Here is a 55,414-nt window from a genome sequence, read left to right as displayed (position 1 = left end):
TGACTGGATAATCCACTCGCACCGTCAGCAGGCCTGACGCGCTGTATTGGCTGCTGGTATCAACGCCGACCACCAGGTTGAAGACCGGCGGAATCCAGGACAATTGCTGGGTCAGCGTGGCATTCGCGGTGTTAAGCACGACCGTTGGATAGTCGGGCGTGTTGGGGTCGACCGCGACACTGCGGCGTACCGCTTCGGACGTGGCCTGATTGAACGATTGCATCATCACCAACGGCAGGCTGTAGCTGACCAGACCGTAGAACACGGCGAAAAAGATGATGAACACCAAGGCGAACTCGATCGCCACCGCACCTTTTTGCGACTTCCGAAAGCCGGTTTTCATGAGTGCGTCTACCCTGACTGTCACTGCGTAGTATCAGCATAGAATCATTCCGCAAAAATGGACGGTTTTTACCCGATGTACAGTTTTGTCCTCTTGATCTGGCTGGGGCTGTGCGCGGCGCAAGACGCCCGCCAGCGACGCATCGCCAATGGGCTGACCTTCGGCGTCGCCGCGCTGGCGCTGATCTGGCTGCTGTGGACCGGCAGCACTTGGCTGGGCGCTGATGCGGGGCAGGGCGGTTGGGCTTGCCTGATCGCTCTGGCGCTGACCCTTCCGGGTTTTTTCATGGGCCGGATGGGTGCCGGCGATGTGAAATTAATGACAGCTCTGGGCCTTGCGACGGACGGTCTGTTCATTCTTGGCGTGTTTATTGGCGCAGGGTTTGCCAGTGTGGTCTGGCTGCTGCTGGCGCCAAGAGTCTGGCTCCATATGAGTCAAGGGCTTAGAGATCGTCTGCGATATCTGGCGCCAGATAAGTCAAAAAAGCTGCCATTTGCACCGTTCGTGTTGGTGGGGGCCGTGTTTGTCATGCTTTGGATCCACTAGTCGCCAAGCGCCACTAGTCCTATGTACATAGTCGGAAAGTACGTCTACTTTCAAAGGAACTGGTTATACAGCCAAAGGCTGGCAGTACAGGAATGGTCAGCTTTGGCCTGGCACATGGAGTAGCACGTGAACAAGCTTACGTCTGCGGTAAAAGTCCTCGTGGTCGACGATCAGCCGTTGATTGTTGAGGAGCTGTGCGAGTTTCTTGAAAGTAGCGGTTATCGCTGTGTGCCGTGCGAATCGAGTCTGCAGGCGATCGAGCGTTTCACTGAGGACGCGGAAATCGGTCTGGTGCTGAGTGATCTGCACATGCCGGACATGGATGGCATTCAGTTGATTCAGGCGTTGCAGCGACTGGCGGGCAAGCATCGGGCTTTTGAGGCGATCATGCTCACCGGGCGTGCCGACAAGCAGGATGTGATCAAGGCGTTGCGGGCCGGGATTGCTGATTACTATCAGAAGCCGATTGATCTGGATGAATTGCTCGAAGGTGTGCGGCGACAGGAGGCGGCTCTGCAGGAACGGCAGAAGAATCTGCAACTGGGGCATTTGAATCAGAAGTTGCAGTATCTGTCTGAGTCGATTGATGACCTTTATCAGGATCTGGACAAGGTACGGCGTAGTCCTTCGTCGGTGGTTCGCGATGGATTGGGTGGTGAGTCTGCTGAGGCTGAGGCGCAGGAGATGCCGGCGATTTTCAATCAGTTGTCGCCGCGGCAATTGGATGTGGCGCGGTTGGTGGGCAAGGGGCAGACCAATTATCAGATTGCCTGTGAGTTGGGGATTACCGAGAACACGGTGAAGCTTTATGTTTCGCAGGTGTTGCGGTTGACGCATATGCATAATCGGACGCAGTTGGCTCTGGCTTTGTCGCCGAGTGCTTCTGCTGCGCGGCAGCGGGTTACGGCGCATTGACTTGGCGGCCTGTGGGCCGACCAGGTTCTTGGGGTTTGGTGTGTATATCCGTTTTTTTGGGTGTTGCGGCTGGCGGTTCCGCCCTTACGGCGGGTCACTTTTTCAGACGCCAAAAAGTAACCAAAAGGCTGGGCCCCGGCGTTCGGCCCCTCGCTAGGGCTCGGGGTTCCTTCGTTCCGGGATCTATCCGGGGGGCATCGCCTACGGTTTGCTTCGCTGCACCTCCTCTCGATGTGTTTGGCTTCGCCAAACGGTCGCTGCGCTCCCACCCCCGGATAAATCCCTCCACTCAGCCTGCCGAAGGGGCCAGCAGATCAAAAGCTGCAGCCGAGCTAACGCTCATCCTGTTGAGTGGTTAGGAGCGGGTGAGGGGCTTTTGATCTGTTTCAGAATCTGAGTTCGACTCGGTCTTTCACGCCGGCGTAGCTCTCCCAAACACCTCGGTCAGTCCCCTCTCCCTCTGGGAGAGGGCTAGGGTGAGGGGCTTTTGATCTGTTTCAGAATCTGAATTCGACTCGGAATTTCACGTCGGCGTAGCTCTCCCAAACACCTCGGTCAGTCCCCTCTCCCTCTGGGAGAGGGCTAGGGTGAGGGTTGGCTTTTGGCTGTTTAAATGGGTGCCAGATAACCAGAACCTTCCCACACGGTTTTCAGGTTGTCCGTCGGACGTGCGCTCTTTAGTCTCTGGCTGTCGCTGAACACTCAGCGATCGGGTGTGAGAACCCGGCAATTTATGGTCATCAAGTCTTTGTGCACGCATAATCGCCGCCAGCTTGTCTGCTGTCTGCAATGTGTCATGGCGGCTGTGTGCGGGCAGACTTCGGTCTGGCCGGGTGTCCATAACCGGTATTCTCACCCCGCATACAGCTGCCACCTTTTGCCCCGTGAGAATGGCAGTGGGTGGCGGCAAAGACTTTGGAGTTGTTTCAATGGACAAACTGATCCCCGATCCACCCACCGAAGCCACCACCCCGCTCGAAGATGCCATCCGCGCCGACGACCTCGTCAAAAACCGCGAAGCCATCAAACGCGCGCTCGATTTCTACCTCTGCCCCGAACGTGCAAAGCCCCGGCAACCCAGCACGATGTTTCTCATCCATCCGAAAATCGATACCGAAAGCCTGCTCGCCCACGCCTGCGAATCCCTGGCGTCGGCCAACACGCTGGCCGGTAACTTTGCCGATCAGTTGGCCCGGCCCGAGCGCAATACCGCGCTGGCGATTCAGCAGATCGTCATGCTGGCTGAGCTGGCGGTAAACCGGGCGCTGGATCGGGTGGATCCGCAGGCCTGATTCGGCAGGCAAACTGTGTCATCGTTCTTCGCGAGTAGGCTTGCTGCCACATTTTGAAATGCATTTCAGCTGTGGGAGAGCGCAGGGGGGGCGGCTTTTGATTTGCGTTGGATTCGCCCCTCACCCCAGCCCTCTCCCGAGGGAGAGGGGGCCGATTTGTGTGTTTTTCAAAGCCTGAGTTCAACTCGATATTTCACGGCGGCGTACCTCTACCAAGCACCTCGGTCAGTCCCCTCTCCCTCTGGGAGAGGGTTAGGGTGAGGGTGGGCTTTTGGCTGTTTAAATGTGTGCCAGATAACCAGAACCTTCCCACACGGTTTTCAGGTTGTCCGTCGGACGTGCGCTCTTTAGTCTCTGGCTGTCGCTGCCAATTCAGCGACCGGGTGTGGAAACCTGAATTTCAAGTAGATGCGTTGCATCGCTACCGCAATCATTGTCGGCGTCTTCTTTCGTCTGCAAACTGTGTCGCGGCGGCTGTGCGCGGGCAGGCTTCGGTCTGGCCGGTTGCCTACTTATCGGTTTTCCACCCTGCGTACAGCTGCCACCTTTTGTCGTGTGGAAACGACAAAGGTTGGCTCCTCAGCCAAGTAGGAGTTGATATGGACAAACTGATCCCCGACCCACCCACCGAACCCACCACCCCGCTCGAAGATGCCATCCGCGCCGACGACCTCGTCAAGAACCGCGAAGCCATCAAACGCGCTCTCGATTTCTACCTCTGCCCCGAACCTGAAAAACCCCGCCAAGCCAGCACGATGTTTCTCATCCATCCGAAAATCGATACCGAAAGCCTGCTCGCCCACGCCTGCGAATCCCTGGCGTCGGCCAACACGCTGGCCGGTAACTTTGCCGATCAGTTGGCCCGGCCCGAGCGCAATACCGCGCTGGCGATTCAGCAGATCGTCATGCTGGCTGAGCTGGCGGTAAACCGGGCGCTGGATCGGGTGGATCCGCAGGCCTGATCCGGCAGGCACACCGTGTCATCGTTCTTCGCGAGCAGGCTCCCACAGGTGGAGTGCATTTCAAAAGGTGGGAGCGAGCCTGCTCGCGAAAGCGCTCGCAAGGTCACCTCATCACTAATTCTTGCTCTCGATCTTCCCGCCCGCATCCGGATCATAAAAATCCGGAATCTCATATTTGTACTTCTTCAGCCACCGCTGCATCGCCAGATCCCGTTCGGTCGCGGTCGCCGTTTGTGGCTTGGGTGAGGCGGCTTTGTTGCGGCTTTGCAGGACCAGCCAGCCTTCGGTCTCCTGTTGTTGCGCCGAGGCGGGGCCGGCGTCGATGGCGACGGCGCTGAGGGGCAGGCTGAGCAGGGTCAGGTAGCAGAGACCTTTGAAGGGATGCATGGCTGTCTCCTTACTTGAGCGATGACGGCAACGGGTCAGCGACGGCGGCCACTTGATTGCTGGTGGCCGGTTTGGCCTTGACCGGGGCTTTGAGTTTTTCTGCGCGTTGCTGGGCTTCGGTGAATTGTTCCGGGGTCAGTTTCGCGCGGCTGATGATTTCGGCAGCTTGTGGCCAGTCGTTCTGGTACAGCAACAGGGTGACCATGTTCAGGGTCGCCAGTTGGTTGTTCTGTTTGAGTTCGATCGCGGTGAGGAATTCGAAGCGGGCGTCGTTCAGGCGCAGTTGGTTGAGATAGACCACGCCCAGGTCGTTGCGGATTTTTTCGTCGGTGGGCGCCAGGCGCGCGGCGCGTTGCAGGTGGGCCTGGGCCTGGCCGTTGTCGCCACGGGCGGCGTAGAGTTGGCCGAGGCCGTGTTCGGCTTCGGCGGTCAGGCAGCCGCCGAGCAGGCCGCGGTACAGCGGCTCGGCTTCGCTGCGGCCGAGCAAGCGATAGACCTTGGCTTTGCGCAGGCGCACTTCGCTGATGTTGTCCGGCAGGCTTTGCAGGTTGGCCAGGCTGGCGTGCAGTTTGCCGTCGTTGGCGAGGTCATCCGCGAGGTTCAGGGCCAGCTCCTGCTCCTGGGTCATTTTGCTGCAACTGCTCGGTGACAGCAGCGCCGTCCACGGTGCCTGGCCGTCGGTGGCGCAACCGCCGAGCAGCAACAGACTTGCCATGACTATCAGTACTTTCATCAAACGCTCTCCATGAGCAAGGTCAGTTTGCAAACGCGCGGGCAATGGCGGTGAAGCCCGGGCCGGCGAGGACGATCAGCAGTGCCGGAAACAAAAACAGCATCATCACTACAGACATCTTCGCCGACATTTTCGAGATGTATTCCTGCAGGCGCGTCAGGCGGCGGTCATCCAGCAGTTGCTTGAGCGCCAGCAGCGACTTCATCGCGCCGCCGCCCTGTTGAATCAGTTGCTGGAGGATTACGCAGGTGTCGCTGAATTCATCTACGGCGAGCATCACCGCCGCTTTGTTCAACTCCTGGCCAAGTTCCAGGCCGCTGTCGACACGGGCCAGAATCAGGCGCAGTTCGCTGGTCAGTTCCGGCAGCAGTTTTTGCGCTTCAATGCTGAGTACCCGCAGGGCTTGTTCGACGGCCATGCCGGATTCGAAAAGGATGCGCAGCAGCGGAATGAACGTCGACACCTCCACGGCAATGGTTTTCTGCCGCCGCGTCGCTGCGTAAGCCAGCAGACGTTTGGGCAGCAGATAGCCGCCGCCGGTAGCGAGCATCGGCACGATCCAGCGGTTGCTGGCCTGAGGGAAAAAAACTTCTTGCAGAAAGATCGCCAGGCCCAGTGTCAGCAACGGCGTGCCGATCTGGCAGGCCGCGAACAGCGCTCGCTCGTTGGCGCGGCGCCAGCCGATACGGTTGAGCAGGGTCTGGGTTTCGCTGTCGATGCTCACCGAGCGTTGCCCGAACTTACTGCTGCCCAATGCGCGCAACCAGCTGCCGAAGCGGTTCTCGCGCACCAGTTGTCCTTGCAGGCGCTGGTTGACCTGGCGCACTCGACGGCGCTCCACCAGCAGGTGATTGATCACCAGCATCAAGGCGCCAAGCAGCAACATCAGAGCCGCGAGCCAGACCATGTCAAACGCTCCGCAACATGCGCCACAGCGCCAGGCTTCCGAACACTTGCAACACCGCGGCGCTGATCAGCATGTGCTGCCCGCTCGCGTCGTTCCACATCCCGAGCATGTAGCCGGGGTTGGTCAGCATGAAGTAACTCACCAGCAGCAACGGCAACGAGCCGAGCACCCACGCGGTCATGCGTGTTTCGCCGGTAAGGGCGCGCAGTTGCCGCGCGCCCTGATCGCGTTCGCGGATCAGTTTGATCAGGTTCTCCAGCAGTTCGCTGGCATTGCCGCCGTAGCGATGATTGACCTTCAGTCCGAGGGCAAACATGCGCAGTTCGTCCTGTTCATACAGTTCGGCAAAGTCGCTGACGGCATCCGGCAAGTTCACGCCTAATTGCACGTTGCGCTGGACCCGGCCCATGGCTTTTTTCAGCGGATCTTCACTGGCTTCGATGCCGCCCATGACCGCGTCACTCAGGGTGCGCCCGGACTTCAGGCTACGCACGGTGTGATCAAGCAACTGTGGCAGTTGCTCGATCATCCGTTTGACCCGGCGCTGGTAGAGCACGGCGATGTACAGCCGTAACGCCAGGGGCGGAATGAAGATCATCAGCAGCAGGCCGATCCAGTCGGCGAGAAAATAACCCAGTGCCATCGCCAGCGCCCACAGACTCAGCCACAGGCCGAAACGCTCGGTCGGGCGGCCCAGCCCTGCGCGCAGAAACATCCGTTCCAGGCCAACCCACACCGGTTTTTCGGCAGCCAGTTGCGGTTGCCCGGCGGCCAGTCGATTGAGGACTTTTTCCGTTGCAGTCTTGCGCAGCCCCTGCAAAAACAGGCGAATCGACAGCCCCAGCAGCGTCAGGCAGATAACGATGAGAATGATCGGTCCCAGCATGCTCGGTGCTCCTTGCCGTCAGCCCAGATGCGTCTCGTGGCGTAGCTTGTCGCCGGCCGGATTGACCGCTTCGCGCAGGAAGCCGAAGCCCGTGCGGCGGTCGAGGCGGAACAGGGTGTTGGTGACGTAGACGTCTTCGCGAATACCGACCACTTCCACCACTTCACTGACGCAGCGGCGCCCGTCAGGCATGCGCGTCAACTGAATGATCACGTCGAGGGCAGCGCAGATCATCTGGCGCAGGGTGCGTTCGGCGATGGAACGGCCCGTCAGGCCGACCAGTGTTTCCAGGCGCAGCAGGGCATCCTGGGCGTTGTTGGCGTGCACGGTGCTCATCGAGCCGTCGTGACCGGTGTTCATTGCGGTCAATACGTCGACCACTTCGACGCCACGAATCTCGCCGAGAATGATCCGGTCGGGGCGCATCCGCAGGGCGTTGCGGATCAGGTCGCTGGCCTTCACTTCACCGTGGCCTTCGGCGTTCGGCGGCCGGGTTTCCAGGCGCACCACATGCGGGTGACCGAGCTGCAATTCGGCGACGTCTTCGATGGTCACCAGACGTTCGTGCGGGTTGATCAACTGGCTGAGAATATTCAGCAGCGTGGTTTTGCCGGTGCCGGTGCCGCCGCTGATCAGGATGTTGCAGCGCTTGCCGACGGCATCCTGGAAAAACTCGAAGATCGACAGGTCGATGGTTTGCATCGCCATCAGGTCGCTGCTCTTGAGCATGTCCTTGCGAAATTTACGGATCGACAGGCATGGGCCATCGAGGGCAATCGGCGGAATGATCGCGTTAACCCGACTGCCATCCGGCAGGCGCGCATCGACCATCGGCGAAGATTCGTCGAGGCGCCGACCGAGTGGCGCGAGGATGCGCTGCATCACGCGTTCGACGTGATGCGCATCGATAAACCGCAGGTCACTCTGGTGCAGCACACCGTCGCGTTCGATGAACACCCGGTGCGGGCCGTTGACCAGAATCTCGGTCACCGACTGATCGCGCAGCAACACTTCCAGCGGGCCGAAACCGGTTAACTCGTCGACGATCTCTTCGGCCAGGCGCTCCATTTCGTAGCGGGAAATCGCCAGGTGCAAACGGGCGATGTACTCGGCGACTTTGTCGGTGACGAACTGTGCGAGTTGCTGACGAGAACCTTCCAGCAGATTTTTGCCGGACTCTTCGAGGGCGTCGATGATGTAGCGATGCAGAACCAGTTTCAGGCCTTCGTGATCGCTGTTGCCGACGCCACTGCGGGGCGCCGCGCCGAAAAGTTTTTCTGCGCTCATGAGGTGCCTCGCAAGCGGTCGAACCAGGTCACTTTAGGCTTGGCCAGGCCCTCGGAACGTTTCGCTAACCTTTCACCGAGGGCGCGCAGGCTTTGGGTGAGTTTTTCCCGTGGGGCCAGTTCGAACAGACTGACGCCCTGGTTTTTCGCGTTCAGGCGCACTTCCGGGGTGAGGGCCAGCGTGGCGATCACTTCCAGGTTGAAGGTTTTGCCGAGGGTTTCCGAATTAGGCGCAACGTTGCTCAGGTAGCGGTCGATCAGCAGGCGTCCGTGGTCGAGCTTCATGCCTTTTTCCCGCCACAGATTGAGCACGGCGAGGTTGCGCCGGCAGTTGAGCACGTTCTGATCGGTGTACCAGAGCAACTTGTCGCAGTGGCTGACAAAGGTGCGCAAGGCTTCGCTGTCGGTCTGCCCGGTGAGGTTCACGACGATGTGCTGGAAGTGCTGGCGCAAGGCGCTGAGCAACATGTACAGCTCGGCGGCGCTGGTGTTTTCCAGCGGTTCATCGTTGCTGGCGTAGGCGAGAATGCGCAAGCCGGCCTCGGCGCTGGTGAAGGCACTGTCGATCAGCGTGGCGTCGAGCCTGCGCAGGTGGCGCAAGGCATCGCCGAAGTGAAACGAGCTCTCCAGCCCGAGCAGGGCGAGGCTGTCACCGCGCGGCAACCCGAGGTCGAGCAACAAGGTTTGCTGACCGCTCTTTTGCACCACCAAGGCCATGTGGTTGGCCAGCAGTGCGCCGTCGGAACTGCTCTGCACGCCATACATGACTGTGAGGCCACCCAACTGCGTGTTCGGTGCCACGGGCGGCAGGCGTTTGCTCAAGCGCCGCACCAGCCCGGCGACTTCACTGGAGCGCGAACCGTAGGCGACAAAATCCCGGGCGCCGGCGCGCATGGCATTGAGCACCAACTGATTGTCCATGCCGTCGCCAAGGGCCACGATTGCCAGCATCGGTTTGGCTTCCAGCGCGCCTTCGATCAACGCGCTCTGGGCGACCACGTGTTCGCGATCCAGGCCGACGAACACCAGGCTGGCAAAGGTCACGTCCACCAGTGCCAGCAATTCGTCGAGACTGCCGCCACCGGCGCTGACCACCTGACCGAGCGGCGCGAGCGCGCCTTGCAGCCACTCCAGATCGGTGCTGTTGCGGGTGATGGCGAGAAAGGTCTGGCTCAGATTCTGGCTCATTGGGATAACCCGCTGCGCTTGTCGAAGTTGCCGTTTTCAAGAAAAAACATGCGATAGAAATTCGGGTCGTAATTGCGCAGTTTTTCCCCGGGTAATGATGGCAGCTGGGCGTCGGCGGCCAATGGCTGCACCAGGTGCGGGGTGACGATCATCAGCAGTTCGCGCTCTTCGCGCTTGATCTGTGAGCCTTTGAAAAATGCACCGAGCACCGGGATGTCGCCGAGGCCGGGAAACTTGTTCACCTGCGAGCTGTTGGTGGTGCTGATCAAGCCGCTGATGACGAAGCTTTCGCCATCGCCCAGTGACACGCTGGTGTCGGTGCGGCGGATGGTCAGGGCGGGCACGGTGGTGCCGGCGATTTGTACGGCATTGCTGAAGTCCAGTTCGCTGACTTCCGGAGCGACCTTCAACGCGATGCGATCACGGCCGATGATGGTCGGCGTCAGGGTCAGGCGGATGCCGAATTCCTTGTATTCGATCGACACGCTGTCGCTGCCGGAACTGGGCACTGGAATCGGAATTTCACCGCCGGCCAGAAAACTCGCGCTCTGGCCGTTCAGCGCGACCAGACTCGGCCGTGCGAGGGTGTAGGCGAAGCCGCTGGTTTCCAGGGCATTGATGATCGCCATGGTCTTGCCGCCGATCCACGAAAAGTTGAACAGTGAGTTGTCCACCGGCAAACGTGGCTGCGGCACGCCATCAATGGGGGGCAGGGTGCCGGGCGAGCCGAACAGAAAGTTGCCGCGCGTGCCGATCAGCGAGGCGGTGGCTTCCTTGAGTTTGGTGCGGCTGACTTCGACGAAGCGGATGTCGGTCTGCACTTGCGACGGCAGGCTCGGATCATCCGACGGCAGGCTGCTGCTCAACGCAGCGGTGGCGGCGCCCTGCACGAACACCATGCTCTGGCGCGGCTCGCTTGAGCACGACGTCCAGACCATCAGGCTGGTGGCGCCGGGCGCCACACCGGTGAGCAGAAAGGACGAGCTGCCGTTGGCGTGTACGTCGGCGATTTTCGGATCGCCAATCGCCAGACGGGTGATCGCTACCGGGGACTGCACGTCCTGTTGAAACCCTTCGCCGATTTCGATCACCGGCGGCATGCGCCCCAGTGCCGAACAGTTGCCGACCGCCGCGAACGCAGCGTCCATCGACAGACCCATCAGTAGCAGGGCGCGCAGCATGGTTTTGAATGTCGGCCTGAAACGACTCTGCATGCCCTTGGATCCTTGCGCAGTCATGGGTTTTGTTGGGTGATCTGATTGCCGCGAATGATTTCCACCGCCGGCCGTGCAGCGCCAGCGGAGCCGCCGCTGGAGGGCGCTTTCGGTGCCGCGCCCATGGCCAGTTGGGTGAACTGGAAGAGTTGTCGGTTAGCCGTGTCGACATGGGCCGCGGACTGATTTTCGCCGGCCCAGTACTTGGCCAGGCGTTGTTCTTCACTGCTGCGTACGGCCAGGCGCAAGGTGCCGGCTTGTGTGGCGAGCATCAGGCGACTGAGCAGTTGTTCCGGCACTGCCAGCACTACGGTGCGCGCGGCGATGCGGCGTTGATCCTGTTTGAGTTTTTCATCGGCGCTCAGGGCCGGCGATGCCGGTTGGCCGTCGTTGGTCAGGCCGTACTGATCACCCACACCAAGCACGCGCATGGCCGGTAGAACGATCTGCGCCGATTGTTCGAGGTTGCTGGAATCCTGGCGCAGGTAGAGCAAGACATCGACGTAATCGCCGGGGATCAGTTGTCCAGCCGCGCCGATCACTTCGTCGACCGCCACGGTCAATGCGCGCTCATCGCGGTGAATCATGCGTGCCAGTGAGCCGCCGGCGCTGAAGCTTTCATCATTCAGCCAGGTGCCGGCGCTGAGGTGCCGCCAAGGTGTACGGCCGATGGCCTGATCGACATTGCTCAAGCTGCCGGCCGGTGCACTGCGCAGTTTTTCCACCGTGACATCGGCGGCCGTCAGTGCGGTGAACGGCGGCACATCGTGCAGCAACACCACTACCGGTTGGCGGGTCTGGTCTTCGGCGATCGCGACAGTTTTTTCAACGGTGATAGTTGGGGCGACGGGGGCGGCGGCGACGGGCGCTGGTTGACGACTGAGTACCAGTCCCCAGTAACCGACAAAAATGGCTCCCAATAACAGGATGGCTGCAAGGCCCATGGTGACGCGACTGTTCATGACGGCTCTCCCTTTCCTGCTGCACTACCCACCGCACTTGCTAACGAGAGAAGTTCCCAATCCGGCAGCTATGAACATGCAACTATTTCGCTATTTCCACGCTAGCTGATCCAAGCCAAAACGCCATTACTGACAGGAAAATAACTCACGAAAGTATGAGTCTTGGCCAATTAACAGCAGCAATCGGCAACTTCGCGATGTGATTAATCCTTTGTGATTAATCCGTTCTTACAGTTGTTGGGCGGGGGTTTGTTGACAATGCTCAAATGGCACGGTGGGTCTTGGCCGCTGCAGCGTGACATTGGCGCCAAAGGCGCAAAGGAGTAGTCGTATGTGTCGGATGATCCTCGATTATTTGATGGCCAGAGTCCGTTTGCTGGTCAAAAACGAAGAAGCCGCGTCGGCGATCGAATATGCGATCGTGGTGGCGATGGTTGCGGTAGTCGTTGTGGCTTTTGTCACTCCGCTGGGTAACCGGGTGTTGGCTTACTTCAATAACATTCTGACCGGGCTGGGTGGCACAGCGGTAACCAGGCCCTGACTGGCGAGGAGAATTGCGATGCTCTTTGATTATTTGAAAGTGCGTGTCCGCGGCTTCTTTGCCAGTACTGAAGCAGCGTCGGCAATCGAGTATGCGATTGTCGTGGCGATGGTGGCGGTGGTGGTCATCGTCTTCGTCACCCCCGTTGGCGCCCGGGTACTGGTGATGTTCAACAATTTGCTGGTGGCGCTGGGCGGCACTGCCGTGACGGCCCCCGCACCGCCGTCCTGAGCTGAACGAAGCTGATGCCTGGTTGATGCCGCGCTACACTCGGGTTCACTTTCAGTTTTCAGGGATTGCCCATGAATGCTCCTTCGCTGCCGCGCCAACAGTTGCTTCTGGTTGACGATGAAGAGGACGCGTTGCTGGAGCTGGCGGAGTTGCTGGAGGGGGAAGGGTTTACTTGCCATACGGCGACGTCGGTGAAGCTGGCGTTGCATCATCTGACTCGCCATCCCGATATCGCGCTGGTGATTACTGATCTGCGCATGCCGGAGGAGTCCGGGATGTCGTTGATCAAGCGGTTGCGTGAGCATACTTCTCGGCAGCATTTGCCGGTGATTGTGATGTCGGGGCATGCGGATATGGAAGACGTCAGTGATCTGTTGCGGTTGCAGGTGGTGGATCTTTTTCGCAAGCCGATTTATTACGTCAGGTTGTTGGAAACTCTGGATAATTTGTTTCCCAAGCCTTCGAGGAATGTGGCTGGGTGATTGGGGGGCCTATCCGTTGCTGCGGGTGTGGCTGATTAGGGTTCCGCCCTTACGGCGGGTCACTTTTTCCAGACGCCGAAAAAGTAACCAAAAAGGCTTGCTCCTACGTGCGGCCCGCTCGCTGGGGCTCGGGGTTCCTTCGCTCCGGGATCGATCCGGGGGCAGCGCCTACGGTTTGCTTCGCTGCACCTCCTCTCGCTGTGTTTGGCTTCGCCAAACGGTCGCTACGCTCCCACCCTCGGATCAATCCCTCCACTCAGCCTTCCGACGTCGCCCGTGGATCAAGATCAAGAGCTGCAGCCGAGCTAACGCTCATCCTGTTGAGTGGTGAAAAGCCTAGGAGCGGCGTAGGTCGCTTTTGCTTTTCTGTGGGAGCGAGCTTGCTCCGGGCGGCGTTCCGACGAAGGCGGCCTGACAGCCGACCAATTTCTAACTGAATGCACTTAATCCAACTGTAGGAGCGAGCTTGCTCGCGAAGGCGGCCTGCAATCCGACCCATTTCTGCCGGTTGTACATTCCACCCGCCGCTGCCGAAGCCTCCTTGGTATTTCAGCTTACAACTGGTAGCTGAAACTTATGCTGTACCTGGGCTTGCGATTGAACGTGTCCAGTGCTTCATCCGACATTGCCTTCGCCGCTTCCAGCGCAATGTTGTAGTACTTGGCATCGCCAAACCGCAGCCCGATTGCTGCCGATGACAGATTATTGGCCTTTACCGGCAGTTCGTTGAACCAGCTGCGCGAGCGGTCGAGCACCACGTACGGTTGCAGGATGCGCACCCAGTTGCCGTCGCGGTTGAAGCTGTAGTTGACCTCGTACGCTACGCCCCAGCCCTTGTCGCCGGACGCTTGATCGTCGGGATAACCGCGACCGAAATTCTGCCCGCCGAACACCGCGCGTTCGCTGTCGGGCAGGGTGTCGTCGCTCCAGTACAGCGCGGCCGACAGCACGCCTTGCCAGTTGTCGAGGAACTTGTTGCTCTGCACCCCGGACAGGCGTACGCGGAAGAAATCGAGGTCGATGTCGTCGTAGTTGGTATTTGCCCCCAGGCTGTCGAAACCCTGATACACGCCGCCACTGAGAATGCGCAGTTGCCGGGCATCGGCCTTGCGCCAGTCGCCTTCGAAGGCCAGAGCGCGTACGTCGGTGCGGAACTCGGTGCTGAACGGGAAGTTGATGCCGTTGTAGCGAGTCTTGTCGTCGACTGCGTACAGGCGCGAGCCGGCGGTCAGCAATTCGTTGGAGGCGGCAATCAGCGGCAGAGTGAAACCGATGGAGTAGCGGTCGTTTTCTCGATGGGTGCTGAGTCGACCACCGCCGTCGATGAGGACTTCGGTACTGGGATCGGCGCGGTAGCGTGATGCGGACAGCGCCAGTTGCGCGCCTTCGTCATTGAGGAACTGGTTGTAGTCGAGGCGGTAGTAATGTTCGTGATCGTCACCCGGCGGGAACAAACCGCTGAGGCTCAGTTGCTCGCCCATCGAGGTTTGCGAGTTGCTGCTGACACCGAGCAAAGCCTGGGTGCCGTTGCGGTTGTCTTCGGTGGTGCTCAGCGTACTGGTGAAGGGTTTGCGGCTGGCCTGGGCGACCAGGGTTGTCGCGCCGTCGGTGGTGCCCGGTGGTGGCACCTGGGCCTGAATCGTCACGCCGGGGATGCGCGTCATCAGCGTGGTGTAACGCTCGAAGGTCTTGCGGGTCAGCGGCCGTTCGGCCTGGATCTTCGCCGCCAGTTTGTCGAGCAGCGCTTTGACTCGGCCGACATCGCCCTGGATCTGGACATCCCGCACGTAGCCTTCCACCAGCACCACGCGCGCGACGCCATCGTTGAAGTTTTGCTGCGGCAAGAACGCATAGGACAGCAGGTAACCGTCCTGCTGATAGCGTCGAGTGATGTTGCGCGTGGCTTCGATCAGGTCGGCGAGCGTGGCTTGGTGGCCGATCAGGGGCTTATAGATTTCGGCGAGCTCGTTGAGCGGGTAGAGGGTTCCGCCTTCGATCTGCACGGTTTGCAGATTGATCTTGGTATCCATCAACAGCGGTTGCGCAGCGGCGGCACCGGCGTCCGGCACTTGCACGGGCGTGGCGCTCGGGCGATAAGCGTCGGCCGGCAGATTCGGCACAGGCAGGTTGCGGATGGTTTCGTTGCTGTTGAGAAAACTGGGCAGGGTGTCGGCGAGGGCGGCGGAACTGAGACTGAGGAACAGCAGGGATGCCATTACGCGCATAGGACACTCCATGGTCAGATCACAGCGCAGAGCTGTTTTTTTCCTAAGAAAAAAGCGGAAGACTCGTGGGAATCTTCCGCCCTCAACCAAGCGTAGGCGCTGTAGGTGAGGCCGTCGAATCGGCCAGGTGCAATTTAGCGTTTGTTGCCTCCCAAGGCGCCGGTCAGACCGCCGAGTACACCGCCCAGACCGCCACCGGTGGTACCCCCGCTGGTACCCCCGCTGGTACCGCCGTTGACCAGACCGCCGACGGCAGCGACGGTGCCGCCGACGTTGGTGACCAGACCACCGACCGCGGTGGTGACCGGGTTATTGGTCGCTGCAATGGTGTTGCCGATACTGCTGACCGCACCGCCAACCTGACCGGTGAGACCTGCAACAGGTGAGCCGATACCGGTCGCCGCGCCGACTTGTTGAGTCACGTTGGTAACAGCGCTGGTGACCGGGTTCAGGCCATTGCCCAAGGTGGCGCCGACCGTGGCCAGAGGTGAAGTTGTCGCGGTGATCGGGGTGCCCGATCCGCCCAGCACGGTGTTGAGCGAAGCCACGGTATTGCCCAGGCCGACAGCGGTAACACCACCTGCGCTGACGACGCCATTGGTATTCCCGGCATTCAAGCCTGCGCCAACGTTGACCACCGCACCGCCAACGGTTTGCAGCAAACCGGTGCCGCCGAGGCCACCGCCCAAGCCACCACCCACTCCACCGCCAGTACCCGCGCCGGTGCCGTTGGACACCAGACCGCCGGCCTTGCCCACCGCGGTGCCGGTATTGCTCAATGCGCCGCCGAGTGTGTTGGTCAAGGCATTGCCGTTACCCGCGTCGGTGACCTTGCCGCCCAGGGTGTTCACCGCGCCGCCGACTTGCGCAACCACGCCTTTGAGTGGATCGCCAAGACCTGTGGTCGCGCCGAGTTTGTCCGTGGTGCTTTCGACCATCGCAATCACCGGCACCAGACTACCGCCGAGTTTGTTGGTCAGTTGGCTGGTCGGGCCGCTGGTCAGTGTGGTGTCGAGGGTATTGCCGAGCATGGTGACTTTCTCGCCGACACCATCAAGCAACGGTGCGACTTTGGTCACCACACCGCCGACCACCGGCACGCTGCCGGTTGCGGTTGCCAGTTTGCCGCTGAGATCAGAGACGCCGTTGCCTACATCGGTGACCACGCCGCCGACCGAAGCGACGGTGGTGGTCAGGCCGTTAGGGTCGGTGGCCAGTTTACCGATGCCGTTGCTCACACCATTACCTAACGTAGTGACGACATTGCCGGCGGTGTTGGCCGCACTCTGGACCACGCCACCGACCACAGGAACGGTGCTCAGGGAATCGCCGATCTGGCCGACGCCATCGCCGACACCGGCCACGGTGGTGCCGACATCCTGCACCAGTGTGGTGGTGACCAACGGGGTGGTGGTTGGATTGGTCGGGTTGGTGGGATCGGTCGGATCTGTCGGGTTGGTTGGATTGGTCGGATTGGTCGGATCGGTGCCACCTGTACCACCGGTTCCGCCAGTACCACCCGTGCCACCGGTTCCGCCAGTCCCGGCAGTATCACCGGTGCCACCGGTTCCGCCAGTGCCCGCAGTATCACCGGTGCCTCCCGTACCGCCAGTGCCAGCGGTACCGTCCGCCGCAGAGCTGCCGGAACTGCTTTTATGACCGCCACCACCGCTGCTGCACCCGGTGAGGCCAAGGGAGAGAATCAATGCCAGAGCGATTGCCGATTTGCACCATACGCCTTGAGTTTTCATGATCGTAATTCCTTGCACCTGTCACAACGTTCGTTGACTTCGATGGCTCGCCGATCTGTCGTCGGTGATGCCTTCGACCGTTGTGCTCAATCTCAGTCCAGGGGCGGGTTTCAGGCCATTCTCAAGTTGGTATTAACGCCTTTATATAGAGGGTGAAGTTCAGCGCCTAAGGACTAATACCCACGATATAGCCGCGCAAAAAAAGGCCTTGATAATCAAGGCCCGGGTTTTTTCGGCGAAGGGGGAAAGGCTGGGAAAAACTTAAGTGATATACACACAATTAACGGTGTTCCGAGTGCTCAGGCAATCGGTTGCCACTGCCCGACCATGTGCTCCAGGTCTTGTGCACCGATCAGCCGCAACTCTCCACTGGAACCCGCCGCGCTCGCCAGCAAGGTCACCTCACTGGGCAGGCGCACCGGTTTGCGAAAATGCACGGCGATCTCAAGGTTGGCCTTGGGCAAATGAGCGCCTAGCGCCGCCAGGGTTCGAGCCTTGTTCCACAAACCATGGGCGATGGCTGTTGGGAAGCCAAACAGCTTGGCACTTGCCGCACTCAGGTGAATCGGGTTGTAGTCTCCGGACACTTTGGCGTATTGCCGACCGATATCGGCCGGGGCTTTCCAGCGCGCCACCTCCACCAGCGATTGCGACGGCTCCCAGGTCTGTTCGACCGGCTCGCCCTCAAGCTTGACGCCGCGACAGAGCATCTGGCTTTCCGCTTCCCACAATGGCCCGAGCTGATCATCCAGCGTGGTCAGCAGATCGAACGTCGCACCTTTGGGGTGCGGTTGGAGGTTGTGCACGCGAACGCTGACTTGCGCCCGACCGATCCCGCCCATCGGGCGCAACACGCGAATGCGGTTGCTCAAATGAATCAGCCCCAACAGGGGAAACGGAAACTCTTTGGCAGTGAGCAATTGCATCTGCAGGGCGAAGGCGAGGATGTGCGGATACGTCGGCGGCAGCAGACCGTCATCGACGAATCCACACACCTTGCGATAGGCCGCCAGACGTTTGCCATCGACATCGACCCAACAGCGCAAGCCGCCGTCAGGCAATTGAGTGCCGGTGATTTTCCGTCGTGTCGCCGCCCGTGCGTACAGCCCCGGCAGATTCGGTTCGCGATCCAGCGTATGCCATTCGATGCTCATGCCTAAGCCCCCAGAACACTTTGTCCACAAACCCGCAGCGCCTGCCCGGTGAATGCGCCGGTGCCTGGTTGCGCCAGCCACGCGACCGCTTCGGCGACATCCTGCGGCAAACCGCCCTGGCCCAGTGAACTCATACGCCGGCCAGCCTCGCGCAGGCCGAACGGAATGTGTGCAGTCATCTGCGTTTCGATAAAACCGGGGGCGACGGCGTTGATGCTGATACCGCGTTCCAGCAGCGTCGGCGCCCATGCCTGCGCCAGACCTATCAGCCCGGCCTTGCTCGCGGCGTAGTTGGTTTGCCCACGGTTGCCGGCGATGCCACTGATTGAGGCCAGCAGAATCACCCGCGCATTATCGTGCAGCGTGCCATTGTCGAGTAGCGCCTTGGTCAATACTTGCGGGGCATTGAGGTTGACTGCGAGCACCGCGTCCCAGAATTCCGGGGTCATATTGGCCAAGGTTTTGTCGCGGGTGATGCCGGCGTTGTGCACCAGAATGTCGAGGCCGTCAGGCAGTTGTTCGATCAATTGCGCGGCGGCGTCTTCGGCGCAGATATCGAGGGTAATCGCACGACCGCCGAGGCGCGCGGCGAGGGCTTCCAGATCCGTCTTGGCCGGGGGAACATCGAGCAGGATCACCTCGGCACCATCGCGGGCCAGGGTTTCGGCAATGGACGCACCGATGCCGCGTGCAGCACCGGTGACCAGCGCCTTGCGCCCGGCCAGTGGCCGCGTCCAGTCAGTCACCTGCGTCGCACACGCCGTCAGGCGAATCACCTGCCCGGAGACAAACGCGCTTTTCGGCGAGAGGAAAAACCGCAGCGGACCTTCCAGTTGATCTTCAGCGCCTTCGCCGACGTAGATCAATTGCAGCGTGCCGCCGCTGCGCAGCTCCTTGGCCAGCGAACGGGAAAACCCTTCCAGTGCTCGTTGCGCACTCGCGGCAAACGGGTCAGTCAGGCTTTCCGGCGCACGACCGAGAATCACCAGGTGCGCGCTGTGCTCAAGGTTCTTCATCAACGGCTGAAAGAATTCGCGCAGCTGTTTGAGCTGGTCGGTGTGCAGCAGTTCGCTGGCGTCGAACACCACGGCTTTGAGTTTCGGGCCGTGGCCGGGAATCCATTCAGTCGCGGTCGTCGGTTGCTCGCCGTAGCGGTAGATACTCTCGGTCAAACGGTTGGCGAAAGCGCTGACGCGTTCGGCCAGCGGCCCGCCGCCGATCAGCAGCGCACCTTCCACCGGCCGCAGGCGCCCGGCCTGCCAGCGTTCCAGTCGCACCGGCGACGGCAGACCCAGCGCCCCGACCAGACGATGGCCGATGGACGAGTTGGCGAAGTCGATATAGCGGTCAGACATGGAACGCTCTCCAGAAGTTGGGGTTCAAAGTGTGGACTGTCGATGGCAATCAATCGTTCGATTCACGCAATAAGGCCTACGCTAGACACTGAGGTTTAGCAGGTCTTGCAGAGGAACGCGGTACTTGTGGGAGCGAGCCTGCTCGCGAAAGCGATATGTCAGCCACTGAAGATGCTGAATGTGCCGGCGTTTTCGCGAGCAGGCTCGCTCCCACAGGGGACTGCATCAAATTCGATCAATTTGAAAAGGAGTTATTCATGAGTCAGCTGCGCCGCGTCGCGATCATCGGCGGTAACCGTATCCCTTTTGCCCGCTCCAACGGGCCGTACGCCACCGCGAGTAATCAGGCGATGCTCACGGCCGCCCTCGAAGGCCTGATCGAACGCTACAACCTGCACGGTCAGCGCATCGGCGAAGTGGTGGCGGGCGCGGTGCTGAAATTGTCACGAGATATGAGCCTGACCCGCGAATGCGTGCTTGGCTCGCGCCTGTCCCCGGCCACGCCGGCCTACGACATTCAGCAAGCCTGCGGCACCGGTCTGGAAGCGGCGATCCTGGTGGCAAACAAGATCGCCCTCGGTCAGATCGACAGCGGTATCGCTGGCGGCGTCGACACCACGTCGGACGCGCCGATCGGTGTCAGCGAAGGCCTGCGCAAAATTCTCCTGCAAGCCAATCGCGCCAAAACTACCGGCGACAAACTGAAAACCTTTCTGCAATTGCGACCGAAACATCTGATTCCGGATTTCCCACGCAACGGCGAGCCACGCACTGGCCTGTCGATGGGCGAGCACTGTGAATTGATGGCGCAGACCTGGCAGATCCCGCGTGAAGAGCAGGATCAACTGACCCTCGAAAGCCACCACAAACTCGCCGCGTCCTACAGCGAAGGCTGGCACAACGACCTGATGACGCCGTTCCTTGGTCTGACTCGCGATAACAATTTGCGCCCGGACCTGACCCTGGAAAAACTCTCGACGCTGAAACCGGCGTTCGAGAAAAGCGCTAAAGGCACGTTGACGGCGGGTAACTCCACGCCGCTCACAGATGGCGCGTCCGTGGTGCTGCTCGGCAGTGAGGAATGGGCGAAGGCGCGTGGCCTGCCGATCCTCGCTTATCTGCGCGATGGCGAAGCAGCGGCAGTGGATTTCGTCAACGGTGCCGAAGGGCTGCTGATGGCGCCGGTGTATGCGGTGCCGCGGTTGCTGGCGCGCAATGGTCTGACCCTGCAGGACTTCGACTACTACGAAATTCATGAAGCGTTTGCGGCTCAGGTGCTGTGCACGCTGAAGGCCTGGGAAGATCCGGAATACTGCAAAACCCGGCTGGGCCTTGACGCGCCGCTGGGCTCGATCGATCGCAGCCGACTCAATGTGAAGGGCAGTTCGCTGGCGGCCGGGCATCCGTTTGCCGCGACCGGTGGGCGCATCGTCGCGAACCTGGCGAAGTTGCTGGACGCGGCGGGGAAGGGCCGGGGGCTGATCTCGATTTGCGCGGCGGGCGGGCAAGGCGTCACCGCCATCATCGAACGCTAACGCTTGAAGAGCCCCTCACCCTAGCCCTCCCGAAACGTCGGACCGCCCAGAGGGAGAGGGGACTGATTGGGGGATGCTTTAGAGTTACACCGACCTGATCTTGCTTTACCGAATCCATAATCGACGGGGTATTTCAGGTCGATGCATGCCGCCAGACACCTCGGTCAGCGCCCTCCCTCTGGGAGAGGGCTGGGGTCGCTGTTGAGGTTCAGGTACGAAACCGTCTAACCAACCCATCCAGCTCATTCGACAACCCCGCCAGACTCTGCGAATCCAGACGCGCCGAGTTGGCCAGTTCTGCCACCAACTGCGCATCCCCGTGAATCTGGCTGATGTGCCGGTTAATGTCCTCAGCCACCTGATGCTGTTCTTCAGCGGCGGTAGCGATTTGCGTGTTCATGTCACGAATCACGTCCACCGACTCGCGGATCTGCCCGAAACTCTCGCGCGCCTCGCCGATGCGTGTCACCGACTGCTGCGACACTTGCAGGCTGGCGTGCATCTGTTGCGTGACCTGGCTGGTGCGCTTGGCCAGATTGCCGAGCAGGCCATCAATCTCTGCCGTCGAATCCGCGGTGCGTTTGGCCAGTGCGCGCACTTCATCGGCGACCACGGCAAAACCGCGGCCCTGTTCACCGGCACGCGCCGCTTCGATGGCGGCGTTGAGCGCCAGCAGGTTGGTCTGTTCGGCGATGGAACGGATGGTGCCGAGGATCGACTGGATATCGTTGCTGTCGCGCTCCAGTTGCTGCATCGACTGCGCCGATTGCTCCAGCTCTTGGCTTAGTTGGTCGACGCTATGCACCGCCGCATCAATCTGCTGCTGGCCTTGACGAGCCTGACGCTGGCCGCTGTCCGCCGAGTCCGCCGCCTGACTGCACGAGCGCGCGACTTCGTTGGCGGTGGCGACCATTTCGTGGAAGGCGGTCGAGACCATGTCGACGGCTTCACGCTGCCGCCCGGCCGCTTCGGCCATGTCGCTCGACACGCGGGTCGAGCTCTGCGAGGTCGCGAGGATTTTCCCGGCGGCGCCACCGATGTGCTGAATCAGGCTGCGGATCGCGGTGAGGAACTGATTGAACCAGTTGGCCAGTTGCGCGGTTTCGTCGTTGCCCCGAATGTCGAGGTTTTTGGTCAGGTCGCCTTCGCCCTGCGCGATGCCTTCCAGACCGCTGGCGACGCTGCGGATCGGACGCACGATCAGGCCGGCGAAACTGGCGCCGACCACGGCGAACAGCACGGCCAGCACGGCAGCGATGATCGCGATCAGCCAAGTCAGTTGCGTGGCCGAGCTCATCACATCGCTCTGCTTGATCAGGCCAACGAAGGTCCAGCCCAATTGCTCCGACGGCCAGACGTTGGCCATGTAGCGCTCGCCATTAAGCTCGACTTCCACCAGGCCTTTGCCGGCCTTGGCCAGTTGCGCATAGCCTTCGCCGAGGCTGTCCAGCGGCTTGAAATTGTGTTCCGGCTGTTTCGGGTCGACCAGCACCGTGCCGCTGTTTTCCAGGAGCATCAGGTAGCCGGTTTCGCCCAGCTTGATCTGTTTGACGATCTCGGTGAGCTGCTTGAGCGTCACGTCGATGCTGACCACGCCGCCGTTGCTGCCGAGTTTGTTGTCGATGGTGCGCACGGTGCTGACGTAGGTCGCATCGTCCTGCGCCCAGTAATAAGCGGCAGTACGCAACGGCTTGCCCGGTTTGGCCTGGGCAGCCTTGTACCACGGCCGCTGACGCGGGTCGTAGTTGTTGAGCTTGGGATCGTCCGGCCACGACACGTAACCACCGGCAGCGGTACCGACGATGGCGTAGGCGTAAGCCGGGTGAGCGTTGCCCAGGTCCTGGAGGAACGCGAAGACCTTTTTGTCCATCTCGCCCTGCGGGATGGATTCGGCGTTGGCGCCCATGTAGGTCTTGAGGCTGTCGTCGGTGTTTTTGATCAGCGGTTGCGACGCCAGGTAATCGACGTTCTGGCTGATACCATCAAAAAACAGCTGCATGGCATTGCTGACCTGACGGATCTCGCGACCGCTGCTGTCGACAAAGTTGTCCCGGGCATCGCTGCGCAGGTTCATCACCACCAGGGTTGCGACCAGCACCACCGGCAAGCAGGCGATGATTGCAAACGCCCACGTCAATTTCTGTTTGATGTTCATCCGCGCTCCAGATTTTCTTGTAGGCCCACGCAGTGCAGATGACTTGTGGTTTATTGGCAGCCGAAAACGTTATGGATCACCCGTTGCCCTGAGTGCGGCATCGCTGATTATTGTGGAACGATTGTCGGACAAATCCCTCTGTCATTGAGGACTTCGGCTGCGAAACAGGGAAATTGAGGCGACTTTGCAAAAATCTTCCGAAGGGGCATCAGCCAAATGTCAGATTCTGTCGCAAATGCCCTTGAAGACATGTACCAACAAGTACAACAGGCTCGGCTATGATTCTCGACGGTCGATGCGCGAACGCAGAGTTGGCCCTGTTTAATCCGGCACAGTGTGTGCATTCTCAACGTTCACAGGTCGGCAACCCCTCCCCGTGATGCGAGGATTGCCGTATAACGAGTGACATTCGCGTGTTTGGTAATAAAGGACCCACAATAAAAGCTGATGAAGACTCCAAAACGCATTGAACCCCTGATCGAGGACGGTCTGGTCGACGAAGTGCTGCGCCCACTGATGAGTGGTAAAGAAGCAGCTGTTTATGTGGTGCGCTGCGGCAATCAGTTACGTTGCGCAAAGGTCTACAAGGAGGCGAACAAACGCAGTTTCCGCCAGGCGGCCGAGTATCAGGAAGGCCGCAAGGTTCGTAATAGCCGACAGGCTCGGGCGATGGCCAAGGGCTCCAAGTTCGGTCGCAAAGAGACTGAAGATGCCTGGCAGAACGCCGAAGTGGCGGCGCTGTTTCGTCTGGCCGGTGCCGGCGTGCGGGTGCCAAAGCCGTATGACTTCCTCGACGGCGTGCTGTTGATGGAGTTGGTGGCCGACGAATTCGGCGATGCCGCGCCGCGTCTGAACGACGTGGTGCTGGAGCCGGATCAGGCGCGCGAGTATCACGCGTTCCTGATCTCGCAGATCGTGCTGATGTTGTGTACCGGTCTGGTGCACGGTGACCTCTCGGAGTTCAACGTGCTGCTGACGCCGACCGGTCCGGTCATCATCGACTTGCCGCAAGCCGTCGACGCTGCCGGCAACAACCATGCGTTCAGCATGCTGGAGCGCGATGTCGGCAACATGGCTTCGTACTTCGGTCGCTTTGCGCCGGAATTGAAACTGACCAAGTACGCCAAGGAAATGTGGGCGTTGTACGAAGCCGGCACCTTGCACCCGAACAGTGTGCTGACCGGTGAGTTCGATGATCCGGAAGACCTGGCCGATGTGGGCGGGGTATTGCGCGAGATCGAAGCGGCGCGCCTCGACGAGGAACGCAAGCAGGCCATCCGCGCAGCGGACGACGAGCCGAAAGGCAAGTCCGACGAACCACCGCCGCCACCGTGGATGCAGTGATCGCTTGATGAGAAACCCGGCTTCGGCCGGGTTTTTTGTTTGAATCAGAATCCCTAGAAGCCCCTCACCCCAACCCTCTCCCAGAGGGAGAGGGGGCCGACCGAGGTGTCTTGCGTCATACATCGACCTGAAACACCGGGTCGATTATGGATTGGACGAGGTCAGCATTTGGACCTGTTTGGATTCGGTAAAGAAATTTCAGGTCGGCGTATCTCCACAGCATCCCCCAATCAGTCCCCTCTCCCCCTGGGAGAGGGTTAGGGTGAGGGCCCTTTCGGATCAACGCAATTTCGCGTCTACTGTCCACCGCTCCAGCCACACTCAAGGACTGAATGTGACCACCCCGCGCAACACCCACCTGATCGTCACCGCCCGACTGATCTCCGATTTCGGCGCCTTCCTCAACATGGTCGCGCTGGCCACCTACGTCTACCTGCTGAGCAACAGCGCCATGAGCGTCGGAATTTTCCTCGCCAGCCGCGTGGGTGGGGGGATCTTTGCCAGTTTGATCGGCACCGCGTTTTACCGGCGATGCAGCGGGCGCGCGCCACTGATCGCGTTCGATCTGCTGCGCGCCAGTGTGCTGGGTCTGTTATTGATTGTGCCTGTCAGCCAGCAAGCCATGCTGTTGCCGGTGATTGCCTTCGGTCTGGGACTGGGCAACTCGATGTTCGCCATCGGCCTCAACAGCCAGTTGCCGCGTCTGATCCCCGCTGATCAACTGCTCAAGGCCAACGCCTGGATCACCTCGGCCTCATCTGCCGCGATGGTCGGTGGCAGTCTGGTATCGGGTTTGCTGGTGGCGGGTTTTGGTTTTGAAACGGTGTTCGCACTGAATGCACTGACCTATTTGCTGGCAGCATTGTTGATCGTGCCGCTGCGTTTCGAACCTGCAACAGCCAACGAGGAAACCGAACGCAGCGAATGGTCAGCCCTCAAACAGGGCTTGCGTGCTGCGCCGGTGGTTGCTGCGATGCTTGCGGTGACCATGGCCGACACCCTGGGCAGCGCCGCGCACAACGTTGGCTTTCCGATCATTTCCAAACTGCTCACGCCAGAGTCGGCGAGTACCACGCTGGGGCTGATGCTGGCGGTGTGGGCCAGCGGCAAATTGCTGGGTGCGCGAATCGCCAGTCGTCTGAAGGGTTCGGACAACATTGACCTCGAGCGACGGTTTTTCTTCGGCGTGGCGCTGATGTCCTGCGGCTTTATCCTGATGTTCCAGCAACACAGCCTCTACGGCCTGCTGCTGTTTTCATTGCCGGCGGGACTGGGTGACGGCTTTTCCGAAGTCGGGCTGATGTCGCGTCTGCAACGCGAACCCGAGCAGTTACGCCTGCCGATTTTCAGCGTGCTGACTTTGCTGCAGATGACCGGGTTCGGCATCGGCATGCTCATCGCCGCGCCTTTCTACGCGTGGTGGACGCCGGGTGCCGTGGTCATGCTGTTCCACGGCATTCCCCTCGGCACATTGCTCACGGTGAAACTGTTGGCGCTCAAGCGCGGGCGGGTTGCGCGCAGCAGCCCGACGCCAGCTCCTTGAGAATCGGGCAGTCGGGACGGTGGTCGCCGTTGCAGTGCTCGACGAGGTCTTGCAGGGTGTCACGCAACTCGCCAAGTTCGCGAATCTTCTGATTCAACTCGTCGATGTGCTGGCGCGCCAACGCCTTCACATCAGCGCTGGCGCGCTGGCGGTCCTGCCACAGGGTCAGCAGTTTGCCGACTTCTTCCAGGGAGAAGCCCAAGTCCCGCGAGCGCTTGATGAATGCCAGCGTGTGCAGGTCATCGTCACCGTAGAGCCGATAACCGCTGTCGGTGCGATGCGCCGCTTTGAGCAGGCCGATCGACTCGTAATAACGGATCATTTTCGCGCTGAGGCCACTGTGTTTGGCCGCTTGACCGATGTTCATCGGTGCTCCTCCAGGTCCTTGGGTTTCCAGGTTTTCAACAGTAGCGCATTGCTCACCACGCTGACGCTCGACAGCGCCATCGCTGCACCGGCCAGCACTGGATTGAGGAAGCCGAACGCCGCCAGCGGAATGCCGACCAGGTTGTAGACGAAGGCCCAGAACAGGTTCTGGCGGATCTTCGCATAGGTCTTGCGGCTGATCTCCAGCGCCGCTGGCACCAAGCGTGGATCGCCGCGCATCAGGGTGATGCCCGCCGCGTGCATGGCCACGTCGGTGCCGCCGCCCATGGCGATACCGATGTCCGCAGCGGCGAGGGCCGGCGCGTCGTTGATGCCGTCACCGACCATGGCGACCACGCCGGTTTTTTTCAGCTCAGTGACGGTGGCGGCTTTGTCCGCTGGCAGCACTTCAGCGTGGACATTGCTGATGTCCAGGGCCTCGGCGACGACGCGAGCGCTGCCACGGTTGTCGCCGGTCAGCAGATGGCTGTGGATATTTCGCGCGGCCAGTTGTTGTACGGCTTCCAGTGCACCGGGTTTCAAAGTGTCACCGAAGGCGAACAAGCCGAGTACTTGCGGTTCAGGACTTTGTTCGATTAACCACGACAGGGTGCGGCCCTCGGCCTCCCATGCCTGGGCAGATTCGCTCAGGTTGCCCGCGCTCAAATCACTTTCTTCGAGCATCCGCCGATTGCCCAGCGCCAGGCGCCGGCCGTCGAGATTGCCAGCGATGCCGCGACCGGTCAGCGACTGGCTGTCGCTGACCTCGGGCACCGTCAAGCCGCGCTCGGCGGCTGCATCCAGCACGGCTTTGGCCAGTGGGTGTTCGCTGCCGCGTTGCAGAGCGCCGGCCAGTGTCAGCAGGTTGTTTTCGTCACCGTCGATGGCGCTGAAGTGGGCGATACGCGGTGTGCCGGAGGTCAGCGTACCGGTTTTGTCGAAGACCACGCTGCTGACTTCATGGGCGCGCTCCAGCGCTTCGGCATCCTTGATCAGAATGCCGTGACGCGCTGCTACGCCAGTGCCGGCCATGATCGCCGTCGGCGTGGCAAGACCCAGTGCACATGGGCAAGCGATGACCAGCACCGCGACAGCATTGATCAGTGCCGTTTCCATTGGCGCACCGTAGAGCCACCAGCCGATCAGCGTAGCGAGGGCAATCAGCAACACCGTCGGCACGAAGATCTGGCTGACTTTATCCACCAGTTTCTGAATCGGTGCCTTGGCCGCTTGGGCGTCTTCCACCAGACGAATGATCCGCGCCAGTACGGTTTCCGCGCCGAGTGCCTGAGTGCGCACCAGCAAGCGACCTTCACCGTTGATCGCGCCACCGGTGACTTTGTCGCCCGGTTGTTTCGGTACCGGCAGGCTTTCGCCACTGATCAGTGCTTCATCAGCGTGGCTCTGGCCGTCGATGACTTCGCCGTCGACCGGGAAACGCTCGCCGGGTTTGACCAGCACCAGATCGCCCAGGCGCAGGGCGCTGATAGCGACGTCCTGCTCGCGGCCTTCGATCACTTGAATCGCCCGCTCCGGCCGCAACGCTTCGAGGGCGCGGATGGCGCTGGCAGTCTGGCGTTTGGCGCGGCTCTCGAGATATTTACCGAGCAGCACCAAGGCAATGACCACCGCCGATGCTTCGAAATACAGGTGCGGCATGCGCCCGGCAGCGGTGGCCCATTCATAAAGACTCAGACCGTAGCCGGCGCTGGTGCCGAGGGCGACCAGCAAGTCCATGTTGCCAGCACCAGCGCGAACGGCTTTCCACGCGGCGACGTAAAAGCGCGCACCAAAAATGAACTGCACCGGTGTGGCGAGGGCGAATTGCGCCCAAGCCGGGAGCATCCAGTGAATGCCGAACGGTTGCAGCAACATCGGCGCCACCAGCGGCAGGGCGAGGGCGATCGCGCAGATCAGCGCCCAGCGTTCATGTTTCAGCCGCTGCTGTTGGATATCGGTTTGCGGGTGTTCGGCTTGCCAGACGCTGGCCAAGTAGCCGGCCTTGCTCACCGCGTCGAGCAGACTTTGCGGATCGACCTGGCCCAGTAGTTCGAGGTGCGCACGTTCGTTGGCCAGGTTGACGCTGACGCCTTTCACCCCAGGGACTTTGTTCAGCGCACGCTCGACGCGACCGACGCAGGAGGCGCAGGTCATGCCTTCGATGTTCAGTTCCAGGGTTTGCTGCGGGACGCTGTAACCGGCGCGTTCAACCGCCTCCATCAAGGCCGGCAGGCTGTCGCCGGGTGCCTGCACGCGGGCCTGCTCGGTGGCGAGGTTGACGCTGACGGCACTGGCGCCGCTGACTTTACTCAATGCCCGCTCGACACGCCCGGCGCAACTGGCGCAGGTCATGCCGGCAATCGGCAGATCGAAAGTGATGGAATCGGACATCGGTCGTACTCCCTGTAGTAGATGCCTACAAGGATCAACCTTGCCATGCGGGCAAGGTCAAGCGCCAATCTCAAATGCAAAAGATCGCAGCCTTCGGCAGCTCCTACATTGGAATGCAATCCCTGTAGGAGCTGCCGAAGGCTGCGATCTTTTGGCTAGCGACTCAGTATTCGAGAGCCGCAGGTTTCAAGTAGACGCCTTCGGAATTCATCGCCAACCGATACTTCAGCACATCACCGGCATGCAATTTGATCTCCTGCGACCCCGGCGCGAGCATCCCCGGATTGCAACCGGCGACTTGTCCCGGCAGCAACTTCAAGCGCAGCGAAACAGTGCCAGGCGGCAGGTTGAAGGAAATGCTTTGCTCCTGCAGCAACCGCGCCGAGAGCTGATCCTGGATGTACACGCCGATCTCACACGAGGTCGACACTTCCAGACGCTCGCGGGAAATGATCAGCACCGCATAGTCCTCGCCGGCGGCTTGCACCTGAGGGACGGCGGCAAAAAGGCCGAGAAAGCCAAACAGGCTGAAAGCTGACCAGCGCATGGCTGAATCTCCTGAATCGAGTCATTGATGTACGCAGCTTGGCCGAGCGCGGCGCCGATTGCCAGCCCGGCAGTTTATTGAAGAACTTGACCTTGCCATCGTGGCAAGCTCGAAAGTGGCGGCAACCTCACTCAAAGGAGTCATTCCATGCAAGTGTTCAACGTTCAAGGCATGTCCTGCGGTCACTGCGTCAAAGCCATCACCAACGCCGTGCAGGCCAAGGATCCGGCGGCCAGCGTGCGGGTCGATCTGGCGGCGAAAGAGGTCGGCGTCGAAAGCGCCATGAGTGCTGATCAGGTCATCGAAGCGATTCGCGAAGAGGGATATGAGGTGAAGCTCGTCTGAAATTGATCGTTAGCGAGCTATCGGAATGTTCAAGGCGTCCGGGCGCGGCTAGACTGTCGGGCTGCCGACTTGCAACCTGGATGCCTGATGAACTTCCGTACCATTCTGATTCTCGGTGCCTTGACCGCCTTCGGGCCCTTGGCCATCGACTTCTATTTACCCGCATTCCCCTCGATGGCGCTGGCGTTCGGCACCGACGAGAAACACGTGCAGATGACGCTGGCGGCATATTTCGCCGGGTTGTCGATCGGCCAACTGGCTTATGGGCCGGTGGCGGATCGCTTTGGCCGACGCATCCCGTTACTCGTCGGGCTTACGCTGTTCACCCTGGCATCGCTCGCCTGCGCTTATGCGCCGAACCTGGAATGGCTGATCGGCGCACGTTTCGTCCAGGCGTTGGGCGGTTGCGCGGGGATGGTGATTTCCCGGGCGGTGGTCAGCGACAAATGCGACGCGGTGGGTTCGGCGAAAGTCTTCTCGCAATTGATGCTGGTGATGGGCCTAGCGCCAATTCTGGCGCCGATGCTCGGCGGTCTGCTGGTCAACACCACAGGCTGGCAGTCGATCTTCCTTGTGCTGACCGGGTTCAGTGCCTTGGCCGGTTTGGCCGTGGCGCTGGGGCTGCCGGAAAGTATGCCGGCGCACATGCCGCGCCAGCCGTTGTCCGGCGCCCTGCGCCAGTACGGGCGCTTGCTCAAGGATCGGGTTTACCTCGGTCATGCCCTGACCGGTGGCATCGCCATCGCCGGGATGTTTGCCTACATCGCCGGCTCGCCGTTTATCTTCATCAAGTTGTATGGCGTCCCGGCCGAACATTTCGGCTGGCTGTTCGGTACCAATGCGGCGGGCTTCATTCTGGTGGCGCAGGTCAATGCGCGGATGTTGGCCAAACGCGGCCCGGCGTTCCTGCTGTCGAGGGCAGTGTGGGTGTATTTCGCTGCCGGGCTGGCGCTGCTCGCGGTCAGCGCAATGCATACCGAGTCCTTGTGGCCGCTGCTGATTCCACTGTTCATCTGCGTGTCGAGCCTGGGCTGCATCAGCCCCAACGCCGCTGCCTGCGCGATGAACGGCCAGGGTGCGCGCGCCGGCAGTGCCTCGGCGCTGCTCGGCTGCATGCAATTCAGCGTCGCCGCCGGCGCTTCGGCACTGGTGGGGGTGTTGCACGACGGCACAGCCGTGCCGATGGCGATTGTTATCAGCCTGTGCGGCTTGCTGGTGGTGTGCGTGGCGCTGCTCACCCGCCGTCTGCAGAATGCCCGGGCACTGGCGCAAGCTCAGGCCGAGGCATAAAACAGCCTCAGCCGGCAGCGCGCTGCTGGCTGCGGTCGGGAATCTGATGGGGCGCGCACAGTCGCGCTTCGAGGGTGCGGGTGAAGGCCAGTGCTTCGGCTTCACTGCGGAATGTCACTGCGTGTTGGTCCAGGCGAACCTGCCATTGAGACTTTGCCACTTCTTTTATCAGGATCTTCATTGCTGACCTCCCTTGCGTAAAAGATGTATCGCAGAGGCTTCGATTGTAGACCTGAATACGATCGCAATTGTGACAACGGTCAAGCATCGGACTGACGGCAAACAACAGCGCAGCCCCGCCGACTGCTCTAGGTCCGGCGAAGGCTGCGCTGTGCGGTTTTTTAGAAACCTTCTAAAACAATTTTCCCCTTGGCTTTGCCACTTTCCAGCAGCTCATGAGCACGACGCAGGTTCGCCGCGTTGATCGTGCCGAAGTGCTCGCCCACCGTGGTCTTCAACGTCCCGGCATCAATCAGCTGCGCCACGCGGTTAAGCAGTTTGTGCTGTTCGATCATGTCCGGCGTCTCGAACAGCGAGCGGGTGTACATGAACTCCCAGTGCAGCGACAGGCTCTTGCGCTTGAGTTTGCTCACGTCCAGCGACTTCGGATCGTCGATCAGTGCCAGTTTGCCTTGCGGCGCCAGCGCTTCGACCAGTTGATCGAGGTGCTGTTCGGTCTGGGTCAGGCTGGCGACGTGGGTCACGCTGTCGATCCCGGCGCGCTTGAGCTCTTCGCTCAGCGGCTGGCTGTGATCGATGACGAGGTCGGCGCCCAGTTGTTTGACCCAGTCACGGGTTTGCTCACGGGATGCGGTGCCGATGACTTTCAGGCCGGTCAGTTGCCTGGCCAATTGCGTGAGGATTGAGCCAACCCCGCCGGCCGCGCCAACGATCAGCAAACTCTGATCTTCGTTGGTTTTGCCTTCGCGGATTTGCAAGCGTTCGAACAGCAATTCCCATGCGGTGATCGCGGTCAGCGGCAGTGCGGCAGCTTCGGCAAACCCGAGAGATTTCGGCATATGGCCGACGATGCGCTCATCGACCACGTGCAGTTCACTGTTGCCGCCGGCACGGGCGATGGAGCCGGCGTAGAAAACCTTGTCGCCAGCCTTGAACAGCGTCACTTCGCTGCCGACAGCCTTGACCACACCGGCGACGTCCCAGCCCAGCACTTTCGCTGCAGCGTTTTCCGGTGCCACGTTCTGCCGCACTTTGGTGTCGACCGGGTTGACCGAAATGGCTTTGACTTCCACCAGCAGGTCGCGCGGGCCGGCGACCGGTTCTGGCAGTTCGATGTCTTGCAGGGATTTGGCGTCGCTGATCGGCAGGGAAGCGTAATAGGCAATGGCTTTCATAAAGGGCTCCGTACAGTTAATAGAAGAAGATCAGGCAATCACGCCAAGGCGCTTGAGCTGGAAGTGTTCGATGGTGTGGCCGGCAGTGGCCTGGAAGTTCTGAAAGTGCGCGCTGTTGTTGTGCGCCTCAAGAATCGCTTCGCTGGCCCAGTGTTCGATCACATAAAACACCTGCGGGTCGGTGAGGTCGCGGTGCAGGTCGTACTGGCTGCAACCGTGTTCGGCGCGGCTCGGTTCAACCAGGGCGCGCAAGCCCTGTTCGAGAAGATCCTGTTGACCGGGTTTGGCAATCAGGGTGGCGATAGCGGTGAAAGGCTGGGACATGCTCGGCTCCAGAGAAGCGGGATGAATGCGATGGAGTGATGATTGGCTATTTCTCTGCGAGATAAAACCGGCTAAAAGAGCAGTCTCTTTCAATATTTTTTTGATAATCGAGGCTGATCATGCTGCGTTTCGATGACTTGCAGTTGTTTGTCCGGGCGGCGGATCTGGGCAGTCTGTCGGCGGCAGCGCGGGTAATGGACATGTCTGCGGCCGTGGCCAGTGCGGCGTTGAAACGGATCGAACAGCAACTCGGCGCGCGGTTGCTCGCGCGTTCGACCCGCAGTTTGCGTCTGACGGCCGAAGGTGAAGGCTTTCTCGAATACGCCCGCGCGGCGTTGAGCCATCTCGATGAAGGCCGGCGCTTGCTGGCCAGCGGCCAGGATCAGGTCAGTGGGGTCTTGCAGTTGTCGGCACCTTCGGACTTCGGCCGCAATCTGTTGCTGCCATGGCTCGACGCGTTCCAGCGCGAACACCCGAAGCTGACCGTGCGTTTGCTGCTCGGCGACCGCATTGCTGACCTGTTCCGCCAACCGGTAGACATCGCCTTGCGTTATGGCGAACCGGAAGACTCAAGCCTGGTCGCCTTGCCCATCGCCCCGCATAACCGTCGTGTGCTGTGTGCCTCGCCGGCATATCTGGCCCGGCACGGCGAACCGCGCCAGCTCGAACAACTGGCCCAGCACAACTGCCTGCTGTACATGCTCGGCAGTCGGGTGCATGACCATTGGAGTTTTCATGACGGCAAACGTGAAGTCGGCCTGACCGTCAGTGGTGACCGTTTCAGCGATGACGCCGACGTGGTGCGCCTGTGGGCGGTGGCCGGCGCCGGAATTGCCTACAAGTCGTGGCTGGACGTGGGCGCCGATGTGCTCGCCGGGCGTCTCAAAGTGCTGCTGCCGGAGTTGCTGTGTGAGCGCGCACCGCTGAATTTGTTGTGCGCCCATCGCGCTCAATTGAGTAAGCCGGTGAACCTTCTGCGGGAAATGCTCGCCAGCCGATGCGCTGATTTGAGTAGTCAATTTCCCGCTTTTTCGGAAGTTGATCATTAGTCGCAGGTAAATAGAGAAATTTCTGTCAGGAACAATCACCACCTGCGCAGGCCCCGGCGCGGGACGCGGGAGCTAACCCGCTTATACTAGCGCCCGCCTCATGCCAGCACCGACACCCCGGCCCGGAGACCCTCGCACCGCGTCGCCAGTATTCGAGTGATGGTCGCGCAACTGCTGCGGGTTCTGTGCTGGAGCAGGCTGCGTCACTGGCCTGCCTTGTCCCGGTTCATGGCGATTTTCGCGTCTTGGCCGATGACTCATTACCGGCCAAGATGTCTCCGAGCAGTAGACGATACGATTCAACAGGGAGTGAACACATGGAACATGCACCTTGCATCAGCCAGATCGCCACGTTGCTGGCCGACCCCAAGCGCAGCGCGATGATGTGGGCGTTGATGGATGGCTCGGCCCGGCAAACCGAGGAGCTTGCGCTACTGGCAGGGCTGTCGCCGTCGTCGGCCAGCGCGCACTTGGCGCGGCTTTCCACGGGTGGTCTGTTGAAGGTCGAAGTCCGCGGTCGCAAGCGGTTTTTCCGTCTCTCGGCACCGGAGGTCGGCGCTGCAATAGAAGCGTTGGCCAGCGCTACCATTGCCAGTGCTCCAAGGGACATTCCCGAGGTATTCAAACGCACCACCCCCATGGCCAAACCGCAGACCGCGCCGTCCTCACTGTTGCGTGCGCGTTTTTGCGATGACCATCTGGGCGGTACGCTGGCGGCGGATCTGTATCAGCGGCTGCTTGATGCCGGTTGGATCGAACAGCTTGAGCAACGCGTCGTGGTGACCCACAAGGGGGCGAAATTGTTGGCTGGGCGCGGTGTGTTCATTCAAGCGTTGGCCCATCGCAACGTACAAGTGGCGTGTGCCTGTCCGGACTGGAGCGAGCGTCGTCCGCACATGGGAGGCTCACTGGGTGCCGCGTTGCTGCAGTTGTTCATGCAGTCCGGTTGGCTGACCCTGCCCAACGATTCCAGAGCCTTGCAATTGACGGCCACTGGCCAACGGGAACTGCACCGCTTCGCCAAGGAAACCGAACTGGAAATGGCGTTGTAGAGCACTCGCATTCGACGTCAGCACTTCTGGCGTCGTCCACGACTGCGAACAGGTCGCATCCAGCAGCAACGCCTGAGCGCTATCGCGCACACTCGATCCGGGGATATTTCGGATGGGGGAGGCGGCATGGACACACACGGCTACAGCGCGGCGGAACGCTTGGAGCGACTGCCAATAAGCGGTTATCACCGGATCATTTTCATCATTATTGCTCTGGCGTTTTTCTTCGACTCCATGGACCTGGCGATGATGACGTTCCTGCTCGGCTCGATCAAAGCCGAGTTCGGCCTGAGCAGTGCGCAAGCGGGGCTGCTCGCCAGTTCGAGCTTCTTCGGCATGGTGCTGGGAGCGTCGCTGTCGGGCATGCTCGCCGATCGCTTCGGGCGCAAACCGGTGTTTCAGTGGAGCATCGTGCTGTGGGGCGTGGCCAGTTATCTGTGCTCGACGGCGCAAACGGTCGAGATGCTGACACTGTTCCGCATCCTGTTGGGGATCGGCATGGGCATGGAGTTTCCCATCGCCCAGTCGATGTTGTCCGAGCTGATTCCGGCGCAACGTCGCGGTCGTTACATCGCGTTGATGGACGGCTTCTGGCCGCTCGGCTTCGTCGCTGCTGGCGTGCTGTCCTACTTTCTGCTGCCACTGATTGGCTGGCGCGACATCTTTCTGGTGTTGGCCGTGCCGGCAGTGTTTGTGCTGGCGATCCGCTTTTTCATTCCCGAGTCACCGCGCTGGCTGGAACAGGCGGGGCGCGATGACGCTGCGGACAAGGTGTTGAACGGCATCGAGGCGCGGGTGCGCAACTCACTGGGCGGTGCGGCGCTGCCGGAACCGATTCGTTTGCCGCGCACTGCGACGCCGCCGGGCAACTTCTTTTCGGCGCTCAAACAGATCTGGTCGCCGCAGTATCGCCAGCGCACCACGATGATCTGGAGTCTGTGGTTCTTTGCGCTGCTTGGCTTTTACGGGCTGACGTCGTGGCTCAGTGCGCTGCTGCAACAGTCGGGTTTCGCAGTGACGCAGTCGGTGTATTACACGGTGCTGATTTCCCTGGGCGGGATTCCCGGGTTTCTGATGGCGGCGTGGCTGGTCGAGCGCTGGGGGCGTAAACCGGTGTGCATCGTCACGTTGCTCGGCGGCGGGGTGATGGCGTTTCTGTATGGGCAGAGCGCGGTGTTTGGCGGCAACGTTGCGCTGCTGATCAGCACCGGGCTGTTGATGCAGTTTTTCCTGTTCGGTATGTGGGCGGTGCTCTACACCTACACGCCGGAGTTGTATCCGACGTCGGCGCGGGCGACAGGCTCGGGCTTCGCCTCGGCAATTGGCCGCGTGGGGTCGCTGCTCGGGCCGTTGGTGACCGGGCTGGTGTTCCCGATTACCGGGCAGGGCGGGGTGTTTGCGCTGGGCGCGGCTTGCTTTGCGATAGCGGCGGGGGTGGTGTGGCTGTTCGGGATGGAGACGCGCGGGAAAACCCTTGAAGAGCTGACTGAAACCCAATCTATCGGCTAACACCGATCCAATGTAGGCCTTCGCCTGCTCGCGATAGCGGAGTGTCAGATATAGATTTTTTAGCTGACACCCTGCTATCGCGAGCAGGCGAAGGCCTACAAAGGTTTTGCGGTGTTGCTTATGGCTTTACCAGTCGCGCATCCAGGCTGTTCTGCGCCAGGCGCTTGGCCTGATCCTGGGTCATGCCCAAATGCTCATGCAGTGCGTAGAAGTTCTCGGTCACGTAACCACCGAAGTACGCCGGGTCATCGGAGTTCACCGTAACCTTCACGCCACGCTCGAGCATGTCGAGGATGTTGTGCTGCGACATGTGATCGAACACGCAAAGCTTGGTATTCGACAGCGGGCACACGGTCAGCGGGATCTGCTCATCGATGATCCGCTGCATCAGGCGCTCGTCTTCGATGGCGCGCACGCCATGGTCGATCCGCTGGATCTTCAAAAGGTCGATGGCTTCCCAGATGTACTCCGGCGGGCCTTCTTCGCCAGCGTGGGCGACGGTCAGGAAGCCTTCGTGGCGGGCACGGTCGAACACGCGCTGGAACTTGCTCGGCGGGTGGCCCATCTCGGAGCTGTCGAGACCGACCGCGACAAACGCATCACGGAATGGCAGCGCTTGATCGAGAGTTTTCTCGGCTTGTTCTTCGCTGAGGTGGCGCAGGAAACTGAGGATCAAACCGCTGGTGATGCCCAGTTGTTGCTCGCCATCCTTGAGTGCCGCGGCGATGCCGTTGAGCACCACTTCGAACGGGATGCCCCGGTCGGTGTGGGTCTGCGGGTCGAAGAACGGTTCGGTGTGAATCACGTTCTGCGCCTTGCAGCGCAGCAGGTAGGCCCAGGTCAGGTCGTAGAAGTCCTGCGAGGTGCGCAGCACATCGGCACCCTGGTAATACAAGTCGAGGAATTCCTGCAGGTTGTTGAAGGCGTATGCCTTGCGCAGGGTTTCCACGTCATTCCACGGCAGGGCGATCTTGTTGCGTTCGGCCAGGGCGAACAGCAGCTCGGGCTCCAGCGAGCCTTCCAGATGCAGGTGCAGTTCAGCCTTGGGCAAGGCGTTGAGCCAGTCGTACATATTCTTTTCTCATCAGGTGCAATGGCGGCATTCTACAGATGCTCGCCGAAACAATTGGCAAAACCTGACCAAGCGATCCATCAAACGGCTTCCTGCTCACGGCGATAAGCGTAGGTATCGGCGAAGCGCGACAGCAGGAATTCGGCGCAGGTGGTGGTCGGATACTTCGCTGGGTGTTGTGCGTCCTGACAACCGGGCAGGCATTCGATGCGCGTGTCCGGGTGCGGCTCGGCGAAGAACGGCATCGAATAGCGATCGACCCCGAGCGGACTGATGACGCGGTGCGGCGTCGAGCGATAACGGTCGTTGCTCCAGCGCGCCATCATGTCGCCGAGGTTGACCACGAAAGTGCCCTCAATCGGTGGCGCGTCGATCCATTCGCCTTTGACATTCTTCACTTGCAAGCCACCGGCGCTGTCCTGATAGAGCAGGGTGACGCAGCCGTAATCGGTGTGCGCGCCGGCGCCTTGCTGCTCGGCGGAGCTGGCGGTGTGGCGCGGTGGGTAATGGATCATGCGCAGGACGCTGACGGGGTCGTTGAAACGGCTGTCGAAGAAGTCGCGCTCGATGCCCAGCGCGAGAGTCATTGCCCGCAGCAGGGTTTGGGCGAGAGCCTGCATGTCGAGGTAATGCTGTTCCATCAACTCGGCCCAGCCGGTTTGCGCCGGATGACGGTTCGGCCCGCGCAACGGTTTTCCGGCGAGTACGTCGGGATGGTTGGCCGGCAGGTGCAGGCCCATGTCGAAGGTTTCTTTGAGGTCGCTGGGTTTGCTTGGGTCGAGTTGCTCGGTGGCGATCGCACCGTAGCCGCGATGGTGGCGGGTCTGGGTGATGTCGATCTTGAGTTTTTCCGCTGCGGGCAGAGCAAAAAAACGCTGAGTCTGATCGAGCACCGCGTCGATGCGTTGCGCCGAAATCGGGTGACCCTTGATGTAGAAAAAGCCCCACTCGCGGCAGGCGTGGTCGATTTGCCCGGCCACGGCGGGCCAGGCGTTTTCATCGTCGCTGTAGAGCGGGCTGATATCGATGATCGGAAGCTGATCCATACACAATCCTTGAGAGCGCTGAAGATCAAATGTAGGAGTGAGCCTGCTCGCGATAGCGGTGTATCAGGCGACACTTTTGCTGAATGACCCACCGCTATCGCGAGCAGGCTCACTCCTACAAGGGATGGTGGTATGACTGAAATTACTTCGGCATCTCAGCCTTCATGCCTTCAACGTAATAGTTCATCGACGCCAGCTCCGCATTCGTCGCGCTCACGCCTGCGGGGATTTTCTCCACGCCGGCCTGATCCTTGATCGGCCCGGTAAACGGCTGCAACGCACCGCTCTTGATGTCGGCAATGAGTTGCTCGGCCTCGGCTTTCACCGGCGCTGGCACCAAGTCACTGATCGGCAGTTCAACCGTGCCTTCCTTCAGCCCGCCCCAGTAGTCCTGGGATTTCCAGGTGTGGTCGATCACGCTTTGCGTCGCCTGAATATAGTGCGGCGCCCAGTCGTTGACGATCGAGGTCAGCACCGCTTTTGGCCCGAAGTGCGCCATGTCCGAGGCATAACCCACCGCGTACACGCCACGACGCTCAGCCGCCTGAATCGGCGCCGGGCTGTCGGTGTGCTGGAACACCACGTCGACGCCCTGATCGATCAGCGCGTTGGCCGCGTCGGCCTCCTTGCCCGGATCGAACCACGAGTTGACCCACACCACTTTGATCTCGGTGCCGGGGTTGTATTTGTTCAAGGCCAGTTGAATCGCGTTGATGTCGCGGATCACCTCGGGGATCGGGAACGAGGCGACGTAACCGATCTTTTTGGTCTTGGTCATCTTCGCTGCGAGAAAACCGCCGACGTAGCGACCCTCGTAAGTGCGCGCCAGATAGGTGCCGAGGTTCTTGTCCTGTTTGTAGCCGGTAGCGTGTTCGAAGGTCACCTTGGGAAATTGTTTGGCGACCTTCACGGTCGGGTTCATGTAGCCGAAAGAGGTGGTGAAGATCAGATCGTACTTGTCCTTGGCCATGTTGCGGATCACCCGCTCGGCGTCGGCACCTTCGGCGACGTTCTCGACGTAGTTGGTGGTGATCTGATTGCCGAATTTCTCCGCGAGTGCCTTGCGCCCCTGTTCATGCTGATACGTCCAGCCGTGGTCACCGATCGGGCCGATGTAAACGAAACCGACCTTCAGCGGATCGGCAGCGCTGGCGCTCAGGCTGATCCCCAGACCGAGGGCGGCGCACAGCAGTTTGTGCAGCGGACGTATTTGCATGAATTGGAGCTCCATTTTGTTGTGTGTGGTCAGGGCCAATGCAAATTGCTGACCAACAGGACAACAAACAAAAAAGATCGCAGCCTTCGGCAGCTCCTACATGGGAATGCGCAACCTGTAGGAGCTGCCGAAGGCTGCGATCTTTTCAGCACCAGGACCAACGCAGTGCAAGTCCGCGAGTTCACGCCATCGCTTGGTGCGCTAAGGTGTAACGAAACGTTAGCGCCGCTCCGCAGTCAGTAGCTCATTCGCTCTCTTCGGCAAAAGGCCCGCCATGCTCACCCTCCTCAAGCAAGAAAGCTTTCTCCTGCTGGCAGTTATCGCCGCGTGCGTTGCCTATCCGTTGGAACACTGGATGCTGCACAGCGGCCAGATCGTCGCGCTGACTGCCGGTCTGGTGCTGATCGCCTTCATCGTCGCCGCCTCGATGCGCGTCGCCCATCACGCCGAATTGCTCGCGGAAAAAGTCGGCGACCCTTACGGCACGATGATCCTCACGCTTGCGGCCGTGCTGGTCGAAGTGGTTATTCTGGCAATCATGATGAGCAACGAAGCGTCGCCCACGTTGGTGCGCGACACGATCTATTCGGCAGTGATGCTCGATATCAACGGCATCCTCGGCCTCGCTGCGCTGATGGGCGGGATCAAGCACGGCGAACAGTCGTACAACGACGATTCCGCGCGCAGCTACAGCGTGATGATCCTCACCGCCATGGGCGTGTCGATGGTGGTGCCGGAGTTTATTCCCGAGGCCAACTGGAAGATTTATTCAGCGTTCACCATCGGCGCGATGGTCGTGCTTTACGCGTTGTTTCTGCGCATGCAGGTCGGCCCGCACAGTTACTTTTTCAGCTACAGCTACCCCGACAAACGCCGCAAGAAAGAACCGCAGGACGCGCAGGCAAAAGCACCGAGCATCGGTCTGTCGATCGGCATTCTGGTGTTTGGCATTGTGGTGATCGGCGCATTGGCCGAGGTAATGTCGAAGACCCTCGATCTGGGCCTGGAAGGCACGGGTGCACCGCCGGTGATCACGGCGATTCTGGTGGCGGCGATATCCGCAGCGCCGGAGATTCTGACCGCGTTGCGCGCAGCATTGGCCAACCGCATGCAGTCGGTGGTGAACATTGCGATGGGCGCGTCACTGTCGACGGTGATTCTGACGGTGCCGGTGATGGAGGCGATGGCCCTGTACACCGGCCAGCCGTTTCAGATGGCGATGACGCCGGTGCAGACGGTGATGATCTTCATCACGCTGATCGTTAGTGCGATCAACTTGAATGACGGCGAAACAAATGCCATCGAAGGCATGACGCACTTCGTGCTGTTCGCGACCTTCATCATGCTGTCCCTGCTCGGTCTCTGATGATTGATCGTTCCCACGCTCCGCGTGGGAACGATCAGATGGGGAGGGGGGATCAGGTACCTGCGATCAGCTGCCGAGCCGCCTGGCTGTGATCGGCAATCAGGCCTTTCAGATCAAGCCCTTCAACCTGCCCATCGACCACACGCCACTTGCCACCAATCATCACCCGATCCGCACGATCCGCGCCGCACAGCAGCAGCGCCGAAATCGGATCATGGCTGCCCGAGAAGCGCAGCTCATCGAGCTTGAACAGCGCCAGATCCGCCTGCTTGCCCACGGCAATCTCACCGATATCGGTACGGCCCAACAAGCTCGCCGAACCCTTGGTCGCCCAGCCCAATACGCGTTCCGGGGTGATCTTCTCGGCGCCGTAACGCAGACGCTGGATGTACAGCGCCTGACGCGCTTCGAGAATCATGTTCGACGCATCGTTGGACGCCGACCCATCCACGCCCAGGCCAAACAACGCACCCGCGTCAGTCAGATCGATACTCGGGCAGATGCCGGAAGCCAGACGCATGTTCGAGCTCGGGCAATGGCAAATACCGGTGCCCGCCTCGCCGAGTCGAGTGATTTCGTCCGGGTTGAAGTGGATGCCGTGGGCCAGCCAAGTGCGCGGGCCGAGCCAGCCGACGCTGTCGAGATAATCGACGGTGCGCAGGCCGAAACGCTGCAGGCAGAAATCCTCTTCGTCGAGGGTTTCCGCCAAGTGCGTGTGCAGACGCACGTCGAGCTTGTTCGCCAGTTCGGCGCTGGCCGACATGATTTCCGGGGTCACCGAGAACGGCGAGCACGGCGCCAGGGCGATCTGGATCTGCGCGCCGTCGCCACGTTCGTGGTACTCGTGAATCAGGCGCTGACTGTCGTCGAGAATCACCTGGCCTTCCTGCACGGTTTGCTGCGGCGGCAGACCGCCGTCCTTCTCGCCGAGGCTCATCGAGCCGCGTGTGAGCATGGCGCGCATGCCCAGTTCGCGGACGCTTTCGACTTGCACATCGATGGCGTTTTCCAGACCGTCCGGGAACAGGTAGTGGTGGTCGGCAGCGGTGGTGCAGCCCGACAGCAGCAGTTCGGCCAAAGCTACTTTGCTGGCGAGGGCGAGTTTTTCCGGCGTCAGGCGCGCCCACACCGGGTACAGGGTTTTCAGCCATGGGAACAACGGCTGATTGACCACCGGCGCCCAGGCGCGGGTGAGGGTTTGATAGAAGTGATGGTGGGTGTTGATCAGGCCCGGCAGGATCACATGCTCGCGGGCATCGAACACTGCATTGCACGGCGCCGACGGCTGTTGGCCAGCGGCGAGGACTTCGACGATGACACCATCTTGCACGACAAGACCGCCACGGGCATCGAGCTCGTTGGAAGTGAAAATGGCGAGGGGATTTTTTAACCAGGTACGGGTCGCGGGCATGTTGCCGGCTCCTCTGAAAATGGGGTTCAGGGTTGCCAGCTCAGTGATGCCCTGTCTGCTGATCCAGGGTCGCCGCGAGGGACGAGGTGCGCAGTTTCAAACAAATTGCCACGCCGGGCAAGCCCAACCCGACAGGACAACATCACCAAAATACACAACCCCTGTAGGAGCTGCCGAAGGCTGCGATCTTTTGATCTTAAAAAAAATCAAAAGATCGCAGCCTTCGGCAGCTCCTACAGGGGATCATCAATTACCAGGGAATCGTTTCGCCCTTGTAATTGATGAAGTGATGTCCGCCCTTGCCGGTGTACGCATTCACCTGATCAATCAATCCACGGGTGCTGGTTTCCACATCAAGGTCAGCCCCTTCGCCGCCCATATCGGTCTTCACCCAACCCGGATGCAGCGACAACACGGTCATTTTCTGCTCGCCCAATTGCGTGACAAAACTGTTGGTCATCGAGTTCAGCGCAGCCTTGCTGGCCTTGTACAACGCCAGTTCCGGCGCGTCCGGCACCGTCACACTGCCCAGCCCGGAACTCATGAACGCCAGCACACCGCTGCCGTCACGAATCTGCCCGACAAACCGTTGCGCCAGATTGATCGGCGCCACCGCGTTGGTGAAAAACAGCTGACCGACTTCAGCCAGAGTCGCGCCGCCCGGGGTCTGATCGGCCGGGCCTTTGACCCCGGCGTTGACGAACAGCAGGTCGAAGGTTTCGCCTTTGAGCTGCTGACTCAGAGCGATCACCGCTTGCTGATCGTCCATGTCGAGCTTCTCGATCCGCACTTTGCCCAGCGCTTCTAACGCTTGAGCATTGGCAGGATTGCGCACGGTGGCGGTGACTTGCCAGCCGTCGGCCAGCAGGGTTTTCACCAGACCGAGGCCAAGGCCCCGGGAGGCGCCGATGATCAGTGCGTTTTTTGCAGACATGATGGGCTTCCTTGATGAATGAGGATCATGGATTCAATGGACAGGCCTGACCGAGGCGAAGTTGCAACTCCTGACGCAGCGCGTCGAGTTCGCGCATGCGGGTTTCGATCAGTTGCAGTTTGTCGCGCAGCAACTGCGCCACGGCGTTGTCAGGATTGGGGGCATTCCACAACGCGGCGACGCTGTTGCCGATCTCGCCGAGGGTAAATCCCAGGCGTTGCGCCGTTTTGATATAGAGCACCAGTTGCACCATCTCCGGCGGATAGTCGCGATAACCGTTGGCACTGCGTTGCGCCGCGATCAACCCGCGCTGCTCGTAAAAACGCAGGGTGTCACGGCTGACGGCGCTGGCCTGGGCTAATTCACCGATGCGCATGCGGGCTCTCAAAAGGGCTATTGACCCTGGAGCATACTCCAGGCTTTACCGTGGTTGCTCCTCAAATTTCTGGAGCATGGATGATGTGGACTTCAACGCAATATCGCAACGTGGTGCGCGGCAGTGCCTGGTATGACCTGGTCGTCACTGCGGCGTTTGCCACGCCGTGGAGTTTTGCCGCTGTGCACGGATTGTTGAGCGCGCTGAATTTGCCCGGCGAGCTGCCGGTGTTTCAGCCTGTGCATATGTTGATGGCGAATCTGCTGGGCTCGGTGGTGTGCGTGTGGGCGGTGCTGCGGATTCGTGATCCGCAGGCGCTTTATGGACGCTATGACGCGGTGGCGCGGTTTCTGTTTGCGGCTTGGCAGGCGTATGCCTTGGCCCATGGCGCCAGTTCGATTTTGCTGGTTTTCCTGGTCTTCGAACTGGCGTGGGGCATCGCTCAAGTGTTGCCTGTCAGGGCCTCATCACTGGCAAGCCAGCTCCCACAGTGTTTGTGTCGTGTACAAAATTTGTGATCAGCACTAAACCTGTGGGAGCTGGCTTGCCAGCGATAGGGCCATTGAAATCACCGCACTAATGCCCCGCCTGCCAAGGCTGCCCCAACGAAACCGGCGCATACAACCGCGTACGCAGTGCATCGCGTGACAACAGCACCAACACCACAATCGTCGCCACATACGGCAGCATCGCCAGCAAACTCGACGGAATCGCCAGCCCCAATCCCTGTGCCACCAAATGCAGGATGCTGGCGAGGCCAAACAGATACGCCCCGAGCAACAACCGCCACACCCGCCAACTGGCAAACACCACCAGCGCCAACGCGATCCAGCCACGCCCGGCGGTCATGTTTTCCGCCCACATCGGCGTGTACGCCAGCGACAGATAGGCCCCGGCCAACCCGGCCATCGCTCCGCCAAACAGCACCGCCAACGTGCGCACGGTCAACACCGGCAGCCCCATCGCACTGGCCGCATCCGGATTCTCGCCGACCGCTTGAATGATCAACCCGACACGACTTTTGACGATCACCCACGCCACCAGCGCAAACAGCGCGAACGACAGATACACCAGCAAATCCTGGGCAAACAGCATCCGCCCGATCAGCGGAATCTCACTCAGATAAGGAATCGCCAACGGCTCAAAACCGGCCAGCGGTTTACCCACCCAAGCCGCGCCGACAAAGGTCGACAGCCCGACACCAAAAATCGTCAGGGCCAACCCGGTCGCCACCTGATTGGCGTTGAACACCAGCGCCACCAAGGCAAACAGCGACGACAGCAACATCCCGGCCAGCATCGCCAGCAACACGCCCAGCCACAGGTTGCCGCTGTTGAGGGCGACGATAAAACCGATCACCGCACCAAACAGCATCATCCCTTCCTGCCCGAGGTTGAGCACGCCGCTCTTCTCGCAGATCAGTTCTCCCAGCGCCACCAGCAACAGCGGCGTGCCGCAACGCACCATGGCGTAGAAAATATTGCTCAACAGATCGATATCCATCACAGCGCTCCGGCAGTTACGGCGGTGGTCGAAGTGCGCTTCACCCAGCGCAGATTCAGGCGTGGCCGATAGAGGATCAGCACGTCACTGGCGAGCAGGAAAAACAGCATCATTCCCTGGAATAACTGGGTGATCGCTTGCGGCAGATTCAGGCTCATCTGCGCACTCTCGCCACCGATGTACAGCAGTGCCATCAACAGGCTGGAAAACAGAATCCCGATCGGATTCAGGCGCCCAAGAAAAGCCACGGTGATTGCCGCATAGCCGTAACCCGGGGACACCTGCGGCACCAACTGGCCAATCGGCCCGGTGACTTCGCAGACACCCGCAAGCCCGGCCAAGCCGCCACTGATCAACAGCGCCAGCCAGATCAACCGCTTCTCGCGAAAGCCGACAAACCCTGCGGCACGCTTGTCCAACCCAAGCACTTTGATCTGAAAACCGACAAAGCTTTTCTGTAACAACACCCACACCGCGACCAGTGCGAGCAAGGCGAAATACACCCCGGCATGCACGCGGCCATCCTCCATCAACAACGGCAAACGGCTGGCGTCGCCGAACATCGCCGACTCGGGAAAGTTGAAGCCGGCCGGATCCTTCAGCGGCCCGTGCACGCAGAACAGCAGCAAGTTCAGCGCGATGTAATTGAGCATGATGCTGGTGAGGATTTCGTTGGCATTGAAGCGCGTGCGCAACCACGCGGTCAGCCCGGCCCACGCCGCACCAGCGACGGTGCCGGTGAGCAGAATAAATACCAGCGCCCAACGACTTTGCATGCCGATGATGTTCACCGCCAAGGCACTGCCGGCGAGCGCGCCGAGGAGCAATTGGCCTTCGGCGCCGATGTTCCAGATTCGCGCCTGGTACGCCACGGCCAACCCCAGTGCGCAAAGCAGAATCGGCAGCGCTTTGACCAGCAATTCGGAGACGCCATACAAATCGCTGACCGGTGCGATCAGCAGCGTGTGCAAGGTTTGCAGCGGGTCGTGGCCGAGGGCGATAAACAGCAGCGAGCCGCAGCCGAGCGTCAGCGCCGCCGCCAGTAATGGCGAGCACCACAGCATCAGGCGCGATTGCTGGCCACGGGGTTCGAGGGAAAGCAGCATGTTTGAAACTCCGTTAAACCGTGGCGGCTGAAGGGGCGTGGTCGAACTGACCGGCCATCCAGCCGCCGACGTCGCTGAGTTGGGTATCGGTGGTGTTGTGCAACGCCGACAAACGTCCACCGCACAACGCGCCGAGGCGGTCGCTGATCTGGAACAGTTCGTCGAGGTCTTCGGAAATCACCAGAATCGCCGCGCCGGCATCGCGCAAAGCGATCAATGCGCGGTGGATGGTCGCGGCGGCGCCGACGTCGACGCCCCAGGTCGGGTGCGCAGCGATCAGCAGTTTCGGTTGCTGGAGGATTTCCCGGCCGAGGATGAATTTCTGCAGGTTGCCGCCGGACAGGCTGCGCGCAGCGGTTTGCGTGTCCGGGGTTTTTACGCCGAAGCGCTGAATGATCTGTCGGGCGAGGGCTTCGACTTTGCCGCGTTCGATCAAACCGTGGCTGACCAAGCCTTGTTGGAACGCGGTAAGCAGAGCGTTATCGGCCAGACTCAATTCCGGTACTGCGCCGTGGCCGAGACGCTCGGCAGGCACGAATGCCAAACCCAGTTTGCGCCGTGAATCCGGGCGTAAATCGGCGACGTTTTGCTCGGCAAATCGAATGGTCGCAGTTTCGGCGCGGGGCAGGGTTTGCTCGCCACTGAGCAGGGCGAGCAACTCATCCTGACCATTACCGGCGACCCCGGCGATGCCGACGATTTCACCGCTGCGCACTTCCAGGGCGATGTCTTTCAGCGAGCAGCCAAACGGATCCGGGTTGTGCCAACTCAATCCGCTCACCCGCAAAAACGCCGCGCCGCCGCTGACCTTCGGATAATCGCCAATCAACGCCGCCGCTTCGCCCACCATCATCTGCGCCAACTGCTGATCCGAACATTCGGCAGGCACGCAATGTCCGGCGACACGCCCGCCGCGCAGAACCGTTGCGCTATGACATAACGCGCGCACTTCACCAAGCTTGTGGCTGATAAACAGAATGCTGCAGCCTTCGGCAGCGAGGCGGCGCAGGGTGATGAACAACTCGTCGGCCTCCTGCGGTGTCAGTACCGAAGTCGGCTCATCGAGGATCAGCAGACGAATGTCCTGCATCAGGCAGCGAATAATCTCCACTCGTTGCCGCTCGCCGATCGACAGGCTGTGGACAAGTCTTTCCGGTTCCAGCGCCATGCCATAACGGCGCGACACTTCACGAATTTTCGGTTCCAGTTGTTTCGGTGTGCCGGCCGCAGCGCCCATTGCCAAGGCAATGTTCTGCGCCACGCTGAGGGTTTCGAACAGCGAAAAATGCTGGAACACCATGCCGATGCCCAACTGCCGCGCCTGTGCCGGGTTACGGATATTCACCGGCTGACCTAGCCAGAGCATCTCGCCGGCATCGGCTTGGGTGACGCCGTAGATAATTTTCATCAAGGTACTTTTGCCCGCGCCGTTTTCACCGAGCAGGGCATGGATTTCCCCCGGCGCGATGCTCAGGTCGATGGCGTCATTGGCCAGACAACCGGGGTAGCGTTTGCTGATATGGCGCAATTGCAGGCGCGAAGTAAGAGGGGCGATTGGCATGGCAGGCTCGACTTGCTTGGAGTTGTGCCTGTGGATAAAGCAATTTCCTGGCCATTGAGTCAGGAACGCGAGCGGGCCGCGTGTGCGAGTGCCTGAAGCAGAGCATTGCCTGCAAAATTGGCTGGGCTCACGGCACCAATTCAGAGCAAAGCCGTTGATCGGGCTCCAGTTTTGCCCGTCGGCAACTGATCAAAAAACGAGCAAACCCCTGTGGACTAGGCAGGACCTGCGACTGCGCCAGCCATGAACGGGTTATCCACAGGTTGCTCCACAGTTATTGTGCGCAAGCTGCAAACCTGGGCATAAGCACTGCGGTGCTTTCTTCTAATGGTGATAAACCACGCTAACTGACTGTTTCTGTTTGAAATTTTCGTTTCGTCGAGTGAATTGAACGAAAAGTGAACAAACCGCGCAAAGCCACGTGACAGAAGGGTTACAGCGGAATGTACTCAGGTTATCCACAGTCGGGTGCACAGCAGATGTGGGCAAGTCCGGGGAATAACGGAAAAGGGTCATGCCCTAAAAGATCGCAGCCTTCGGCAGCTCCTACAGGAGAGCGCATTTCAAATGTAGGAGCTGCGCAACGCTCGGGCCGCGATCGGACGATCTTTTGATCTTTTATCGTTGAAGCAAAATCCGCCCACGACTCAAATCGGCTAGCTGCGTTTGCAAGACCTCGATCTGCGCTTCGCCCACAGCCAACTTCAACTCAACGCCGTTCGCCGTGAAGTTTTCTTCGACAACCAGTCCACCCAAGTCCGCAACCCGCAACTTCACCAACGCCAACTCGGCAAACCCGCAGGCGCAACTCAGCGGCACGCGGCTGATCAACTCGACCTTTGCCGCCGTCTGCAGGCACTTGTTCGCACCACCACCATAGGCACGGGCCAATCCCCCAGTGCCGAGTTGAATACCGCCGTACCAACGGATCACCAACACCGCGACCTGATCGCAATCCTGCGCTTCGATCGCCGCCAGAATCGGTCGCCCGGCCGTGCCGCCCGGTTCGCCGTCGTCATTGCTGCGGTATTGATCGCCGAGTTTCCACGCCCAGCAATTGTGCGAGGCGTTGAAATCGCTGTGCTGTTCAAAAAACGCCTGAGCATCGGCAGGGCTGCCGATCGGCGTGGCAAAGGTGATAAAGCGGCTTTTGCGAATCTCTTCGCGGTACTCGCAAAAACCGCTGAGGGTGAAAGGCATAAACGTCTTATAGAGGAGGAGTGAGGCCGCAGCCTTTGAGAATGATGCGGATCAGGTTGTTGCCGGCGTCTTCCATGTCCTGCTTGGTCAACTTGCTGCGACCGCTGACGCGGCAGATCTGCGTGGCGAAGTCAGCGTAATGCTGGGTGCTGCCCCACAACAGGAAGATCAAATGCACCGGATCGACCGGGTCCATTTTGCCGGCATCGATCCACGCTTGAAATACCGCAGCACGGCCGGTGAACCAGGCGCGGTAGTCCTGATTGAAATATTCGCTCAGGCATTCGCCGCCGCTGATCACTTCCATCGCAAAGATCCGCGAGGCCTGTGGCTGACGACGGGAGAATTCCATCTTGGCGCGGATATAGCGAGTCAACGCTTCGGCCGGATCGTCCTCGGCGGTAAGGGTGTTGAAGGTGCTGTCCCACAGCTCGATGATGTTGCTCAGCACCGCCACGTACAAACCGAGTTTGTTGGTGAAGTAGTAATGCAGGTTGGCCTTGGGCAACCCGGCATTCTGGGCGATGGTGTTCATGCTGGTGCCTTTGTAACCGTGACGGGCGAACTCGTCTTCGGCGGCTTTGAGGATGGTCTCTTCGTTTTTCTGACGAATGCGGCTGGCGGGTTTGCCGCCATGGGCTGGGACTTCAAAGGTCATAGGCACTTCCGGGTTTGTCTGTGGGTGCAACCAGTTGCGTTGATAGCGCACCCACAGGCATCCGACAAGTGTTTGAGCGATAAAACCGTTACGCCTGTTCGATCTTGTTCAGCGGCGGGTGCGCTTCAGCAGCCTCGATTTTCGACTCCGGCAGCAGCAGGCAAAGGATTATCGCGGTCAGGCCGCCGCTGGTGATCGCCGAATCAAACAGGTTTTGCACCAGTTTCGGCAGCAGGTGCAGCAGGTTCGGTTGCGCGGCAATGCCCAGGCCGACGCCGAACGACGTGGCGATGATCAACATGCTGCGTCGATCCAGCGGCGACTGCGCGAGGATGCGCACGCCGGCCGCAGCCACCGCGCCGAACATCACCAAGGTAGCGCCGCCGAGCACCGGTTTCGGGATCTGCTGCAGCACCGCGCCGATCATCGGGAACAGGCCGAGACAAAACAGGATCGCGCCGATGTACAGGCCGACGTAGCGACTGGCAACGCCGGTCAACTGGATCACGCCGTTGTTCTGCGCGAACGTGGTATTGGGGAATGCGCTGAAGGTCGCGGCGAGCATGCAGCTGACACCATCACCGAGCACACCACCGCGCAGGCGACTTATATAAGAAGGGCCGCTGATTGGCTGACGGGCGAGCATGCAGTTGGCGGTGAGGTCACCGACGGTTTCGATGGTGCTGATCAGATAAATCAGCGCGACCGGCAGGAAAGCCGTCCAGTCGAAGCTGAAACCAAACTTGAACGGTGTAGGAAAACTCACCAGCGGCAAGTCAGGCAGCGGCTGCGGCACCAGTTTCCCACTGAACCACGCGGCCAGGCTGCCGAGCAGCAAACCGATAATGATTGCCGACAAGCGCACCCATGGCGTGTTCGAGCGGTTGAGCAAAATGATCGTCAGCAACACAAACATGCCCAACGCCAGATTGCCCGGCGCACCGAAGTCCGGCGCATTGAAGCCACCGCCCAGGTCGGTGATGCCGACCTTTATAAGGCTGATGCCGATGAGGGTGATGACGATCCCGGTCACCAGCGGTGTGACGACTCTGCGCAACTGGCCGATGAAGCGGCTGAGGACGATCTGCACGATTGCGCCGAAGAAGCACACACCGAAGATCATCGCCAGAATGTCTTCCGGGCTGCCACCACGTTGCTTGACCAGAAAACCGGCCGACAGCACCGCACCGAGAAAGGCGAAACTGGTGCCCTGTAAACAGATCATTCCCGCCCCGATGCCGAACGGCCGCCGCGCCTGAATAAAGGTGCCGACGCCCGAAACCATCAAGGCCATGCTGATCAGGTACGGCAAATGCGCGGTCAGCCCGAGGGCCGAGCCGATCACCAATGGCGGGGTGATGATGCCGACGAAACTGGCGAGCACGTGTTGCAGCGCCGCGAGTGTCGCGGCAAGCGGTTTGGGGCGGTCGTCGAGGCCGTAGATCAGGTCGCTGGACGGTGCGGAATCTGGCTGCATGGCTTAAGGCTTCTTGTTGAAGGATCGAGGTTGATCCTGCTTTGCAAAAAGCTGTCCACTTGCTCAGGTTATTTGTCGAATTTGTTGCTAAGGCCCAACGCTGGTGGGCCTCGGAGGATTTTCAACGCGTTGCCGCCAGACTCTCCAAAAAGCTTTCCAGCACCAAATGAGGGCGCCGCCCCTTGCGCGTGACCGATGCGAGGCTCAGGTCGTAGAAACGTGTTTGCGATTTCAGCGCACGCAAACGACCTTGCTGCACCCAGAGGCTGGCGTAGTGATCCGGCAGGTAACCGATGTAGCGTCCGGTCAAAATCAGGAATGCCATGCCTTCGCGGTCGGAAGCGCTGGCCGTGCAATTAAGCGCCTGGTAATGCGCCTGAATCTCCGCCGGCAAACGAAAGGTCGGCGCGATCGCGTCCTGACTGTTAAGGCGTTCGTCATCGAGCTGTTTGTCATCGACATAAAACAACGGATGACCCACCGCGCAGTAAAGCAGCGAACGTTCGCTGTACAGCGGCTGATATTCCAGGCCCGACAACGCACTGGCCTGCGGCACCACTCCGACATGCAGGCGCCCATCGAGCACGCCTTGTTCGACCTCATTCGGCGCAATCATGCGGATCTGGATCTGCACATCCGGCCCGCGCTCCTTCAATTGCGCGAGGGCGTGGGTGATGCGCATGTGGGGCAGGGTGACCAGGTTGTCGGTCAGGCCGATGATCAACTCGCCACGCAAATGCTGGTGCAGGCCGTTGACCTCAGTGCGGAAGCTTTCCAGCGCACTTAACAGTTGCAGCGCCGACTGATACACCTCGCGACCTTCTTCGGTCAGCGAAAACCCGGCGCGCCCACGCTGGCACAGACGTAAGCCGAGGCGCTGCTCCAGATCGCTCATCTGCTGACTGATCGCCGAGCGACCGATGCCGAGCACCGTCTCCGCTGCCGAGAACCCGCCGCATTCCACCACGCTGCGAAAAATCCGCAGCAAGCGGATATCAAAGTCACTGACCTGGGCCAGCGGATCGGGGCGGCGGCTGCTCATCTTATTGTTCTCATTGTTTAGCAAAGTTCTAACTGAAGGTTAGAAGAGTTGGATTTCACCGACTTTATCCGCGTGGCAATTTAGCTGCAACAACGCTTTTTATCTCCCTGACGCTTATGCCCTGCGAGGTTTTGCCCGATGAACATGCCTGAAAACGCGCCGTCGCCACTGGCCAGCCAACTGAAGCTGGACGCGCACTGGATGCCGTACACCGCCAACCGCAATTTCCAGCGCGATCCGCGTTTGATCGTTGGCGCCGAAGGCAGCTGGTTGATCGACGACAAGGGCCGCCGGGTATACGACTCGCTGTCCGGTCTGTGGACCTGCGGCGCCGGCCACACCCGCAAGGAAATTCAGGAAGCGGTCTCCAAGCAGTTGGGCACCCTCGATTACTCGCCGGGCTTCCAGTACGGCCACCCATTGTCGTTCCAGCTGGCTGAGAAAATCACCGAACTGACCCCGGGCAATCTGAACCATGTGTTCTTCACCGACTCCGGTTCCGAGTGCGCTGACACCGCGGTGAAAATGGTCCGTGCCTACTGGCGCCTGAAGGGGCAGTCGACCAAAACCAAAATGATTGGCCGTGCCCGTGGCTACCACGGCGTGAACATCGCCGGCACCAGCCTCGGCGGCGTCAACGGTAACCGCAAGCTGTTCGGTCAGGCGATGATGGACGTCGATCATCTGCCGCACACGCTGCTGGCCAGCAACGCCTTCTCCCGTGGCATGCCGGAGCAGGGCGGTATCGCTTTGGCTGATGAACTGCTGAAGCTGATCGAACTGCACGACGCTTCTAACATCGCCGCTGTGTTCGTTGAGCCTATGGCCGGTTCCGCCGGCGTGCTGGTGCCACCGCAGGGTTACCTGAAACGTCTGCGCGAGATCTGCGACCAGCACAGCATTCTGTTGGTGTTCGACGAAGTGATCACCGGTTTCGGCCGTACCGGCAACATGTTCGGCGCTGACACCTTTGGCGTGACCCCGGACCTGATGTGCATCGCCAAGCAAGTCACCAACGGCGCGATCCCGATGGGCGCGGTGATTGCCAGCTCCGAGATCTACCAGACCTTCATGAATCAGCCGACCCCTGAGTACGCGGTGGAATTCCCGCACGGCTACACCTACTCGGCGCACCCGGTGGCTTGCGCCGCTGGCCTGGCAGCGCTCGATCTGCTGCAAAAGGAAAATCTGGTGCAGAGCGTCGCTGAAGTAGCACCGCATTTCGAAAACGCGCTGCATGGCCTGAAAGGTTCGAAGAACGTTATCGACATCCGTAACTTCGGTCTGGCCGGCGCGATCCAGATTGCCGGTCGTGACGGCGACGCCATCGTGCGTCCGTTCGAAGCGGGCATGGCCCTGTGGAAAGCCGGGTTCTACGTGCGCTTCGGCGGCGACACCCTGCAGTTCGGCCCAACCTTCAATAGCAAGCCGCAAGACCTCGATCGTCTGTTCGATGCGGTCGGCGAAGTGCTGAACAAGCTCGACTGATTTTTCCCTCTATATATAAGTACAAACAGCCGGCGCCCCTCGTGGGCGTCTGCGGACAAGAATTCAGGAGTTTTTCGATGAGCGTTATCCCGCATTTGATCAATGGCGAACTGGTGACCGAGAACGGTCGCGCAGTTGATGTGTTCAACCCGTCTACCGGTCAGGCTATCCACAAGCTGCCACTGGCCAGCCAGGCAACCATCCAGAAAGCCATCGATGCCGCCAAGGCAGCGTTCCCGGCCTGGCGCAACACGCCACCGGCCAAACGTGCGCAGGTAATGTTCCGCTTCAAGCAACTGCTGGAGCAGAACGAAGCGCGCATCTCGCAATTGATCAGCGAAGAACACGGCAAGACCCTGGAAGACGCCGCCGGTGAACTGAAGCGTGGTATCGAGAACGTCGAGTTCGCTTGCGCAGCTCCAGAAATCCTCAAGGGCGAGTACAGCCGCAACGTCGGCCCGAACATCGACGCATGGTCGGACTTCCAGCCGCTGGGCATCGTTGCCGGGATCACCCCGTTCAACTTCCCGGCCATGGTGCCGCTGTGGATGTACCCGTTGGCGATCGTCTGCGGCAACTGCTTTATCCTCAAGCCGTCCGAGCGCGATCCAAGCTCGACACTGCTGATCGCACAGTTGCTGCTGGAAGCCGGTTTGCCGAAAGGCGTGATGAGCGTGGTTCACGGTGACAAGACTGCAGTAGACGCGCTGATCGAAGCGCCGGAAGTCAAAGCGCTGAGCTTTGTCGGTTCGACGCCGATCGCTGAATACATCTATGCCGAAGGCACCAAGCGCGGCAAACGCGTTCAGGCACTGGGCGGCGCGAAGAACCACGCGGTGTTGATGCCGGATGCCGATCTGGACAACGCGGTCAGCGCACTGATGGGCGCGGCCTACGGTTCCTGCGGCGAGCGCTGCATGGCGATTTCGGTCGCTGTGTGTGTGGGTGACCAGGTGGCGGATGCTCTGGTGGCGAAACTGGTTCCACAGATCCAAGCGCTGAAAATCGGTGCCGGCACTTCTTGCGGTCTGGACATGGGCCCACTGGTGACCGGTCAGGCGCGCGACAAAGTCAGCGGTTACGTAGACGACGGCGTGGCAGCGGGCGCGACCCTAGTGGTCGATGGTCGTGGTTTCAGCGTGGCCGGTCATGAAGAAGGCTTCTTCCTCGGTGGCTGCCTGTTCGACAACGTCACCCCAGAGATGCGCATCTATAAGGAAGAGATCTTCGGCCCGGTACTGTGCATCGTTCGTGTGAACAGTCTGGAAGAGGCAATGCAACTGATCAACGATCACGAATACGGCAACGGCACCTGCATCTTCACCCGTGACGGTGAAGCGGCGCGCCTGTTCTGCGACGAGATCGAGGTCGGCATGGTTGGCGTTAACGTACCGCTGCCGGTGCCGGTGGCTTATCACAGCTTTGGCGGCTGGAAGCGTTCGCTGTTCGGCGACCTGCATGCCTATGGTCCGGATGGTGTGCGCTTCTACACCCGTCGCAAGGCGATCACCCAGCGCTGGCCGCAACGGGCGAGCCATGAGGCTTCGCAGTTCGCCTTTCCTAGCTTGTAAGTAGGGCAGTGCAGCGAAGGCCGACCCCTTGGGGTCGGCCTTCGCGTTTTCGGGGATTTTTGACTGATGTGACAGAATTATGAAAATAGGTGTTGACGGCAGATTTCAGATGTCTATAATTCGCTCCACTTCCGGCGCAGTCGAAACGGAAAACTCCTTGATATTCAATGAGTTATGTAGGTTTCGGCAGTGAGTTGCTTCAGTTCATCGAAGCCGAAAGGG

52 protein-coding genes and 1 pseudogene (1 of these 53 cut by a window edge) are annotated in these 55,414 nt (G+C 60.4%); 19 read left to right on the top strand and 34 right to left on the bottom strand.

Annotated elements, in window-relative coordinates:
• Positions 1 to 343 carry the 5' portion of a TadE/TadG family type IV pilus assembly protein gene (locus tag ACM6IN_RS20740; RefSeq protein ID WP_007914631.1) on the bottom strand. The gene continues 101 nt to the left of window position 1, outside the view, so only the first 343 of its 444 coding nucleotides appear in the window; it begins with the start codon at positions 341 to 343; the stop codon falls past the left edge of the window.
• A gap of 75 nt (positions 344 to 418) precedes the next feature.
• Between ACM6IN_RS20740 and ACM6IN_RS20735 the strand changes: the two genes are divergently transcribed.
• From ACM6IN_RS20735 to ACM6IN_RS20720, 4 genes are all read left to right on the top strand, one after another.
• A complete protein-coding gene (locus tag ACM6IN_RS20735; RefSeq protein ID WP_176472353.1) occupies positions 419 to 889 on the top strand; it encodes a prepilin peptidase in 471 nt (156 codons plus the stop codon).
• A gap of 126 nt (positions 890 to 1,015) precedes the next feature.
• A complete protein-coding gene (locus ACM6IN_RS20730) occupies positions 1,016 to 1,804 on the top strand; it encodes a response regulator transcription factor (protein WP_095113552.1) in 789 nt (262 codons plus the stop codon).
• Positions 1,805 to 2,733: 929 nt separating this feature from the next.
• Complete coding sequence (locus tag ACM6IN_RS20725) at positions 2,734 to 3,096, top strand: DUF6124 family protein (protein ID WP_414916629.1); 363 nt, start codon at positions 2,734 to 2,736, stop codon at positions 3,094 to 3,096.
• A gap of 599 nt (positions 3,097 to 3,695) precedes the next feature.
• A complete protein-coding gene (locus ACM6IN_RS20720; RefSeq protein ID WP_123376376.1) occupies positions 3,696 to 4,058 on the top strand; it encodes a DUF6124 family protein in 363 nt (120 codons plus the stop codon).
• Positions 4,059 to 4,172: 114 nt separating this feature from the next.
• Here ACM6IN_RS20720 and ACM6IN_RS20715 read toward each other — a convergent pair whose 3' ends face one another.
• From ACM6IN_RS20715 to cpaB, 8 genes are read right to left on the bottom strand one after another with little or no spacing between them, the layout of a single operon-like run.
• Positions 4,173 to 4,445, bottom strand: coding sequence for a DUF3613 domain-containing protein (locus tag ACM6IN_RS20715; RefSeq protein WP_095114390.1), 273 nt, complete (start codon positions 4,443 to 4,445; stop codon positions 4,173 to 4,175).
• Between the two features lie 10 nt (positions 4,446 to 4,455).
• Positions 4,456 to 5,178 carry a tetratricopeptide repeat protein gene (locus tag ACM6IN_RS20710; RefSeq protein WP_007914636.1) on the bottom strand — a complete coding sequence of 241 codons (723 nt, stop codon included), beginning with the start codon at positions 5,176 to 5,178 and terminating at the stop codon, positions 4,456 to 4,458.
• Positions 5,179 to 5,200: 22 nt separating this feature from the next.
• Complete coding sequence (locus tag ACM6IN_RS20705; protein WP_007914637.1) at positions 5,201 to 6,085, bottom strand: type II secretion system F family protein; 885 nt, start codon at positions 6,083 to 6,085, stop codon at positions 5,201 to 5,203.
• 1 nt (position 6,086) lies between these two features.
• Positions 6,087 to 6,971: a type II secretion system F family protein gene (locus ACM6IN_RS20700; protein WP_007914640.1), complete on the bottom strand. Its 885-nt coding sequence runs from the start codon at positions 6,969 to 6,971 to the stop codon at positions 6,087 to 6,089.
• 18 nt (positions 6,972 to 6,989) lie between these two features.
• Positions 6,990 to 8,258, bottom strand: coding sequence for a CpaF family protein (locus tag ACM6IN_RS20695; RefSeq protein WP_095114393.1), 1,269 nt, complete (start codon positions 8,256 to 8,258; stop codon positions 6,990 to 6,992).
• Positions 8,255 to 9,445, bottom strand: coding sequence for an AAA family ATPase (locus ACM6IN_RS20690; RefSeq protein ID WP_007914643.1), 1,191 nt, complete (start codon positions 9,443 to 9,445; stop codon positions 8,255 to 8,257). The genes ACM6IN_RS20695 and ACM6IN_RS20690 overlap by 4 nt, the downstream gene beginning before the upstream one ends.
• Complete coding sequence (locus ACM6IN_RS20685) at positions 9,442 to 10,659, bottom strand: type II and III secretion system protein family protein (RefSeq protein WP_414893248.1); 1,218 nt, start codon at positions 10,657 to 10,659, stop codon at positions 9,442 to 9,444. Before ACM6IN_RS20685 ends, ACM6IN_RS20690 begins: the two co-directional genes overlap by 4 nt.
• A gap of 20 nt (positions 10,660 to 10,679) precedes the next feature.
• On the bottom strand, positions 10,680 to 11,621 hold the full coding sequence (cpaB, locus tag ACM6IN_RS20680) for a Flp pilus assembly protein CpaB (RefSeq protein WP_414916628.1): 942 nt from the start codon (positions 11,619 to 11,621) through the stop codon (positions 10,680 to 10,682).
• 340 nt (positions 11,622 to 11,961) lie between these two features.
• Here cpaB and ACM6IN_RS20675 point away from each other — a divergent pair, with 340 nt between their 5' ends.
• From ACM6IN_RS20675 to ACM6IN_RS20665, 3 genes are all read left to right on the top strand, one after another.
• Complete coding sequence (locus ACM6IN_RS20675) at positions 11,962 to 12,162, top strand: Flp family type IVb pilin (RefSeq protein WP_042705039.1); 201 nt, start codon at positions 11,962 to 11,964, stop codon at positions 12,160 to 12,162.
• An 18-nt stretch (positions 12,163 to 12,180) separates the two neighbouring features.
• Positions 12,181 to 12,393 (top strand): Flp family type IVb pilin, encoded by a 213-nt coding sequence (locus tag ACM6IN_RS20670; protein WP_007914651.1) that lies wholly within the window; start codon positions 12,181 to 12,183, stop codon positions 12,391 to 12,393.
• Positions 12,394 to 12,464: 71 nt separating this feature from the next.
• Positions 12,465 to 12,875: a response regulator gene (locus ACM6IN_RS20665; RefSeq protein ID WP_007914653.1), complete on the top strand. Its 411-nt coding sequence runs from the start codon at positions 12,465 to 12,467 to the stop codon at positions 12,873 to 12,875.
• 554 nt (positions 12,876 to 13,429) lie between these two features.
• Here the strand turns inward: ACM6IN_RS20665 and ACM6IN_RS20660 are convergent.
• The 4 genes from ACM6IN_RS20660 to ACM6IN_RS20645 all read right to left on the bottom strand — a co-directional run bounded on the left by ACM6IN_RS20660 (position 13,430) and on the right by ACM6IN_RS20645 (position 19,360).
• Positions 13,430 to 15,100 (bottom strand): ShlB/FhaC/HecB family hemolysin secretion/activation protein, encoded by a 1,671-nt coding sequence (locus tag ACM6IN_RS20660; RefSeq protein ID WP_007914656.1) that lies wholly within the window; start codon positions 15,098 to 15,100, stop codon positions 13,430 to 13,432.
• 134 nt (positions 15,101 to 15,234) lie between these two features.
• Positions 15,235 to 16,851: a collagen-like triple helix repeat-containing protein gene (locus tag ACM6IN_RS20655; RefSeq protein WP_414916627.1), complete on the bottom strand. Its 1,617-nt coding sequence runs from the start codon at positions 16,849 to 16,851 to the stop codon at positions 15,235 to 15,237.
• A 299-nt stretch (positions 16,852 to 17,150) separates the two neighbouring features.
• Positions 17,151 to 18,005, bottom strand: coding sequence for a MaoC family dehydratase (locus ACM6IN_RS20650; RefSeq protein ID WP_414916626.1), 855 nt, complete (start codon positions 18,003 to 18,005; stop codon positions 17,151 to 17,153).
• A gap of 2 nt (positions 18,006 to 18,007) precedes the next feature.
• Positions 18,008 to 19,360, bottom strand: a complete 1,353-nt coding sequence (locus tag ACM6IN_RS20645) for a 3-oxoacyl-ACP reductase (protein WP_007950382.1) — start codon at positions 19,358 to 19,360, stop codon at positions 18,008 to 18,010.
• Positions 19,361 to 19,617: 257 nt separating this feature from the next.
• On the opposite strand from ACM6IN_RS20645, the gene ACM6IN_RS20640 reads away from it, so the two are divergent.
• Positions 19,618 to 20,895 (top strand): acetyl-CoA C-acetyltransferase, encoded by a 1,278-nt coding sequence (locus ACM6IN_RS20640; protein WP_414916625.1) that lies wholly within the window; start codon positions 19,618 to 19,620, stop codon positions 20,893 to 20,895.
• Between the two features lie 208 nt (positions 20,896 to 21,103).
• On the opposite strand, the gene ACM6IN_RS20635 is transcribed toward ACM6IN_RS20640, so the two are convergent.
• A complete protein-coding gene (locus ACM6IN_RS20635; RefSeq protein WP_394505892.1) occupies positions 21,104 to 21,832 on the bottom strand; it encodes a methyl-accepting chemotaxis protein in 729 nt (242 codons plus the stop codon).
• Between the two features lie 129 nt (positions 21,833 to 21,961).
• Positions 21,962 to 22,969 (bottom strand): annotated as a pseudogene (locus ACM6IN_RS20630) (cache domain-containing protein); the annotation flags it as partial.
• Between the two features lie 528 nt (positions 22,970 to 23,497).
• On the opposite strand from ACM6IN_RS20630, the gene ACM6IN_RS20625 reads away from it, so the two are divergent.
• Positions 23,498 to 24,394: a PA4780 family RIO1-like protein kinase gene (locus ACM6IN_RS20625; RefSeq protein WP_007914672.1), complete on the top strand. Its 897-nt coding sequence runs from the start codon at positions 23,498 to 23,500 to the stop codon at positions 24,392 to 24,394.
• A gap of 334 nt (positions 24,395 to 24,728) precedes the next feature.
• Positions 24,729 to 25,937: an MFS transporter gene (locus ACM6IN_RS20620; protein WP_414916624.1), complete on the top strand. Its 1,209-nt coding sequence runs from the start codon at positions 24,729 to 24,731 to the stop codon at positions 25,935 to 25,937.
• Here ACM6IN_RS20620 and cueR read toward each other — a convergent pair.
• The 3 genes from cueR to ACM6IN_RS20605 all read right to left on the bottom strand — a co-directional run bounded on the left by cueR (position 25,891) and on the right by ACM6IN_RS20605 (position 29,241).
• Positions 25,891 to 26,304, bottom strand: a complete 414-nt coding sequence (gene cueR, locus ACM6IN_RS20615) for a Cu(I)-responsive transcriptional regulator (RefSeq protein WP_007914676.1) — start codon at positions 26,302 to 26,304, stop codon at positions 25,891 to 25,893. The two genes, ACM6IN_RS20620 and cueR, sit on opposite strands and share 47 nt — an antisense overlap.
• Positions 26,301 to 28,694, bottom strand: a complete 2,394-nt coding sequence (gene cueA / locus ACM6IN_RS20610) for a copper resistance metal-translocating P1-type ATPase CueA (RefSeq protein WP_414916623.1) — start codon at positions 28,692 to 28,694, stop codon at positions 26,301 to 26,303. The genes cueR and cueA overlap by 4 nt, the downstream gene beginning before the upstream one ends.
• Before the next feature lie 163 nt (positions 28,695 to 28,857).
• Positions 28,858 to 29,241 (bottom strand): hypothetical protein, encoded by a 384-nt coding sequence (locus ACM6IN_RS20605; RefSeq protein ID WP_007914681.1) that lies wholly within the window; start codon positions 29,239 to 29,241, stop codon positions 28,858 to 28,860.
• A gap of 147 nt (positions 29,242 to 29,388) precedes the next feature.
• Here ACM6IN_RS20605 and ACM6IN_RS20600 point away from each other — a divergent pair, with 147 nt between their 5' ends.
• Together ACM6IN_RS20600 and ACM6IN_RS20595 are read left to right on the top strand one after the other, a co-directional pair.
• Positions 29,389 to 29,586: a cation transporter gene (locus ACM6IN_RS20600; protein ID WP_007914683.1), complete on the top strand. Its 198-nt coding sequence runs from the start codon at positions 29,389 to 29,391 to the stop codon at positions 29,584 to 29,586.
• An 87-nt stretch (positions 29,587 to 29,673) separates the two neighbouring features.
• Positions 29,674 to 30,876, top strand: a complete 1,203-nt coding sequence (locus ACM6IN_RS20595) for a multidrug effflux MFS transporter (RefSeq protein WP_007914685.1) — start codon at positions 29,674 to 29,676, stop codon at positions 30,874 to 30,876.
• Between the two features lie 7 nt (positions 30,877 to 30,883).
• Here the strand turns inward: ACM6IN_RS20595 and ACM6IN_RS20590 are convergent, their stop codons facing one another.
• From ACM6IN_RS20590 to ACM6IN_RS20580, 3 genes are all read right to left on the bottom strand, one after another.
• The gene (locus ACM6IN_RS20590; RefSeq protein WP_007914687.1) at positions 30,884 to 31,057 is read right to left on the bottom strand and encodes a hypothetical protein; all 174 of its coding nucleotides are present in this window, start codon (positions 31,055 to 31,057) and stop codon (positions 30,884 to 30,886) included.
• 160 nt (positions 31,058 to 31,217) lie between these two features.
• Positions 31,218 to 32,231, bottom strand: a complete 1,014-nt coding sequence (locus ACM6IN_RS20585) for a zinc-binding alcohol dehydrogenase family protein (protein WP_007914689.1) — start codon at positions 32,229 to 32,231, stop codon at positions 31,218 to 31,220.
• Positions 32,232 to 32,261: 30 nt separating this feature from the next.
• The gene (locus tag ACM6IN_RS20580) at positions 32,262 to 32,555 is read right to left on the bottom strand and encodes a putative quinol monooxygenase (protein WP_007914690.1); all 294 of its coding nucleotides are present in this window, start codon (positions 32,553 to 32,555) and stop codon (positions 32,262 to 32,264) included.
• Positions 32,556 to 32,674: 119 nt separating this feature from the next.
• Between ACM6IN_RS20580 and ACM6IN_RS20575 the strand changes: the two genes are divergently transcribed.
• The 3 genes from ACM6IN_RS20575 (at position 32,675) to ACM6IN_RS20565 (ending at position 36,165) form a co-directional block, all read left to right on the top strand.
• Complete coding sequence (locus tag ACM6IN_RS20575) at positions 32,675 to 33,604, top strand: LysR family transcriptional regulator (protein WP_123376368.1); 930 nt, start codon at positions 32,675 to 32,677, stop codon at positions 33,602 to 33,604.
• A 317-nt stretch (positions 33,605 to 33,921) separates the two neighbouring features.
• The gene (locus tag ACM6IN_RS20570) at positions 33,922 to 34,656 is read left to right on the top strand and encodes an ArsR/SmtB family transcription factor (protein WP_007914692.1); all 735 of its coding nucleotides are present in this window, start codon (positions 33,922 to 33,924) and stop codon (positions 34,654 to 34,656) included.
• Between the two features lie 126 nt (positions 34,657 to 34,782).
• Positions 34,783 to 36,165: an MFS transporter gene (locus tag ACM6IN_RS20565; protein WP_414916622.1), complete on the top strand. Its 1,383-nt coding sequence runs from the start codon at positions 34,783 to 34,785 to the stop codon at positions 36,163 to 36,165.
• Between the two features lie 118 nt (positions 36,166 to 36,283).
• On the opposite strand, the gene ACM6IN_RS20560 is transcribed toward ACM6IN_RS20565, so the two are convergent.
• From ACM6IN_RS20560 to ACM6IN_RS20550, 3 genes are all read right to left on the bottom strand, one after another.
• Entirely contained in the window at positions 36,284 to 37,237 is a 954-nt protein-coding gene (locus tag ACM6IN_RS20560; RefSeq protein ID WP_007914694.1) for an adenosine deaminase, read from the bottom strand.
• 80 nt (positions 37,238 to 37,317) lie between these two features.
• Positions 37,318 to 38,283 carry a 2-oxoglutarate and iron-dependent oxygenase domain-containing protein gene (locus ACM6IN_RS20555; protein ID WP_095114405.1) on the bottom strand — a complete coding sequence of 322 codons (966 nt, stop codon included), beginning with the start codon at positions 38,281 to 38,283 and terminating at the stop codon, positions 37,318 to 37,320.
• A gap of 142 nt (positions 38,284 to 38,425) precedes the next feature.
• A complete protein-coding gene (locus tag ACM6IN_RS20550) occupies positions 38,426 to 39,499 on the bottom strand; it encodes a BMP family ABC transporter substrate-binding protein (protein WP_007914696.1) in 1,074 nt (357 codons plus the stop codon).
• 274 nt (positions 39,500 to 39,773) lie between these two features.
• On the opposite strand from ACM6IN_RS20550, the gene ACM6IN_RS20545 reads away from it, so the two are divergent.
• The gene (locus ACM6IN_RS20545) at positions 39,774 to 40,865 is read left to right on the top strand and encodes a calcium:proton antiporter (RefSeq protein ID WP_007914697.1); all 1,092 of its coding nucleotides are present in this window, start codon (positions 39,774 to 39,776) and stop codon (positions 40,863 to 40,865) included.
• Positions 40,866 to 40,917: 52 nt separating this feature from the next.
• Here the strand turns inward: ACM6IN_RS20545 and ACM6IN_RS20540 are convergent, their stop codons facing one another.
• The 3 genes from ACM6IN_RS20540 to ACM6IN_RS20530 all read right to left on the bottom strand — a co-directional run bounded on the left by ACM6IN_RS20540 (position 40,918) and on the right by ACM6IN_RS20530 (position 43,586).
• Entirely contained in the window at positions 40,918 to 42,276 is a 1,359-nt protein-coding gene (locus tag ACM6IN_RS20540; RefSeq protein ID WP_007914703.1) for an 8-oxoguanine deaminase, read from the bottom strand.
• Positions 42,277 to 42,526: 250 nt separating this feature from the next.
• Positions 42,527 to 43,213 (bottom strand): SDR family oxidoreductase, encoded by a 687-nt coding sequence (locus tag ACM6IN_RS20535; protein ID WP_414916701.1) that lies wholly within the window; start codon positions 43,211 to 43,213, stop codon positions 42,527 to 42,529.
• A 22-nt stretch (positions 43,214 to 43,235) separates the two neighbouring features.
• A complete protein-coding gene (locus ACM6IN_RS20530; protein ID WP_095114408.1) occupies positions 43,236 to 43,586 on the bottom strand; it encodes a MerR family transcriptional regulator in 351 nt (116 codons plus the stop codon).
• A gap of 83 nt (positions 43,587 to 43,669) precedes the next feature.
• Here ACM6IN_RS20530 and ACM6IN_RS20525 point away from each other — a divergent pair, with 83 nt between their 5' ends.
• A complete protein-coding gene (locus tag ACM6IN_RS20525; protein ID WP_414916700.1) occupies positions 43,670 to 44,104 on the top strand; it encodes a hypothetical protein in 435 nt (144 codons plus the stop codon).
• A 58-nt stretch (positions 44,105 to 44,162) separates the two neighbouring features.
• Here the strand turns inward: ACM6IN_RS20525 and ACM6IN_RS20520 are convergent, their stop codons facing one another.
• From ACM6IN_RS20520 to ACM6IN_RS20490, 7 genes are all read right to left on the bottom strand, one after another.
• Positions 44,163 to 45,089 (bottom strand): ABC transporter permease, encoded by a 927-nt coding sequence (locus tag ACM6IN_RS20520; protein WP_123594072.1) that lies wholly within the window; start codon positions 45,087 to 45,089, stop codon positions 44,163 to 44,165.
• Entirely contained in the window at positions 45,089 to 46,195 is a 1,107-nt protein-coding gene (locus ACM6IN_RS20515) for an ABC transporter permease (RefSeq protein ID WP_007914714.1), read from the bottom strand. Before ACM6IN_RS20515 ends, ACM6IN_RS20520 begins: the two co-directional genes overlap by 1 nt.
• 13 nt (positions 46,196 to 46,208) lie before the next feature.
• Positions 46,209 to 47,756 carry an ABC transporter ATP-binding protein gene (locus ACM6IN_RS20510; protein WP_414916621.1) on the bottom strand — a complete coding sequence of 516 codons (1,548 nt, stop codon included), beginning with the start codon at positions 47,754 to 47,756 and terminating at the stop codon, positions 46,209 to 46,211.
• 618 nt (positions 47,757 to 48,374) lie between these two features.
• On the bottom strand, positions 48,375 to 48,956 hold the full coding sequence (locus ACM6IN_RS20505; protein WP_414916620.1) for an IMPACT family protein: 582 nt from the start codon (positions 48,954 to 48,956) through the stop codon (positions 48,375 to 48,377).
• 7 nt (positions 48,957 to 48,963) lie between these two features.
• Positions 48,964 to 49,614 carry a TetR/AcrR family transcriptional regulator gene (locus ACM6IN_RS20500; RefSeq protein ID WP_038360732.1) on the bottom strand — a complete coding sequence of 217 codons (651 nt, stop codon included), beginning with the start codon at positions 49,612 to 49,614 and terminating at the stop codon, positions 48,964 to 48,966.
• Between the two features lie 88 nt (positions 49,615 to 49,702).
• Positions 49,703 to 51,091, bottom strand: a complete 1,389-nt coding sequence (locus tag ACM6IN_RS20495) for a uracil-xanthine permease family protein (protein ID WP_414916619.1) — start codon at positions 51,089 to 51,091, stop codon at positions 49,703 to 49,705.
• Between the two features lie 121 nt (positions 51,092 to 51,212).
• A complete protein-coding gene (locus ACM6IN_RS20490; protein ID WP_007914725.1) occupies positions 51,213 to 52,133 on the bottom strand; it encodes a LysR family transcriptional regulator in 921 nt (306 codons plus the stop codon).
• Positions 52,134 to 52,271: 138 nt separating this feature from the next.
• Between ACM6IN_RS20490 and ACM6IN_RS20485 the strand changes: the two genes are divergently transcribed.
• Positions 52,272 to 53,621 (top strand): aspartate aminotransferase family protein, encoded by a 1,350-nt coding sequence (locus tag ACM6IN_RS20485; protein ID WP_007914732.1) that lies wholly within the window; start codon positions 52,272 to 52,274, stop codon positions 53,619 to 53,621.
• A gap of 77 nt (positions 53,622 to 53,698) precedes the next feature.
• The gene (locus tag ACM6IN_RS20480) at positions 53,699 to 55,192 is read left to right on the top strand and encodes a CoA-acylating methylmalonate-semialdehyde dehydrogenase (protein WP_038360740.1); all 1,494 of its coding nucleotides are present in this window, start codon (positions 53,699 to 53,701) and stop codon (positions 55,190 to 55,192) included.
• The last annotated feature ends 222 nt before the right edge of the window (positions 55,193 to 55,414 follow it).

Origin of the sequence: Pseudomonas sp. IT-P395 (assembly GCF_949767675.1) — a bacterium.
Classification (GTDB): domain Bacteria; phylum Pseudomonadota; class Gammaproteobacteria; order Pseudomonadales; family Pseudomonadaceae; genus Aquipseudomonas.
The sequence above is the reverse complement of the archived record's forward strand: the minus strand, read 5'-3'. Positions and strand labels throughout refer to the sequence as shown.

Excerpts from the sequence above, each read along its gene's own strand:
- ACM6IN_RS20665 (WP_007914653.1), top strand. The coding sequence starts at position 12,465 with ATGAATGCTCCTTCGCTGCCGCGCCAACAGTTGCTTCTGGTTGACGAT.
- ACM6IN_RS20480 (WP_038360740.1), top strand. The coding sequence starts at position 53,699 with ATGAGCGTTATCCCGCATTTGATCAATGGCGAACTGGTGACCGAGAAC.
- ACM6IN_RS20515 (WP_007914714.1), bottom strand. The coding sequence starts at position 46,195 with ATGCTGCTTTCCCTCGAACCCCGTGGCCAGCAATCGCGCCTGATGCTG.
- cueA (WP_414916623.1), bottom strand. The coding sequence starts at position 28,694 with ATGTCCGATTCCATCACTTTCGATCTGCCGATTGCCGGCATGACCTGC.
- ACM6IN_RS20685 (WP_414893248.1), bottom strand. The coding sequence starts at position 10,659 with ATGCAGAGTCGTTTCAGGCCGACATTCAAAACCATGCTGCGCGCCCTG.
- ACM6IN_RS20565 (WP_414916622.1), top strand. The coding sequence starts at position 34,783 with ATGGACACACACGGCTACAGCGCGGCGGAACGCTTGGAGCGACTGCCA.
- ACM6IN_RS20715 (WP_095114390.1), bottom strand. The coding sequence starts at position 4,445 with ATGCATCCCTTCAAAGGTCTCTGCTACCTGACCCTGCTCAGCCTGCCC.
- ACM6IN_RS20555 (WP_095114405.1), bottom strand. The coding sequence starts at position 38,283 with ATGGATCAGCTTCCGATCATCGATATCAGCCCGCTCTACAGCGACGAT.
- ACM6IN_RS20575 (WP_123376368.1), top strand. The coding sequence starts at position 32,675 with ATGCTGCGTTTCGATGACTTGCAGTTGTTTGTCCGGGCGGCGGATCTG.
- ACM6IN_RS20580 (WP_007914690.1), bottom strand. The coding sequence starts at position 32,555 with ATGTCCCAGCCTTTCACCGCTATCGCCACCCTGATTGCCAAACCCGGT.
- ACM6IN_RS20595 (WP_007914685.1), top strand. The coding sequence starts at position 29,674 with ATGAACTTCCGTACCATTCTGATTCTCGGTGCCTTGACCGCCTTCGGG.
- ACM6IN_RS20605 (WP_007914681.1), bottom strand. The coding sequence starts at position 29,241 with ATGCGCTGGTCAGCTTTCAGCCTGTTTGGCTTTCTCGGCCTTTTTGCC.
- ACM6IN_RS20705 (WP_007914637.1), bottom strand. The coding sequence starts at position 6,085 with ATGGTCTGGCTCGCGGCTCTGATGTTGCTGCTTGGCGCCTTGATGCTG.
- ACM6IN_RS20550 (WP_007914696.1), bottom strand. The coding sequence starts at position 39,499 with ATGCAAATACGTCCGCTGCACAAACTGCTGTGCGCCGCCCTCGGTCTG.
- ACM6IN_RS20485 (WP_007914732.1), top strand. The coding sequence starts at position 52,272 with ATGAACATGCCTGAAAACGCGCCGTCGCCACTGGCCAGCCAACTGAAG.
- ACM6IN_RS20600 (WP_007914683.1), top strand. The coding sequence starts at position 29,389 with ATGCAAGTGTTCAACGTTCAAGGCATGTCCTGCGGTCACTGCGTCAAA.
- ACM6IN_RS20545 (WP_007914697.1), top strand. The coding sequence starts at position 39,774 with ATGCTCACCCTCCTCAAGCAAGAAAGCTTTCTCCTGCTGGCAGTTATC.
- ACM6IN_RS20700 (WP_007914640.1), bottom strand. The coding sequence starts at position 6,971 with ATGCTGGGACCGATCATTCTCATCGTTATCTGCCTGACGCTGCTGGGG.
- ACM6IN_RS20585 (WP_007914689.1), bottom strand. The coding sequence starts at position 32,231 with ATGAAAGCCATTGCCTATTACGCTTCCCTGCCGATCAGCGACGCCAAA.
- ACM6IN_RS20660 (WP_007914656.1), bottom strand. The coding sequence starts at position 15,100 with ATGCGCGTAATGGCATCCCTGCTGTTCCTCAGTCTCAGTTCCGCCGCC.
- ACM6IN_RS20590 (WP_007914687.1), bottom strand. The coding sequence starts at position 31,057 with ATGAAGATCCTGATAAAAGAAGTGGCAAAGTCTCAATGGCAGGTTCGC.
- cpaB (WP_414916628.1), bottom strand. The coding sequence starts at position 11,621 with ATGAACAGTCGCGTCACCATGGGCCTTGCAGCCATCCTGTTATTGGGA.
- ACM6IN_RS20695 (WP_095114393.1), bottom strand. The coding sequence starts at position 8,258 with ATGAGCGCAGAAAAACTTTTCGGCGCGGCGCCCCGCAGTGGCGTCGGC.
- ACM6IN_RS20720 (WP_123376376.1), top strand. The coding sequence starts at position 3,696 with ATGGACAAACTGATCCCCGACCCACCCACCGAACCCACCACCCCGCTC.
- ACM6IN_RS20525 (WP_414916700.1), top strand. The coding sequence starts at position 43,670 with ATGTGGACTTCAACGCAATATCGCAACGTGGTGCGCGGCAGTGCCTGG.
- ACM6IN_RS20670 (WP_007914651.1), top strand. The coding sequence starts at position 12,181 with ATGCTCTTTGATTATTTGAAAGTGCGTGTCCGCGGCTTCTTTGCCAGT.
- ACM6IN_RS20675 (WP_042705039.1), top strand. The coding sequence starts at position 11,962 with ATGATCCTCGATTATTTGATGGCCAGAGTCCGTTTGCTGGTCAAAAAC.
- ACM6IN_RS20625 (WP_007914672.1), top strand. The coding sequence starts at position 23,498 with ATGAAGACTCCAAAACGCATTGAACCCCTGATCGAGGACGGTCTGGTC.
- ACM6IN_RS20650 (WP_414916626.1), bottom strand. The coding sequence starts at position 18,005 with ATGAGCATCGAATGGCATACGCTGGATCGCGAACCGAATCTGCCGGGG.
- ACM6IN_RS20655 (WP_414916627.1), bottom strand. The coding sequence starts at position 16,851 with ATGAAAACTCAAGGCGTATGGTGCAAATCGGCAATCGCTCTGGCATTG.
- ACM6IN_RS20570 (WP_007914692.1), top strand. The coding sequence starts at position 33,922 with ATGGAACATGCACCTTGCATCAGCCAGATCGCCACGTTGCTGGCCGAC.
- cueR (WP_007914676.1), bottom strand. The coding sequence starts at position 26,304 with ATGAACATCGGTCAAGCGGCCAAACACAGTGGCCTCAGCGCGAAAATG.
- ACM6IN_RS20725 (WP_414916629.1), top strand. The coding sequence starts at position 2,734 with ATGGACAAACTGATCCCCGATCCACCCACCGAAGCCACCACCCCGCTC.
- ACM6IN_RS20735 (WP_176472353.1), top strand. The coding sequence starts at position 419 with ATGTACAGTTTTGTCCTCTTGATCTGGCTGGGGCTGTGCGCGGCGCAA.
- ACM6IN_RS20520 (WP_123594072.1), bottom strand. The coding sequence starts at position 45,089 with ATGGATATCGATCTGTTGAGCAATATTTTCTACGCCATGGTGCGTTGC.
- ACM6IN_RS20540 (WP_007914703.1), bottom strand. The coding sequence starts at position 42,276 with ATGCCCGCGACCCGTACCTGGTTAAAAAATCCCCTCGCCATTTTCACT.
- ACM6IN_RS20510 (WP_414916621.1), bottom strand. The coding sequence starts at position 47,756 with ATGCCAATCGCCCCTCTTACTTCGCGCCTGCAATTGCGCCATATCAGC.
- ACM6IN_RS20560 (WP_007914694.1), bottom strand. The coding sequence starts at position 37,237 with ATGTACGACTGGCTCAACGCCTTGCCCAAGGCTGAACTGCACCTGCAT.
- ACM6IN_RS20635 (WP_394505892.1), bottom strand. The coding sequence starts at position 21,832 with ATGGTCTCGACCGCCTTCCACGAAATGGTCGCCACCGCCAACGAAGTC.
- ACM6IN_RS20530 (WP_095114408.1), bottom strand. The coding sequence starts at position 43,586 with ATGCGCATCGGTGAATTAGCCCAGGCCAGCGCCGTCAGCCGTGACACC.
- ACM6IN_RS20505 (WP_414916620.1), bottom strand. The coding sequence starts at position 48,956 with ATGCCTTTCACCCTCAGCGGTTTTTGCGAGTACCGCGAAGAGATTCGC.
- ACM6IN_RS20710 (WP_007914636.1), bottom strand. The coding sequence starts at position 5,178 with ATGAAAGTACTGATAGTCATGGCAAGTCTGTTGCTGCTCGGCGGTTGC.
- ACM6IN_RS20490 (WP_007914725.1), bottom strand. The coding sequence starts at position 52,133 with ATGAGCAGCCGCCGCCCCGATCCGCTGGCCCAGGTCAGTGACTTTGAT.
- ACM6IN_RS20500 (WP_038360732.1), bottom strand. The coding sequence starts at position 49,614 with ATGACCTTTGAAGTCCCAGCCCATGGCGGCAAACCCGCCAGCCGCATT.
- ACM6IN_RS20495 (WP_414916619.1), bottom strand. The coding sequence starts at position 51,091 with ATGCAGCCAGATTCCGCACCGTCCAGCGACCTGATCTACGGCCTCGAC.
- ACM6IN_RS20645 (WP_007950382.1), bottom strand. The coding sequence starts at position 19,360 with ATGTCTGACCGCTATATCGACTTCGCCAACTCGTCCATCGGCCATCGT.
- ACM6IN_RS20690 (WP_007914643.1), bottom strand. The coding sequence starts at position 9,445 with ATGAGCCAGAATCTGAGCCAGACCTTTCTCGCCATCACCCGCAACAGC.
- ACM6IN_RS20640 (WP_414916625.1), top strand. The coding sequence starts at position 19,618 with ATGAGTCAGCTGCGCCGCGTCGCGATCATCGGCGGTAACCGTATCCCT.